General features: G+C 62.0%; 50 protein-coding genes and 8 tRNA genes (2 of these 58 running past the window's edge). 40 read left to right on the plus strand and 18 right to left on the minus strand.

The window, feature by feature from the left end; genetic code table 11:
* Positions 1-1,487, plus strand: the 3' portion of a protein-coding gene (locus tag JAB4_RS11170; protein ID WP_070219829.1) for a TonB-dependent hemoglobin/transferrin/lactoferrin family receptor. It extends 775 nt beyond the left edge of the window; only the last 1,487 of its 2,262 coding nucleotides appear in the window; its start codon lies off the left edge, out of view; its stop codon occupies positions 1,485-1,487.
* Between the two features lie 102 nt (positions 1,488-1,589).
* On the opposite strand, the gene JAB4_RS11175 is transcribed toward JAB4_RS11170, so the two are convergent.
* Positions 1,590-2,948 carry a diguanylate cyclase gene (locus tag JAB4_RS11175; RefSeq protein WP_070219827.1) on the minus strand — a complete coding sequence of 453 codons (1,359 nt, stop codon included), beginning with the start codon at positions 2,946-2,948 and terminating at the stop codon, positions 1,590-1,592.
* Between the two features lie 17 nt (positions 2,949-2,965).
* Here JAB4_RS11175 and JAB4_RS11180 point away from each other — a divergent pair, with 17 nt between their 5' ends.
* Positions 2,966-3,112 carry a hypothetical protein gene (locus JAB4_RS11180; RefSeq protein WP_175444784.1) on the plus strand — a complete coding sequence of 49 codons (147 nt, stop codon included), beginning with the start codon at positions 2,966-2,968 and terminating at the stop codon, positions 3,110-3,112.
* Positions 3,113-3,238: 126 nt separating this feature from the next.
* Here the strand turns inward: JAB4_RS11180 and JAB4_RS11185 are convergent, their stop codons facing one another.
* Together JAB4_RS11185 and JAB4_RS11190 are read right to left on the minus strand one after the other, a co-directional pair.
* On the minus strand, positions 3,239-4,432 hold the full coding sequence (locus tag JAB4_RS11185) for a PLP-dependent aminotransferase family protein (RefSeq protein WP_070219825.1): 1,194 nt from the start codon (positions 4,430-4,432) through the stop codon (positions 3,239-3,241).
* 176 nt (positions 4,433-4,608) lie between these two features.
* The gene (locus JAB4_RS11190; protein ID WP_070219823.1) at positions 4,609-5,523 is read right to left on the minus strand and encodes a DMT family transporter; all 915 of its coding nucleotides are present in this window, start codon (positions 5,521-5,523) and stop codon (positions 4,609-4,611) included.
* 141 nt (positions 5,524-5,664) lie between these two features.
* On the opposite strand from JAB4_RS11190, the gene JAB4_RS11195 reads away from it, so the two are divergent.
* The 4 genes from JAB4_RS11195 to JAB4_RS11210 all read left to right on the plus strand — a co-directional run bounded on the left by JAB4_RS11195 (position 5,665) and on the right by JAB4_RS11210 (position 9,992).
* The gene (locus JAB4_RS11195; RefSeq protein ID WP_070219821.1) at positions 5,665-7,083 is read left to right on the plus strand and encodes a PLP-dependent aminotransferase family protein; all 1,419 of its coding nucleotides are present in this window, start codon (positions 5,665-5,667) and stop codon (positions 7,081-7,083) included.
* 89 nt (positions 7,084-7,172) lie between these two features.
* Positions 7,173-9,092 carry a molecular chaperone HtpG gene (gene htpG / locus JAB4_RS11200; RefSeq protein ID WP_070219820.1) on the plus strand — a complete coding sequence of 640 codons (1,920 nt, stop codon included), beginning with the start codon at positions 7,173-7,175 and terminating at the stop codon, positions 9,090-9,092.
* Positions 9,093-9,240: 148 nt separating this feature from the next.
* Positions 9,241-9,630: a hypothetical protein gene (locus tag JAB4_RS11205; RefSeq protein WP_070219819.1), complete on the plus strand. Its 390-nt coding sequence runs from the start codon at positions 9,241-9,243 to the stop codon at positions 9,628-9,630.
* The gene (locus tag JAB4_RS11210) at positions 9,627-9,992 is read left to right on the plus strand and encodes a hypothetical protein (protein WP_070219818.1); all 366 of its coding nucleotides are present in this window, start codon (positions 9,627-9,629) and stop codon (positions 9,990-9,992) included. Before JAB4_RS11205 ends, JAB4_RS11210 begins: the two co-directional genes overlap by 4 nt.
* Here the strand turns inward: JAB4_RS11210 and JAB4_RS11215 are convergent.
* On the minus strand, positions 9,969-10,700 hold the full coding sequence (locus JAB4_RS11215; protein ID WP_070219817.1) for a hypothetical protein: 732 nt from the start codon (positions 10,698-10,700) through the stop codon (positions 9,969-9,971). The two genes, JAB4_RS11210 and JAB4_RS11215, sit on opposite strands and share 24 nt — an antisense overlap.
* 143 nt (positions 10,701-10,843) lie before the next feature.
* Between JAB4_RS11215 and JAB4_RS11220 the strand changes: the two genes are divergently transcribed.
* Positions 10,844-11,881 (plus strand): hypothetical protein, encoded by a 1,038-nt coding sequence (locus JAB4_RS11220; protein ID WP_070219815.1) that lies wholly within the window; start codon positions 10,844-10,846, stop codon positions 11,879-11,881.
* A gap of 14 nt (positions 11,882-11,895) precedes the next feature.
* On the opposite strand, the gene JAB4_RS11225 is transcribed toward JAB4_RS11220, so the two are convergent.
* From JAB4_RS11225 to kynU, 5 genes are all read right to left on the minus strand, one after another.
* A complete protein-coding gene (locus JAB4_RS11225) occupies positions 11,896-12,915 on the minus strand; it encodes a hypothetical protein (RefSeq protein WP_070219813.1) in 1,020 nt (339 codons plus the stop codon).
* 2 nt (positions 12,916-12,917) lie between these two features.
* A complete protein-coding gene (locus tag JAB4_RS11230) occupies positions 12,918-15,023 on the minus strand; it encodes a hypothetical protein (RefSeq protein ID WP_175445717.1) in 2,106 nt (701 codons plus the stop codon).
* A 69-nt stretch (positions 15,024-15,092) separates the two neighbouring features.
* A complete protein-coding gene (locus tag JAB4_RS11235; protein ID WP_070219811.1) occupies positions 15,093-15,638 on the minus strand; it encodes an alpha/beta hydrolase in 546 nt (181 codons plus the stop codon).
* 14 nt (positions 15,639-15,652) lie between these two features.
* Positions 15,653-16,540, minus strand: a complete 888-nt coding sequence (kynA, locus tag JAB4_RS11240) for a tryptophan 2,3-dioxygenase (protein ID WP_083287277.1) — start codon at positions 16,538-16,540, stop codon at positions 15,653-15,655.
* A gap of 8 nt (positions 16,541-16,548) precedes the next feature.
* A complete protein-coding gene (gene kynU, locus JAB4_RS11245; RefSeq protein WP_070219876.1) occupies positions 16,549-17,799 on the minus strand; it encodes a kynureninase in 1,251 nt (416 codons plus the stop codon).
* A gap of 606 nt (positions 17,800-18,405) precedes the next feature.
* Here kynU and flhD point away from each other — a divergent pair.
* The gene (gene flhD, locus JAB4_RS11250; RefSeq protein ID WP_010396649.1) at positions 18,406-18,723 is read left to right on the plus strand and encodes a flagellar transcriptional regulator FlhD; all 318 of its coding nucleotides are present in this window, start codon (positions 18,406-18,408) and stop codon (positions 18,721-18,723) included.
* Between the two features lie 109 nt (positions 18,724-18,832).
* Positions 18,833-19,393: a flagellar transcriptional regulator FlhC gene (gene flhC / locus JAB4_RS11255; protein ID WP_070219809.1), complete on the plus strand. Its 561-nt coding sequence runs from the start codon at positions 18,833-18,835 to the stop codon at positions 19,391-19,393.
* Between the two features lie 41 nt (positions 19,394-19,434).
* Here flhC and JAB4_RS11260 read toward each other — a convergent pair.
* Positions 19,435-20,666 (minus strand): IS3 family transposase gene (locus JAB4_RS11260; protein ID WP_254677326.1). Its coding sequence is split into 2 segments (ribosomal slippage): positions 19,435-20,298 and positions 20,301-20,666, totalling 1,230 coding nucleotides; the frame shifts between segments, so codons are not numbered across the junction.
* A gap of 149 nt (positions 20,667-20,815) precedes the next feature.
* Here JAB4_RS11260 and JAB4_RS11265 point away from each other — a divergent pair.
* The 13 genes from JAB4_RS11265 to JAB4_RS11325 all read left to right on the plus strand — a co-directional run bounded on the left by JAB4_RS11265 (position 20,816) and on the right by JAB4_RS11325 (position 33,559).
* Complete coding sequence (locus tag JAB4_RS11265) at positions 20,816-21,577, plus strand: class I SAM-dependent methyltransferase (RefSeq protein WP_070219710.1); 762 nt, start codon at positions 20,816-20,818, stop codon at positions 21,575-21,577.
* Positions 21,578-21,795: 218 nt separating this feature from the next.
* Positions 21,796-22,656, plus strand: coding sequence for a flagellar motor stator protein MotA (gene motA, locus JAB4_RS11270; protein WP_070219712.1), 861 nt, complete (start codon positions 21,796-21,798; stop codon positions 22,654-22,656).
* A 58-nt stretch (positions 22,657-22,714) separates the two neighbouring features.
* Positions 22,715-23,692 (plus strand): flagellar motor protein MotB, encoded by a 978-nt coding sequence (motB, locus tag JAB4_RS11275; protein ID WP_046684787.1) that lies wholly within the window; start codon positions 22,715-22,717, stop codon positions 23,690-23,692.
* Positions 23,693-23,738: 46 nt separating this feature from the next.
* Positions 23,739-24,287, plus strand: coding sequence for a chemotaxis protein (locus JAB4_RS11280; RefSeq protein WP_070219714.1), 549 nt, complete (start codon positions 23,739-23,741; stop codon positions 24,285-24,287).
* A gap of 83 nt (positions 24,288-24,370) precedes the next feature.
* Entirely contained in the window at positions 24,371-24,736 is a 366-nt protein-coding gene (locus JAB4_RS11285) for a response regulator (RefSeq protein ID WP_034758362.1), read from the plus strand.
* A gap of 43 nt (positions 24,737-24,779) precedes the next feature.
* Complete coding sequence (gene cheA, locus JAB4_RS11290) at positions 24,780-26,981, plus strand: chemotaxis protein CheA (protein ID WP_070219716.1); 2,202 nt, start codon at positions 24,780-24,782, stop codon at positions 26,979-26,981.
* A gap of 30 nt (positions 26,982-27,011) precedes the next feature.
* Positions 27,012-27,518 carry a chemotaxis protein CheW gene (locus JAB4_RS11295; RefSeq protein WP_034758356.1) on the plus strand — a complete coding sequence of 169 codons (507 nt, stop codon included), beginning with the start codon at positions 27,012-27,014 and terminating at the stop codon, positions 27,516-27,518.
* Positions 27,519-27,861: 343 nt separating this feature from the next.
* Positions 27,862-29,583 carry a methyl-accepting chemotaxis protein gene (locus JAB4_RS11300; RefSeq protein WP_070219718.1) on the plus strand — a complete coding sequence of 574 codons (1,722 nt, stop codon included), beginning with the start codon at positions 27,862-27,864 and terminating at the stop codon, positions 29,581-29,583.
* A 71-nt stretch (positions 29,584-29,654) separates the two neighbouring features.
* Positions 29,655-30,527 carry a CheR family methyltransferase gene (locus tag JAB4_RS11305; RefSeq protein ID WP_070219720.1) on the plus strand — a complete coding sequence of 291 codons (873 nt, stop codon included), beginning with the start codon at positions 29,655-29,657 and terminating at the stop codon, positions 30,525-30,527.
* A 9-nt stretch (positions 30,528-30,536) separates the two neighbouring features.
* Complete coding sequence (cheD, locus tag JAB4_RS11310; protein ID WP_034758343.1) at positions 30,537-31,145, plus strand: chemoreceptor glutamine deamidase CheD; 609 nt, start codon at positions 30,537-30,539, stop codon at positions 31,143-31,145.
* A 108-nt stretch (positions 31,146-31,253) separates the two neighbouring features.
* Positions 31,254-32,324, plus strand: a complete 1,071-nt coding sequence (locus JAB4_RS11315; protein ID WP_035826603.1) for a chemotaxis response regulator protein-glutamate methylesterase — start codon at positions 31,254-31,256, stop codon at positions 32,322-32,324.
* A gap of 147 nt (positions 32,325-32,471) precedes the next feature.
* On the plus strand, positions 32,472-32,870 hold the full coding sequence (gene cheY / locus JAB4_RS11320; RefSeq protein WP_026132837.1) for a chemotaxis response regulator CheY: 399 nt from the start codon (positions 32,472-32,474) through the stop codon (positions 32,868-32,870).
* 236 nt (positions 32,871-33,106) lie between these two features.
* On the plus strand, positions 33,107-33,559 hold the full coding sequence (locus JAB4_RS11325) for a hypothetical protein (RefSeq protein WP_139143891.1): 453 nt from the start codon (positions 33,107-33,109) through the stop codon (positions 33,557-33,559).
* A 161-nt stretch (positions 33,560-33,720) separates the two neighbouring features.
* Here the strand turns inward: JAB4_RS11325 and panC are convergent, their stop codons facing one another.
* The 5 genes from panC to metG all read right to left on the minus strand — a co-directional run bounded on the left by panC (position 33,721) and on the right by metG (position 38,537).
* On the minus strand, positions 33,721-34,560 hold the full coding sequence (panC, locus tag JAB4_RS11330; protein WP_070219724.1) for a pantoate--beta-alanine ligase: 840 nt from the start codon (positions 34,558-34,560) through the stop codon (positions 33,721-33,723).
* 54 nt (positions 34,561-34,614) lie between these two features.
* Positions 34,615-35,547: a ScpA family protein gene (locus tag JAB4_RS11335; protein WP_070219726.1), complete on the minus strand. Its 933-nt coding sequence runs from the start codon at positions 35,545-35,547 to the stop codon at positions 34,615-34,617.
* Positions 35,548-35,564: 17 nt separating this feature from the next.
* Positions 35,565-35,774, minus strand: a complete 210-nt coding sequence (locus JAB4_RS11340) for a DUF3460 family protein (protein ID WP_034778041.1) — start codon at positions 35,772-35,774, stop codon at positions 35,565-35,567.
* Between the two features lie 107 nt (positions 35,775-35,881).
* The gene (locus tag JAB4_RS11345; RefSeq protein ID WP_070219744.1) at positions 35,882-36,361 is read right to left on the minus strand and encodes a GNAT family N-acetyltransferase; all 480 of its coding nucleotides are present in this window, start codon (positions 36,359-36,361) and stop codon (positions 35,882-35,884) included.
* Between the two features lie 19 nt (positions 36,362-36,380).
* The gene (metG, locus tag JAB4_RS11350) at positions 36,381-38,537 is read right to left on the minus strand and encodes a methionine--tRNA ligase (protein WP_070219728.1); all 2,157 of its coding nucleotides are present in this window, start codon (positions 38,535-38,537) and stop codon (positions 36,381-36,383) included.
* A 160-nt stretch (positions 38,538-38,697) separates the two neighbouring features.
* Here metG and apbC point away from each other — a divergent pair, with 160 nt between their 5' ends.
* The 3 genes from apbC to JAB4_RS11365 all read left to right on the plus strand — a co-directional run bounded on the left by apbC (position 38,698) and on the right by JAB4_RS11365 (position 42,230).
* Positions 38,698-39,786: an iron-sulfur cluster carrier protein ApbC gene (gene apbC, locus JAB4_RS11355; protein WP_070219730.1), complete on the plus strand. Its 1,089-nt coding sequence runs from the start codon at positions 38,698-38,700 to the stop codon at positions 39,784-39,786.
* A gap of 219 nt (positions 39,787-40,005) precedes the next feature.
* Complete coding sequence (locus JAB4_RS11360; RefSeq protein WP_070219732.1) at positions 40,006-40,413, plus strand: DUF4399 domain-containing protein; 408 nt, start codon at positions 40,006-40,008, stop codon at positions 40,411-40,413.
* A gap of 137 nt (positions 40,414-40,550) precedes the next feature.
* On the plus strand, positions 40,551-42,230 hold the full coding sequence (locus tag JAB4_RS11365) for an alkaline phosphatase family protein (RefSeq protein ID WP_070219734.1): 1,680 nt from the start codon (positions 40,551-40,553) through the stop codon (positions 42,228-42,230).
* A 122-nt stretch (positions 42,231-42,352) separates the two neighbouring features.
* On the opposite strand, the gene JAB4_RS11370 is transcribed toward JAB4_RS11365, so the two are convergent.
* On the minus strand, positions 42,353-43,918 hold the full coding sequence (locus JAB4_RS11370; protein WP_070219736.1) for a phospholipase D family protein: 1,566 nt from the start codon (positions 43,916-43,918) through the stop codon (positions 42,353-42,355).
* 63 nt (positions 43,919-43,981) lie between these two features.
* Positions 43,982-45,232: a diaminopimelate decarboxylase gene (lysA, locus tag JAB4_RS11375; protein ID WP_070219738.1), complete on the minus strand. Its 1,251-nt coding sequence runs from the start codon at positions 45,230-45,232 to the stop codon at positions 43,982-43,984.
* A 159-nt stretch (positions 45,233-45,391) separates the two neighbouring features.
* Here lysA and JAB4_RS11380 point away from each other — a divergent pair, with 159 nt between their 5' ends.
* The 7 genes from JAB4_RS11380 to JAB4_RS11410 all read left to right on the plus strand — a co-directional run bounded on the left by JAB4_RS11380 (position 45,392) and on the right by JAB4_RS11410 (position 48,571).
* On the plus strand, positions 45,392-46,303 hold the full coding sequence (locus tag JAB4_RS11380; protein ID WP_070219740.1) for a LysR family transcriptional regulator: 912 nt from the start codon (positions 45,392-45,394) through the stop codon (positions 46,301-46,303).
* 70 nt (positions 46,304-46,373) lie between these two features.
* Positions 46,374-47,780: a glutamate--tRNA ligase gene (gltX, locus tag JAB4_RS11385; protein WP_070219742.1), complete on the plus strand. Its 1,407-nt coding sequence runs from the start codon at positions 46,374-46,376 to the stop codon at positions 47,778-47,780.
* Between the two features lie 124 nt (positions 47,781-47,904).
* Positions 47,905-47,980 (plus strand) — tRNA-Ala (locus tag JAB4_RS11390).
* Positions 47,981-48,034: 54 nt separating this feature from the next.
* A tRNA-Glu gene (locus tag JAB4_RS11395) sits at positions 48,035-48,110 on the plus strand.
* Positions 48,111-48,243: 133 nt separating this feature from the next.
* A tRNA-Ala gene (locus tag JAB4_RS11400) sits at positions 48,244-48,319 on the plus strand.
* Positions 48,320-48,370: 51 nt separating this feature from the next.
* Positions 48,371-48,446, plus strand: a tRNA-Glu gene (locus JAB4_RS11405).
* 49 nt (positions 48,447-48,495) lie between these two features.
* Positions 48,496-48,571: transfer RNA gene (locus JAB4_RS11410), tRNA-Ala, on the plus strand.
* 411 nt (positions 48,572-48,982) lie between these two features.
* Here the strand turns inward: JAB4_RS11410 and JAB4_RS11415 are convergent.
* Positions 48,983-49,918, minus strand: coding sequence for a LysR family transcriptional regulator (locus tag JAB4_RS11415; protein ID WP_070223552.1), 936 nt, complete (start codon positions 49,916-49,918; stop codon positions 48,983-48,985).
* A 204-nt stretch (positions 49,919-50,122) separates the two neighbouring features.
* Here JAB4_RS11415 and lhgO point away from each other — a divergent pair, with 204 nt between their 5' ends.
* From lhgO to JAB4_RS11455, 8 genes are all read left to right on the plus strand, one after another.
* A complete protein-coding gene (lhgO, locus tag JAB4_RS11420; RefSeq protein WP_070223548.1) occupies positions 50,123-51,328 on the plus strand; it encodes an L-2-hydroxyglutarate oxidase in 1,206 nt (401 codons plus the stop codon).
* A gap of 103 nt (positions 51,329-51,431) precedes the next feature.
* A complete protein-coding gene (locus tag JAB4_RS11425) occupies positions 51,432-52,745 on the plus strand; it encodes an MFS transporter (RefSeq protein ID WP_227742140.1) in 1,314 nt (437 codons plus the stop codon).
* Between the two features lie 329 nt (positions 52,746-53,074).
* Positions 53,075-53,150: transfer RNA gene (locus JAB4_RS11430), tRNA-Glu, on the plus strand.
* Positions 53,151-53,272: 122 nt separating this feature from the next.
* Positions 53,273-53,348, plus strand: a tRNA-Glu gene (locus tag JAB4_RS11435).
* 70 nt (positions 53,349-53,418) lie between these two features.
* Positions 53,419-53,494, plus strand: a tRNA-Glu gene (locus tag JAB4_RS11440).
* A 95-nt stretch (positions 53,495-53,589) separates the two neighbouring features.
* Complete coding sequence (gene earP / locus JAB4_RS11445; RefSeq protein ID WP_070223694.1) at positions 53,590-54,759, plus strand: elongation factor P maturation arginine rhamnosyltransferase EarP; 1,170 nt, start codon at positions 53,590-53,592, stop codon at positions 54,757-54,759.
* Positions 54,760-54,894: 135 nt separating this feature from the next.
* Complete coding sequence (locus JAB4_RS11450; RefSeq protein WP_070223695.1) at positions 54,895-55,470, plus strand: elongation factor P; 576 nt, start codon at positions 54,895-54,897, stop codon at positions 55,468-55,470.
* 158 nt (positions 55,471-55,628) lie between these two features.
* Positions 55,629-56,469: the 5' portion of an amidase family protein gene (locus tag JAB4_RS11455; protein ID WP_070223696.1), read on the plus strand. It continues 299 nt past the right edge of the window; 841 of the gene's 1,140 nt are visible here — the first part of the coding sequence; the start codon lies at positions 55,629-55,631; its stop codon lies off the right edge, out of view.

Here is a 56,469-nt window from a genome sequence, read left to right on the forward strand (position 1 = left end):
CGGGCTGGGGCCCGTTCGCCGCCATGGGCGAGGACGTGCCCACGCCGACCGAGGCGGAAATCAAAAAATATGGACTGGAAGAGGCGTGGCAGCGCAAGGCCGTCTACCGCGACCAGGACGACGATACCTATTCCGTGAAGTGGCAGTATGCGCCGCAAGATAATCCATGGATCAAGCTGACGGCCAGCGCCGGCTATTCGCACACGGACCAGCATGACAAGCGCCTGCCATCGGCTTCGCCGGGTTCCTACCTGGGCTCCCTGGGCAACGAGAGCTGGGCCTCGTACGTGGACCGCATCGCGGAAGTGCGCAACGAAAGCGTGTTTGCGACGGGCGCCGTGTCGCACGTGCTGCAAACGGGCCTGCAATGGCACAAGAATGTGCGCGACACCCTGATGTACTACCCGTCGTCGACGGCGTTGAAGGACCCCAGCTACAACTACGGCTACTTCCAGCCCTACTACATGCCGGCCGGGCGCCAGGAAACCACGGGCCTGTATCTGCAGGATGCGATGACGTATGGCGACCTGACGCTGACGGCGGCCTTGCGCCACGACCGGGTCGTCTCCGAGGGCGTGCCGAACAAGGCGCCGCGCTACAACAGTCCGCTGGCGGCGGCCGGCCACGACTTCAGCGAAAAGGCGCACGAAGACTGGTCGCCCCGTCTGGGCCTGTTCTGGAAGGCGTCCGGCACGCTGGCCTTGTTCGGCGACTTGAGCCGCACCTGGCGCGCGCCCACGATCGACGAGATGTATTCGAACGAATACTATGTGTCGTCCAGGCTCGGTTCATCGACGCCGGGCACCAGCCGCGGCCTGGCCGTCGAGCGCGTGACGGCCGTGCGCGCGGGCGCCATGCTGCACCGCCAGAACGTGTTCATGGAGCGCGACGACGCGCAGTTGCGCCTGACGGTCTACCGCAACAAGGTCAGCGACAATATCGGCCCGCGCCTGGGCGTGCTGGTCGAAGGCTACGAGCCGGGCTCGGGCAAGGTGCCGCCGGCGCTGTCCGACTACCGCAACCTGGCCGGTTTCCATACGCAGGGCGTGGAAGTGGAGTCCTACTACAATTCGCCGCGCCTGTTTGCCAGCGCCTCGCTGTCGAAGCAGCGCGGCACGCGCACCGGTTCCCAGCGCGACCCGTGGGGCCGGGACGAACCCGTGTCGACCATCGCGCCCGATAAATTGATGGCGGGCCTGGGCTGGCGCATGCCCGACCTGGGCGCCAGCATGGGCTGGCAGGGCCGCTTCGTGGCGAAGCAGGAGCGCGTGCTGCCGGTGGGGAATGTCTACCGCCTGCCGCCGTCGAAAGGCTATGCGCTGCATACCCTGTTCGCGTCATGGAATGGCAGGCAGGGCGTGTGGCGCGGCACGGAGGTGCGGCTGACGGTCGATAATGTCTTCAACCGCAATTACATGCCCTACCTGAGCGAGGCGGTCACCGGTGTGGGACGCAATGCGAAATTGAGCGTGTCGAGAAAATTTTGATTCGCTTTGAGAACGGCGGGCCGGAGACGCTTGGCCCGGAGTGCCTTGGCGTCGGGCGTGCGCCTACCCTTGGTTCGCGACATGTTTCGTTGAATTTCCCTGTTAACGCAGTACGATCGCCTTGACCGTTTCCCATGCCGTGCTGCCCGAGTGCGTGGCGCGGACCTGGTTGCGGCCCGCTTCCTTGGCCACGTACAGGGCGCGGTCGGCGGCGACGAACAGCGCTTCGCGGTCGTCCAGCTGGTGCGGGCGGATGGTCGCCACGCCGATGCTGACGGTGATCCACGGCGAGGTGGTGGAGCGCGGATGCGGCAGTCGCAGCGCTTCGATGCTGGCGCGGATGGCCTCGGCCAGGTGCAGGGCGCTGGCCGCGTCCGTATCGGCAAACAGCAGGACGAATTCCTCGCCGCCGTAGCGGGCCGCCAGGTCGCCGGAGCGGCTGGCATGCGCATCGATGGCTTGCGCCACCTGCTGCAGGCAGCTGTCGCCGGCCGGGTGGCCCAGGCTGTCGTTGTACAGCTTGAAGTGGTCGACGTCGAGCACCACCAGCGACAGGGCGCCGCCGCCGCGCACGGCGCGCTGCCACTCTTTTTCCAGGAAGCTGTCGAAATGCCGGCGGTTGGCTATTTGGGTCAGCGGATCGAGATAGGCGGCGCGCTGCAGCGCGTCTTCCGACTGCTTGTGGTGCGTGATGTCGTGCAGCAGGCCGATATACAGGGGCTGGCGCAGATACATGGGCGTCAGGGTCAGGTCCATGCTCAGCGCCGCGCCGTTGCGGTGGCGGATCGCCACTTCGCGCGTACCGTGGTTGTGCGCCTTTTCCGGATTGGCCGCGTGCATGGCGAAGTAGTCGAGGTATTCCTGCGTCACGAGGGGGCTGAGCAGCTCGCCGATGAAGCGCCCGGCCAGTTCGTTTTCGCGGTAGCCCAGGTACTGGTCGCAGGCCGGGTTGGTGTACTGGATGCGCCCGTTCGCCTCGATGATCAGCAAGCCCTCGGCCATGTTGTTGACGATGGTGCGCAGGCGCTCGGCCTGTTCCTGCTGGGTTTCATTGTTGCTGCGGATTTGCAGCTGGGCGCGCACGCGCGCGCGCACTTCGGCCATGCGCAGCGGCTTGCTGATGTAATCGACGGCGCCGCAGTCGAAGCCGGCCACCACGTCTTCCGTTTCCGTCCTGGCGCTCATGAAGATGACGGGGATGCGCTGCGTCAGCGGATGCTGCTTGAGGCGGCGGCACGTCTCGATGCCGTCCATGTCCGGCATCATCACGTCGAGCAGGATCAGGTCGGGCTGGGCGCGTTGGGCGATCGCCAGCGCCCGCTCGCCGGACGTGGCAACATAGGTTTGATAACCCTGTTCGCTCATCAGCTTGCGCAGCAGCTCAAGGTTGGCCGGCGCATCGTCGACAATCAAAATGGCGGCTTCATGCCGCTGGGAATACTCCACACTGCCTGGACTCATTGCTTCCGGCCTTCTCGATGTACTCTGCGCTGCCAGCGTTTGCTGCATTTTCGGTGATGCTGACCGGGCTCAAATCTGATGCAGCGGTCAAATCATACCGCCTCGCCAATTTTTTGGGTGAAAAAATCGATGCTGCGCGAGGCGTGAAAATATTATTTTTATGATATCTTTAAAAATAAATAAACGCAGTTGCTGTCGTGAAAGCTGTTTTTAAACGGCAAAGATGCGTGCCCAGTGGCGCCGGGGCAGCGGGGGGCACGCCCCGCAGTTGCGGGGCGTGGAGAGTGCGATTACATTTTTGCGGCGATCAGTTTGCCCAGGATGGCGATGCCTTCGCGGATGCGTTCCGGCGGCACCGTCACGAACGACAGGCGCAAGGTGTGCGTGTCCGGCGTGTTGGCGTAGAACGGCGCGCCCGGCACGAAGGCGACCTTGTTGGCGATGGCTTCATCGAGCAGTTTCATCGCATCGATATGTTTCGGCAGGGTGACCCAGATGAACATGCCGCCTTCCGGCTTCGTCCAGGTGACGCCGGCCGGGAAGTGCTCTTCCAGCGCCGACAGCATGGCCTGGCACTGGTTGCCGTACAGGCTGCGGATGCTGGGGATATGCCGCTCCAGGAAACCATCCTTGATCACTTCATGCACGACCATCTGCGTCAGCTGCGAGGTGTGCAGGTCGGCCGCCTGCTTGGCCAGTTCCAGGCGGCGTACCAGCGGCATCGGCGCCACCACGTAGCCGAGGCGGATGCCGGGCGTGAGCACTTTCGAAAACGAGCCCATGTAGATGACGCCGTCCGGATTCATGTTGATCATCTTCGGATACGGCTCGCCGCTGTAGCTCAGGGCGCCGTACGGATCATCCTCGATCAGCGGCAGGCCGTGGCGGGCGCAGGTTTCCACCAGTTCCACGCGGCGCGCCACGGACAGGCTGCGGCCCGTCGGGTTCTGGAAATTCGGCAGCGCGTACAACAGGCGCGCGCCATCGGCGACGGGATCGATCGACGACGGCACCAGGCCTTCTTCATCGGTATCGACGGATACGAATTCGGGACGGTAGACGGAAAACGCCTGCAGGGCGCCCAGGTAGCTGGGGGTTTCCACCAGCACGCGGCTGCCTTCGTCGATCAGCACCTTGCCCAGCAAGTCCAGCGCCTGCTGCGAGCCGGACGTCATCAGCACTTGCTCGGGCAGGATGGTGCTGCCATTGCCGGAGAGCGAGTCGGCGATCCACTGGCGCAGCGGCAGGTAGCCGTCGGTGGGGCCGTATTGCAGGGCCACCTTGCCATTGTTCGACAGGACCTTGTCGAAGGCGGTCTTCATTTCTTCCACGGGGAAGGTGGCGGGCGAGGGCAGGCCGCCGGCAAACGAGATGATCTCGGGACGCTGCGTGATCTTCAGGATTTCGCGGATGAACGAGCTTTGCAGCTGTTCCGCGCGTTCGGCAAAGCGCCATTGGATCGGATTCGGATTTTCAATTTTCATACGAGTCTCACAGAAGATGCCGAGCTGCGCCGGCTGGATTTGTTGGCCCGCTTGTGGCGGTGCGTGCGCAAGCGGCGCCGGATAGGCGTCGCCATGGTGCTGCGGTATTGTACGGCTTGCACGCCGCCGTGCCCATGCGCACGCGCAACGGCGTTGCAAATGGGCGTCAGGGAAGCTTACTTCAGCTTGCGTCCGATGCCCACGACGGCGATCACGGCGCCGGCAAACAGCAGGCTTTCGCCCGTCAATGGCTCATTCAGCAGCACGGCCGCGCCCACCAGGGAGAGGAAAGGCTGCAGCAGCTGCGTCTGTCCCACGCGTGCCACGCCGCCCAGCGCCATGCCACGGTACCAGAAAAAGAAGCCGATAAACATGGAAAACACGGAGATGTAGGCAAAACCCAGCCAGGCCACGCTGCTGGCCTGCGCCATCAGCGCGCGTTGCGGCCAGGCGTTCCACAGCGTCACGGGCAAGACAAAAGGCACGGCCAGCAGCAGCGCCCAGGAAATCACATGCTGGCCCGGCATCGTTTGCGCCAGGCGCCCGCCTTCGGCATAGCCGAGTGCGGCCAGCAGCACGGCGGCAAAGATCAGCCAGTCGGCCAGGTGGAAGCTGCCGCCGCCCTGGCGCAACGCGAACGCCACCACCAATAGCGTGCCGAGCAGGGCCATCAGCCAGAATCCTGCGGAAGGGCGCTCCTTGCCGCGCAGCACGGCAAATACGGCGGTGGCCAGCGGCAGGATGCCCACCAGCACGGCGCCGTGCGAGGCGGGCAGGCTGCGCATGGCGATCGACGTCAGCCAGGGAAAGCCCAGCACGCAGCCCAGCGACACGAGCGCCAGCGGCAGCCATTGTTCGCGGCGCGGCAACGGCGCGCGCTGGTGCCACAGCCACAGGCCGGCCAGGCCGGCGGCCACCAAGGCGCGCCCCAGGGCGACAAAGGTGGGATCGAGTTCGGCGACGGCCATGCGCGTAAAAGGCAGGGTCAGGCTGAAGAGGGCGACGGCGATGAGGCCCAGCAGCAGGCCTTTGCGGTCGGCGCCGAGGTGGGGAGGATGGCTGACGGGGGCGGTACTGGTAGTCGATGGCATGTTTTTCCTGATACTGGCTGATAGGTGTGCGGGGTGCGCGGCAGGCGTGGATTAATTTCTGCCGTACTGCTATCCTAGGGTGCAATAGCAATACAGTACAAATACACTTTCACGCATAATTTCACATACTGTCATGGCCATATGAGCAATACACTTCCTTTGCTGTCGCGCGCCTCGGGCGAAACCCTGATCGACCAGATCGCGCGCTCGCTGGCGGCGCGCATCGACGACAAGCTGCTGCGCGGCGGCGCGCGCATGCCTTCGATCCGCCAGTGCGCCGCCAGCCTGGATGTGTCGTGCGCCACGGTGGTGGCCAGCTACGACAAGCTGGTGGCGCGCGGCTACCTGGAATCGCGGCGCGGCGCCGGCTTTTTCGTGCGCGAGCGCTCGCCGCTGAACACGCCGGCGCCGCCCCCTGGCGCGCAGGACACGGCGGCGCAGCCGATGGATGTCGTTTGGCTGATCCGAAACATGTTCCGCCAGACGCCGGTCATCCCCGCGCCCGGCACCGGCATGCTGCCCGCCGAGTGGCTCGATGGCGACCTGGTGGCGCGCGCCCTGCGCGACGTCAGCCGCCAGCCGGGCAGCCTGCTGCTCGGTTACGGATCGCCGCAGGGTTTTTTGCCGCTGCGCCAGCAGTTGCAGCTGAAACTGGCGGGCCTGGAAATCGCCTGTCCGCCCGAGCAGATCGTCACCACGGTGGGCGTGATGCAGGCGCTGGACCTGGTGGCGCGCGAGTTTGCCCGCCCCGGCGACACCATTTTCGTCGACGATCCCGCATACTGGCTGATGTTCGGCGCCTTTGCCGCCATGGGCATGCACGTCATCGGCATCCCGCGCCTGGGTGACGGCCCCGATATCGCCGTGCTGGCCGAGCTGGCGGCCCTGCACCGTCCCAAGCTGTACGTGATCAATTCGGTGCTGCACAACCCCAGCTCGACGTCGCTGTCGGCGGCCAAGGCGTTCCAGGTGCTGCGCCTGGCCGAACAGCACGATTTCCTCGTCGTCGAAGACGATATCTATTGCGACATGCATCCCGGCGGCGAGGTGCAGCCGGCCACCCGCCTGGCCGCGCTGGACCAGCTGCGCCGCGTGATTTACCTGGGCGGCTTTTCCAAGAGCCTGTCGGCCAACCTGCGCGTGGGCTTCATCGCCACCTCGCCGGAATGGGCGCAGCGCCTGGCCGACCGCAAGATGCTCGCCACCCTGACCACCAGCGACATCGGCGAGCGCGTGGTGTATAAAATCCTCTCGCAAGGTCTGTACCGCAAGCATGCGGAACGGCTGCGCGCGCGGCTCGACAAGGTGCGCGAGGGCACGTACCGCCGCGCCGAGCGGGCCGGCCTGCGTTTCGATCCCGCGCCAGCCGGCATGTTCATCTGGGCCGATGCGGGCTGCGACACGAATGTGCTGGCCGAAAAGGCGCTGGCCGAAGGCCTGGTGCTGGGGCCGGGCAGCCTGTTTTCGCCGCGCCAGCTGCCGTCGACCCGCATGCGCCTGAACCTGGCCACGGTGCAGGACGAGCGCGTCTGGGATTTTTTCGCGCGCGCACTGGGCTAAAACTGCACATTTGCCGGGGGCTCTTGAAATCGCTTGTACCATCCCCAACTCCGTAGAATCCGTCCCATCCACAAGACTATGAGGTAAAAATGGCTGTCTCCGAAAAGCAAACCCTGGGTTTTCAGACCGAAGTGAAGCAAATGCTGCACCTGATGATCCATTCCCTGTACTCGAACAAGGAAATCTTCCTGCGCGAATTGATCTCGAACGCGTCCGACGCGGCCGACAAATTGCGCTTCGAAGCGATCGATAACGACGCCCTGTACGGCAACGATCACGAATTGAAGATCAAGGTCAGCTTCGACAAGGATGCGCGCACCATCACCATTTCCGACAACGGCATCGGCATGACCCGCGACGAGGCGATCTCGCACCTGGGCACCATCGCCAAGTCGGGCACCAAGGAATTCTTCGGCAAGCTGTCGGGCGACCAGCAGCAGGACGCGGCCCTGATCGGCCAGTTCGGCGTGGGCTTCTATTCCGGCTTCATCGTCGCCGACAAGATCACCGTCGAAACGCGCCGCGCCGGCGTGGACGCTTCCGAAGGCGTGCGCTGGGAGTCGGCGGGCGAAGGCGATTACAGCATCGAGTCGATCGACAAGCCGTCGCGCGGCACGGACATCATCCTGCACCTGCGCGAAGGCGAGGATGAATTGCTGTCGAGCTGGAAGATCAAGTCCATCATCCGCAAATACTCGGACCATATCTCGCTGCCGATCGTGATGCAGAAGGAAGAGTGGGACGACGAGAAAAAAGAAACCGTCCTGAAAGACGAATTCGAAACCGTCAACCAGGCCAGCGCCCTGTGGGCCCGCAACAAGGCCGACATCACGCCGGAACAGTACGACGAATTCTACAAGCACGTGTCGCACGACTTCCAGTCGCCGCTCACGCACACGCATAACCGCGTGGAAGGCCGCAGCGAGTACACGCAGCTGCTGTACATCCCGGCCAAGGCGCCGTTCGACATGTGGGACCGCAACAAGCGCGGCGGCATCAAGCTGTACGTCAAGCGCGTCTTCATCATGGACGATGCCGAGCAGCTGATGCCGACCTACCTGCGCTTCGTGCGCGGGGTGATCGACTCGGCCGACCTGCCGCTGAACGTGTCGCGCGAAATCCTGCAGGAATCGCGCGACGTCAAGGTGATCCGCGAAGGCTCGACCAAGCGCGTGCTGGGCATGCTGGAAGAACTGGCGAACGCGGACGAGCAGGACAAGAAGGACAAGTACGCCGTCTTCTGGAAGGAATTCGGCCAGGTGCTGAAAGAGGGCATCGGCGAAGACGCGGCCAACAAGGAACGCCTGGCCAAGCTGCTGCGCTTTGCCTCGACGGCCAACGACAGCGACGAGCAAGTCACTTCGTTCGCCGACTACGTGGCGCGCATGAAGGAAGGCCAGGACAAGATCTATTACGTCACGGCCGACAACTACGCCGCCGCCAAGAACAGCCCGCACCTGGAAATCTTCCGCAAGAAGGGCGTCGAAGTGCTGCTGCTGACGGACCGCGTCGATGAATGGATGCTGTCCTTCCTGCAGGATTTCGAAGGCAAGGAACTGGTCTCCGTCGCCAAGGGCGGCCTGGACCTGGGCGCGCTGGAAGACGAGGCGGAAAAGAAAGAGCACGAAGAAACGGAAACTTCATACGCCGACCTGGTGGTCAAGATGAAGACCGTGTTGGCCGACAAGGCCAAGGACGTGCGCGTGACGTTCCGTCTGACCGATTCGCCAGCCTGCCTGGTGGCCGATGAAAACGAATTGTCGGGCAACCTGCTGCGCATGCTGAAGGCGGCGGGCCAGAGCGCGCCGGAATCGAAGCCGATTTTGGAAATCAACCCGAACCACCCGCTGGTGACGCGTCTGAAATACGAGGACGCGGAAGGCGGCAAGTTCGGCGACTGGGCCAACATCCTGTTCGACCAGGCCATGCTGGCCGAAGGCGGTTCGCTGGCCGACCCGGCCAGTTTCGTCAAGCGCCTGAACGAGTTGCTGCTCAATACGGCGAAGTAATCGCTTAGCTGCAAACGTCATCAAGCCGGCCTTTTCTGCACAAAAGGGCCGGCTTTTTTTATGCTACAGTGCGCGATTATTTTATTTTATGGAAATAGCAATGGCGCATTGCCCGGCATGTGACAGTTCCAATATTCAACGTCTCTCCATGGTGCATGCCTCCGGCATTTCCGGCACCTCTACCCATATCTCGGGCAGGATCGATGGTGATTTCATCCACGGTCATGCGCATACGCGCAGCCAGACCTTGTTGTCGCGCCAGGCCGCCGGGCCGACGATGCAGACCCACCAGAAAGTGGGGCTGATCGTGTTGGGCGTGATCATTTTTGTCATCGCCGCCGTCATCTTTTACCAGGCTGGCGCAAATGGCCTGTTCTGGATCTTCGTAGCAGGGGGTGTCGTCTCCGTCGCCTTGTCGCAAACGTCCTTCGTCGCCAATTGGGACAAGGAGGCCGCCGCCTTGCAGGATAAATATGCGCGTACCTTCATGTGCCATGCCTGCGGCCACCGCTTCATTCCTGTACTCAAGCAACCGTGAAAATCCGCCTGATGGCCGGCCTGGGCGCGCATGCGCTGGGCTGCCTGCTGTTTATTGTGTTGAGCTGGCTGGGGTTTTATTTGTACACGCAGCTGTTCGGCAGCCTCGGCTCGCGCGGCGTGGCGGGCGGCCTGGCCTTGCTGCTGGTGTTTTACGTGTATGCGGGCACGAATCTGCTGCTGGCACTGCTGCCGCCCGGCAGGGTGAAACCGCTGCTGTGCGGCTTGCTGGGCGCGGCCGTGCTGGCGTATCTGCTGCCCCAGCATCCGCTGCGGGCCATCTACTTCAGCGTGCTGGCGGGCGGCTTGAGCTGGCTGGCCGTGCTGGCCAGCGCGCGTTTAAGCGGATACCTGCGCGGCTGACAGGCCAGCGATAAAGGTGGCGACGGCGACGGCGGCCGCTTCCGGCGCCGCCTGCAGCAGCATGTGCGGCGCGGCGATGTCGACCAGTTGCGCGCCCGCTGCCTGCCGCAGTATCTGCACGGCGTTCGCCGGCGGCACCAGGCGGTCATGGCGGGCGCGCAGATACAGCACGGGCAGGCTGCCGCGCGCGAAGCTGCGCGAGGCGTCGATTTCCAGCACGGCGCGCAGGCGCTGGCGCAGCACGCTGGGCGGCACTTGCGCGAGTGCCGCCGCCAGTTCCGCCTGCAGGGCCGGCGTCGCATACGGCGCCAGCAGCGCCTGGCGCAGGGCGAAGCCGGGCAGGGTGCCAAAGGGCACCAGGCCGAGCAGGTGGCGCAGCGGCGCGAGCATCGGGCGCGGATTGCGCACGAATGAACAGCACAGGATCAGGGCTTGCATGCCGGGCGGCGGATCGGCGCGCAAAGCTGTCCCCAGCGGTCCCGAAAACGATTCGGCCAGCACGACGAAGTGGCGGTCCCGCGGCAAGCGCGCGCGCACGAATGCTTCCAGCGCCGCGTAATCGAGCGGCGCGGCCGGGTAGGCGATGGCCTGGGTGTCGATGGCGCTCTGCGCGCGCAAGGCGGCGTCAAAACGGTGGAAGAGCCGGGCCGTGCCATCCATGCCGGGCAGGAGGACAAGCAGTGTCGAGGCGTGGGTTGGTGTCGTCATTGCTGCCATCATAACAGCCGCGCCGGCGCACCTGCCGTCCGCCTGCCGCACGGCATGGGCACTGGCATCATGCTAGAATCGCCGGCGCGCCATGCGTGGCCAGTGGCCACTGGTAGCGGCCAAATCCCCCGACAGACAGAATCATGCATATCATCTTTTCGAATTACCGCACCCTGGGCGGCGCCTTGCTGGCGGCGGCCTGCCTCCTTTCCCAGCCTGCCCGCGCCACGGCGGCGCCCTTGGCACCGGCCGGGAAAAGCCTGTCGTCCCTGCTGGCCGGCGGTCCCTTGCCGCGCCTGAGCGAAGACCCGCAAGTGCGCGCGGCCCTGTTCGATTTCTTCGGTTACGCGCGCGGCAGCTACACGGAAAACGATGAATTGCTGCTGGCACAGGCGCTTGAAGCGATCAGCGAAAAGCGCGACGCCACGCGCGCCGTGCTGGCCGATGGCCGCCAGTTGCTGGCGTCGATGAACGACCGCAAGCAGGGCCGCGAACGGGGCGCCATGCTGCTCGACAAGCGCGGCGTCATCATCGCCTTTGGCCTGGTGAACGGACATTGCCGCCTGGAGGGGCAGCCGCTGGCGAAAGTCTGCAATCCCGATCCGAATGCCGTGCTGACGGTGTTCCACCGCAAGGGCATGCTGGTCGGGGATGCTGCACCCCTGCTGGCCTGGGCCCGGCAATTGCCGCCCATGCTGGCGCTGATCGCGGGCGACAAGGAAGCGGGCGCCGATGGGCAGAAGATCGCCAGCGTCGAATACGTGCTGGCGCAGCCGGCCCTGCCGGGCTGGAACCGCGCCCAGCTGCCGCCCGCGTATCCGCCGGCGCTGCTGCCGCTGCTGCTCGATAAATCCACGGTGCTGACGTCGGCCGGCGCCGGCGTGTTTGCCTATCCGCTTACGCTCAAGGGCAAGAAACAGAACAATGTGCTGGACCATGCGGAAGGCCGCCCGCCGCGCGACCTGGAAGTGGCGCTGCGCAGCTATGCCAGTTTCGACACGGTGGTCGAGCGCTACCGCCAGCTGGCCAAGGGCGCCAGGCTGCAGCGCAACGAGCGCACGGCCTACCTCGATGGCGACATGGGGCAGGGCAGCTACCGCGTCTACATCCGCAATACGGGCGCGGACGGCGTGATGATCGACGTGGCGCTGTGGCAGCGCAGGCTGGCGGCCAGCCGCTGATTTCAGCGTCGCTTTTAGGGTGCTGAGGTGTAGCCTAGCTCCGCCAACCGCGCGGCGATGGCGTCGTCGCGCGTTTTCCTGCCGGTGCGCAGGCGCGCATGCGTCAGGGATGCGGGCAAGCCATGCGCCAGCAACGCGTCGATGTCGAGCATGGTCTCGGATGCCGACAACTGGCGCAGGGCGGGCAGGATAGCCAGGCCGGGCAGGCTGTCGAGCGTCTTGCAGGTGTGCAAGTTCAGGCGTTCGAGCACGGAATTGGCCCCCAGCGCGATCTGCCGCAGCTTGATCTGGTCTTCCACCCATAGCGCCTGCAACAGCGGGAAACGGCCGATATCGCCCAGCGTTTCCAGACCGCGCACGCGTATCACTTCCAGTTTCCTCAACAGCGGCGCCTCGATGTGGGCGAGCGATTCGCGGCCGCCCAGTTGCAGCAGCAGCCTGTCCAGGCGGCTCATCTCCGAGATGAAATCCAGCGGCACGGTGTTCTTGATGCGGTACAGCGACAGGTCATGCAGCGCCGGCAGGCTGGCCAGGGTCTCGATATGCTGGCTGTGGCCTTCGATGACGAGGCTGGCCAGGTGCGCATACTGGCGCAGGGGCGCCAGGTCGATATTGTTCCTGGCAGATTCGCCCAGGTTCAGGTATTCGAGGGCGCGCAAATTGTCCAGCTGCAGGATGTCGGCTTGCCCTAGTTCGTACACGCCCAGGCTCAGGCGCTTCAGGTGGCGCAGCTCGCCCAGGGTTTCCAGATACAGGGCGTTGCGGTGGCAGTCGATGGACAGGCTGGCCACATGCGGCAGCGCGCGCAGGATGCGGGTATCGAACACCCTCGGGTCGTAGCCGTAGATGCGGATGGTCAGCGCCGTGCCGCAAGTGGCGGCCAGGGCGTCGAGGTCGGCCAGCAGCGGCGTTGGCTCGCCCAGGGTATTGAACTGCACCAGCACCTCTTGGCCGCCCGCGATGGCGGCGCGGATCGCCCCGGCATCGATGCGCTCGGGGTTCTGGATGCACTGCGGCTGTCTTGCTTGCGTCATTGTCACAGTCCTATCGGGTAGTCGACTTTCCTGGGAGGAGGGCAGCCTTCCGGTCCCGGGAACGTCTGCTTGCCCGTGTCGTCGTAGCGCTTGCCGCACTCGACGAGCACGCGCTTGCGGAAGGTGTAAATGCTGGCCACCTTGCCGTTCGGGTGGTAGCAGATATTGTCGCCATCGCGGTCGGCAGAAGCGTAGCTGATCATGGTCTGGCCATTCACCGTGCGCGTGCTGTGGCCGCTGCGCGGCTCCGTGCATTTGAGCTGGCCGCTTTCATAGTATGCGTTGACGACGGAGGTGTCGGCTGCGCGGTCGACCAGCAGTTCATCCTTGCGCTTGCCGTTCGGGTAGTTCGAATAGCCTTCCTGGCGCTGGCCGTACTGGAAGGCATAGTAGTACTGCGGCTTGCCGTCCGGGTAGTACATGTGGTGGTACTCGCACACGTCGTCGCGCGTGCTGCCGTACTCCTTGAAGGTGCAGCGGTGGATGTCGTTGAGCAGCTGGCCGTCTTCATAGTATTCGCGCAGGTGCGTGAGCAGCCTGCCCTGGTCGATGACGGCCAGGCGTTCCGGCTTGCCGTTCGGGTAGTAGCGCGCATCGAGGCCCTGCTTCTTGCCGTTGTCCCACAAGGTGTCGAGGCGCAGGATCTTGCCGCTGTCGTCGAACGCCTGTTCGCGCCCGTCCAGCTGGCCGTTGCGGTAGGTGGCCGTGTAGACCACGTATTCCTTGCCGGCCGGACCCAGGTAGCGCGTGCGGCTGCCATCGAGCACGCCGGCCTGGTAATGGTCGCGCACGCGCAGCGCGCCTTGCGCATCCGTGTCGATGGCTTCGCCCTGTTTTTTGCCTTTCACGAAAGTGACGCTTTGCGTGACACCGTCCTTGAGCTTGAGCTTCCATGGCCCGTCGCGCAAGCCGTCGATAAAGCTGCCGTCGCCGTCTTCCGTGATCCACGCGCCGTGGCGCGCGCCGTTGACGTAGTTGCCGCGCGTGCGCACTTTGCCGCCCATGCGGCGTTCGTGCGGGCCGTTCAGCTGGCCGTCCGCGTAGGTATCGAAGCCCGTCACTTCCTCTTCATCGGCATAGTTGACGACCGTCCAGCGGCCTTCGCGCTTGCCGGCCCGGTACATGCCGCTCTCGCTCTGTTTGGGATAATTGAAGTACCATATGCCTTCCTGCAGCCCGTTGACGAAATGGCCTTTTTCGCTGCCTTCGTGCATGCCTTCGCGCACCCACAGTCCCTGGCGCTTGCCCTTCGCGTACTGGCCCCGCTCCACCACCGAGCCGTCGTCCCAGGCCAGGCTGTAGATGACGGACGGACCGTCTTCGCTGCCCGTGAACTGCTGCGGCGCCGTCTCCCATGTCACTTGCCACAGGCGGTAATTGGGCAGGATGCCGGCGCCCGCGTCGCTGTACAGCGTGTAGCTGGCGGTGAGAAAACGCTCGCCTTTTTTCAGGAAGGTTTTCTTGTAGGTGATGGCATCCTTGCCGCCGGGCGCCACGGGCTTGCCGTCATCGCTGTAGTAGCCGACGATGGTGCCTTGCGTATGGTCGATGGCGTCGAAGTCCGCATTGCCGCTCTTGCCGCGCGCGACGCTGTAGTCCATCGGCGCCAGCTTGGCCAGCGCGGCCTTGACCTGGCCCGCGTTGGGAGCGGCGCTTTGCGCCACGATGCGGTTCAGGGCCGGCTGCAAGCCGTCGAGGCGCCGGTACTTGCCGGAGCTGCGGTGGTAGCGGTAGGCGCGCAGGCCGTTCTTGCCGTCCTGGCGGAACAGCACCAGCATGGTTTGCACGCTGGTATCCGATTCCTTGTCCAGCGATGCATAAAAGACGGAGCGGATGACGGCGTTGCCGAACTGGTCGAGCAGGAAGGTTTTCGAAGCGCTGTTCGTGCACTCGCAGTAATAGCCGTTGACGCCCTCTTTTTCCTTGAGAAAAGCGATGTCGAGGCCGCTGTCCTGCGATGCCGTGATGGCGGGATGGGCGAGGGTCTTGCCTTCGTAGAAGGGCGCGCCGTGGGCGAGGGCGGAGCAAAGCAGCAAGGGCAGGAGAACTGGCAAGAGCAGACGTTTCATCGTGAGGCTGGCGCCGGGGCGCCGCAATGGAAAGGCCACGATTCTGCCTGCGTTCTTACTTGTGGGCAAATGCGGGCGCGTCTATCGTGCGCGCGTGCGTGCCCCGGTTCAGGGCTGGTGCGCGGCGCAGAAGTCCAGCAGCAGCTGTTCGCCGTCCGGCCAGGGGCCGTAGCCGGCGTCGCCATTGATATGGCCGGCGTCGCCGATCATGGTGAAGTCGCTGCCCCAGGCGGCGGCAAACGCGCGCGCCCGCGCGAAGCTGACGTAGGGATCATCGCCGCTGGCCACTACCAGGCTGGGAAACGGCAAGGCTTGCAGCGGCATGGGAGAGAACCCCGTGGTGCCGGACGGGTAGGACGGCGCTTCCACATCGCTGGGGGCGACGAGGAAGGCGCCGGCGATCCTGTGCGGCGAGCCGCTGGCCGCCCAATGGGCCACCAGCGTGCAGGCCAGGCTGTGCGCGGCCAGCACGGGCGCCCGCTCGCAGGCGGCGATGGCGCGGTCGAGCTCCGCCACCCATTCGTCCTTGTCCGGCGTCTGCCATTCCCGGTGCGGCACGCGCGACCATTGCGGGTGGCGCGCTTCCCAATGGGTTTGCCAGTGCTGAGGCCCGGAATTCCACAGGCCGGCCAGGGTCAGGACGAGAGGCGACATCGAGGCTCCTTAAGTTATAACTCAGTGCGCAGGGCGAATAGTTCCGGGAACAATACCACGTCGAGCATCTTGCGCAAATAGCTCACGCCCGCCGTGCCCCCCGTGCCCGTCTTGAAGCCGATGATGCGCTCGACCGTCGTCACGTGGCGGAAGCGCCAGAAGCGGAAGGCCGTTTCCAGGTCGACCAGCTTTTCGGCCAGTTCGTACAGGGCCCAGTGTTTCGACGGGTCGCGGTAGACTTCCAGCCACGCCGCCTTGACCGAGGCGTCGGAGGCGGTGGGAAGGGTCCAGTCGGCGTCCAGGCGCTCGGGAGCGATATGCAAGCCGCTGCGCGCCAGCAGTTTGATGGCTTCGTCGTAGACGGACGGCGTGCGCAGGGCGGCGTCGAGCACCGTGTAGGTATCGGGCGCCGTCGTGTGCACGTTGAGCAGGGCGGCGTTCTTGTTCCCCAAAATGAATTCGATTTCGCGGTACTGGAAGGACTGGAAGCCGGACGAGGCGCCCAGGTAGGGCCGGATCGCCGTGTATTCGGGCGGCGTCATGGTGGCCAGCACGTCCCAGGCATGGACCAGCTGGTCCATGATGCGCGCCACGCGGGCCAGCATTTTAAACGCGGGCGCCAGGTCGCCGCTTTGCAGGTTGGCGCGCACGGCGTGCATTTCGTGCAGCATCAGCTTCATCCACAATTCGCTGGTCTGGTGCTGCACGATGAACAGCATTTCGTTGTGGTTCGGCGACAGCGGGTGCTGGGCCGTCAGGATGCGGTCCAGCGCCAGATAGTTACCGTAGCTCATCGATTCGCTGAAATCCATCTGCGCGCCATGCCACTGCGCATCCTGGCCGCCGGCATGCATGGGGCAGCCGCTGGTGTTTTCCTTGTTCATATTCTTGTCGTCGCTCATGGGATGGTTCAGGTGACGGCATCGCGCTTGGCGGCGATGTCGTAGTCTTGGGTGTCGAGGATGTCGCGCAGGATTTCTACCGCGTCCCACACGTCGGCAAAGCTCGTGTACAGGGGCGTGAAGCCGAAGCGCATGATGGCCGGCTCGCGGTAGTCGCCGATTACGCCGCGCGCGATCAGCGCCTGCATCACGGCATAGCCGTGCGGGTGCGTGAAGCTGACCTGGCTGCCGCGCCGTGCATGCTCGCGCGGCGTGACGAGGCCCAGCGGATGGCTGGCGCAGCGCTGTTCCACCAGCGCGATGAACACATCCGTCAGGGCCAGCGACTTGCGGCGGATGGCTTCCATGCTCGTTTGCGCAAAGATATCGAGGCCGCATTCGACGAGTGCCAGCGAGACAATCGGTTGCGTGCCGCACAGGGCGCGCGCGATGCCGTCGGCCGGCGTGTAGCCCGGGTCCATGGCAAACGGCGTGGCGTGGCCCCACCAGCCGGACAAGGGCTGGCGGAAGCGCGCCTGGTGCTTTTCCGGCACCCAGATGAAGGCGGGCGAGCCGGGGCCGCCGTTCAGGTATTTATAGGTGCAGCCGACGGCCAGGTCGGCGCCGGCGCCGTTCAGGTCCAGCGGCACAGCGCCGGCCGAATGGGCCAGGTCCCACAGCGCCAGCGCGCCTTGCGCGTGGCAATGGCTGCTGATGGCGGCCATGTCGTGCTGGTAGCCGGTGCGGTAATTGACGTGCGTGAGCATGGCGACGGCGCAATCGGCATCGATGGCTTGCGCCAGTTCATCCGGACTGTCGACCAGGCGCAGCTGGTAGCCCCGGTCGAGCCAGGCGGCCAGGCCTTGCGCCATGTACAGGTCGGTGGGGAAGTTGCTGCGTTCGCTGACGATGATGCGCCGCGAGGCCTGCGCGGGGTCGCTGGCCTGCATCTGCAGGGCGGCGGCCAGGGCCTTGAACAGGTTGACGGAGGTGGTGTCGGTGATCACCACTTCGCCAGTCTGCGCGCCGAGCAGCGGGGCCAGGCGGTCGCCCAGGCGCTTGGGCAGGTCGAACCAGCCGGCCGTATTCCAGCTGCGGATCAGGTCCGTGCCCCATTCGGCCGTGATGACGTGCTGGGCGCGGGCCAGCGCCGCTTTCGGCCGCGCGCCCAGGGAATTGCCGTCGAGGTAAATCACGCCTTGCGGCAAGTCGAATTGCTGGCGCAGGGGCGCCAGGGGATCGTCGAGGTCGCGCGCGCTGCAGTCATGTCGAGAAATCATGGTGGCTTTCATGTTGATACTTGTCTCAATGGCGCAATATTGCTTGAAGCTTAAAGTATTGTGCGGGAGCAGGCAGTGTAGCAAATCCGCGCCGAAAAGCGGAATTTCCACCCTGGCTGCAGCGTGAAAAGAGCCTGCCTGCGGGGCGTCAACGAAAAAAATCACGATTTTTAAAAATATTTTCAAATCGCCCTAAAGTTTCGCCAGACGCCGCCGTCAACGATTACATGAACGGTGTCAAACCGGCCAAAAAAGAATGCGGGTCTTTGAAATATTTTTCGAAAAAGCCCTAAAGTTCCTGCCAAGGCGGCCGTTATCTAGGTAGACAGGCTTGATTCCGATCAAGTTGTTGTAAAAAAGTGATATTTTTTACAGGCCCAAAGTCGGGTAAACCCGCCGCAGAGCCAACCTCCCACATCCGCGCCGTTGCTGGCGTGCGACCATGATCGAGCAGTGTTTGTCAGACAAACACCTACGGTCCCATCCGCTATTGCCCGACCAAAAATACAGCGCTACGCCTCTGTTGCATTTAATGTTGCTCCTGCAGAATGTATCTCACTGGCAACACACAACGCCAGCTGAATTCAACGGATTGAGGAGATGGAAATGACTGCTAACGACATGATGGCTGAGATTCGCGACGCTAACCTGAGCTACCTGATGCTGGCCCAGCAAATGATTCGTGCGGACAAGGTAACGGCCATCTTCCGTTTGGGCATCGCCGCCGACATCGCCGAACTGATCGAAGGCATGAGCAATGCGCAGATCCTCAAGCTCGCTGGCGGCAACATGATGCTGGCCCGCTTCCGCTTCGACGACAGCGCCATCCTGGGCATGCTGACGAACTACAATAAAGACCGCTCGCTGGCCCAGTCGCACGCTGCCATCCTCATGGCCGGCCAAGGCGTCGAAGAAATCGCTTAAGGTTGCCATCAAACGTCGATGGCGGCGTTGCATTGCCCTGAACATTTTGCCGGTAGCCTTATCAGTCAGTATCAGTTAGTCAGTATCAGTCAGTCGCGGAGTACACAGCATGGCCAAGAAAAGTGTCGTATCGGAAGCGCAGGAAATCCAGCTGGCCATCGAATTGATACAGCTGGGCGCACGCCTGCAACTGCTGGAGACGGAAGTCTCGCTGTCGCGCGAGCGCCTGCTGAATCTGTACAAGGAATTGAAGGGCGTCTCGCCGCCCAAGGGCATGCTGCCGTTTTCCACCGACTGGTTCCTCACCTGGCAACCGAATATCCATTCCTCGCTGTTCATCAACATCCATAAATTCCTCGTCGACCACGCGGGCGCCACGGGCATCGAAGCCGTGATGAAGGCGTATAAGCTGTATCTGGAACAGATGCCGCCCGAAGCGGGCGAAGAGCCCCTGCTGTCGCTGACGCGGGCCTGGACCCTGGTGCGCTTTTTCAGCAGCAAGATGCTGGACATGGCGCCCTGCGGCAAGTGCGGCGGCAAGTTTGTCGTCAATTGCCTCGACCTGAACGCCGATTATGTGTGCGGCCTGTGCCACATGCCTTCGCGCGCCGGCAAGACCAAGAAGGCGCGCGATGAAGCGGCCGCTGTTGCGCCGGGCGCGGTTGTCTGAGCCCTGCATAAGTGTCCAGTCCTAAAATAGGTTGACAGTATTTATTGCTGCACAAACGCCCGATGCACCGCATCGGGCGTTTTGTACTTCAAGGCCGTATGTGGTCGTTCCTGGTTGTATATCCGCACCGATTGCGCCACCATTTTGCTCGCCTGTTTCAGGTCTGCAGGTCGATTCAGCAAGAACTCGCCTTTCAGAATGCCGTTGATACGTTCGGCCAGCGCATTCTGATAGCAGTCGTAGCCGTCGGTCATGGAGCAAGTCAGTCCATGACGACGATGAATTTCTTGATAGTAAGTCGAGCAGTACTGGATGCCCCTGTCTGAATGATGGATCAGCGGCGTCTTGCGCTGTCGTGCTCGCAGGGCCATCTTCAAGGCCTCGCTGACCTCTTCGGTTTGCAGGCTTGCGTGCACGTGATAGCCCACGATCTTGCGCGAATACGCATCCGTTACCAAGCTCAGATAGACGAATTTTCCGGCGGTCGGGAGATACGTGATATCGGCTACCCACACCTGCTCCGGCCGCGTGGCGAGCACTTGTCCCGGCCCCTCCCTGAGTAAATTGGGATGGCGCCGGAAGCGGTGATGGCTATTCGTGGTCTTATGATAGGCCCGCTGTGGTTGCACCAGCAGCCGCTCCTGGCGCAAGATATTAAAGAGTCCATCGCGTCCCAATTTGATTTTTGCACCGGAAAAGGCTGCACCGAGCATGCTGTGCAGCTTGCGCGTGCCGATGCGTGGCTGGCGCAGGCGTATCGGCTGCACCAGCTTGACGACAGTTTGCGCCCTGTCCAGGCAATGTCGCTCGCGCTGACGGCGCTGGTAATACGCTTGGCGGCTGATGCCGACACAGCGGCAGGCCCGTTCGACGCTTAATCCTTCGACTTGCTTGCGCGCGATGACCTGCCCAAAGGCTTTTTTACCGGCACCCCGTATTCGTCACGCAGAACGTCGAGAACCGCCTCGAACAGCGCGGATTTCTGTTTTTCTTCCTTGAGCTGACGCTCCAGCTCCTTGATGCGCTGCTCTGGCGTCAGTGGCCTGGCTGGTGTGTCTGTCATGGTCGCTCTCCGTTGGCTTCGGCCCCTGGGATGCGTCCAATCCTGCAGGCCGTGTTTGCGACACCATACCAAAACTGTCGACCGACCCTGTATTCCGTAGCGCGTTTGCGCCTGCTTGTACGTCATCTCGCCTTTTTCAACCTGCTCGACAACGCTCAATTTAAAAGCCAGGCTGTAATCTCGCTGACTGCGTCGAAACCCTTGTTCCATCGGACACTCCTTCTCTGTAACGAAAAAGTGTCAACTTATTCCAGGACGGGTCAAAGACAGAAAATAAGCCGGAGCCGGTCGCCTGACCGCACTCCGGCTTTTTCATGTCGTCATCGCTTACACTGGCGTTTTCCTTCTCTGACTACCCCATGCTGCAACAAATCCTGCGCGCGCCCGCGCTCAAGGCCATCCTGATCCAGGTGCTGGCCTTTCCCTTGATGTTGCTATTGGTATATGGCCTGGCGCGCGCGGGCGTGGCCATGTCGCTGCCGGCCGTGGCGCTGGTGCAGGGCGTGCTGGCGGCGCTTATTACCTGGCGCGCGGGCCTGGCCCGCTGGTGGTGCGCCATCGGCCTGCTGTTTGCGCCCGCCTTGCTGGGCGCCAGCCTGCTCGACTGGCCTCCGGCCGTGTTCCTGGCGGCCTTTGTTTTCCTGTTGAGCCTGTACTGGTCCACGTTCCGCACGCAAGTGCCGTTTTATCCGTCGGGGCCGAAGGTGTGGCAGGCCGTGGCCGAGCTGATCGCGGACCGTCCCGGCGTGCGCCTGGTCGATATCGGCAGCGGCCTGGGCGGCCTTGTGCTGGACCTGGCGCGGCGCCGGCCCGACGGGCAGTTTTCCGGCATCGAGCTGGCGCCGCTGCCCTGGCTGGCCAGCCGCTTGCGCGCGCGGCTGGCAGGCAGCCGCGCGCGCTTCCTGCGCGGCGATTACGAAGCGCTCGACTTCGGCCGCTACGATGCCGTGTTTGCCTACCTGTCGCCGGCGGCGATGGCGGCCCTGTGGAATAAGGCGGAAAAGGAAATGTTGCCCGGTAGCATGCTTCTTAGTTACGAATTCCGGATTGCGGCACGCGAGCCCGATAAGACCATCGCCGCCACAGAGGGTGGTCCTTTGCTTTACATATGGTGCTTTTAAGCAATTGTCTGCGTTATTTGCTTGCCCGTGGGGCAATCTCACGTTATTGTAGTTCCACACGGCATTTTCTCGGATTTGCATTGAAAAGCAGCACATTTCAATTAACTTCCGGTTGCTTTTTTGCCGCAATCTTTACCGGCGGCGCAGCCGCCAAAAGACAGGAACAGGTTTGAACATGCCGCGCATACAGCCGCGGCCATTATTGGGAGTCAGGGCACTTGTTAGTCATAATCGGATACATCATCGTCTGCGCCTCGGTCTTTGGCGGCTTCGCAATGGCCGGCGGCCATCTGGCGGCGCTGTTCCAGCCGCTGGAGTTGCTGATGATCGGCGGCGCCGCCCTGGGCGCCTTCCTTGTTGGTAACAATAACAAGGCCATCAAGGCAACGATCGCCGCCTTGCCCAGCCTGTTCAAGGGATCGCGCTATACCAAAGACCTGTACATGGAGCTGATGTCGCTGTTGTTTGAAGTGCTCAGCAAGGTGCGCAAGGAAGGCTTGATGTCGATCGAAGGCGATATCGACAAGCCGGAAGAGAGCCCGCTGTTTTCCAAGTATCCGGCGGTGCTGGCCGACCACCACATCGTCGAATTCATGACCGATTACCTGCGCCTGATGGTATCGGGCAATATGGATGCGTTCCAGATTGAAAACCTGATGGACAACGAAATCGAGACGCACCATCACGAAGGCGCCGTGCCGGCCCACGTGATCGCCAAGGTGGGCGACGGCTTGCCCGCGTTCGGTATCGTCGCCGCCGTGATGGGCGTGGTGCACACGATGGAGTCGGTGGGCATACCGCCGGCCGAGCTGGGCATGCTGATCGCGCACGCGCTGGTCGGCACCTTCCTCGGCATCTTGCTGGCCTATGGTTTCGTCGGCCCGCTGGCCAGCCTGCTGGAGCAGAAGCTGGAAGAGTCGAGCAAGATGTTCCAGTGCGTGAAAGTGACGCTGCTGGCCAGCCTGAACGGCTATGCGCCGGCGCTGGCCGTGGAGTTCGGCCGCAAGGTGCTGTTCTCGACCGAGCGCCCGACGTTCAATGAGCTGGAAGACCACATCAAGAAATCGAAAACGAAGTAAGCAGTGAATATACGCCTGGACACCATGAGTCATTTGCAGCACACGGAAGGGGGACGCCATGGCCGATGAAGGCATGCGCCCGATTATCGTCAAACGTATCAAGAAGACGGCTGGCGGACACCATGGCGGGGCGTGGAAAATCGCCTACGCCGACTTTGTCACGGCCATGATGGCCTTCTTCCTGCTGATGTGGCTGCTCGGCTCCACCTCGAAGGGCGACTTGAACGGCATTTCCGAATTCTTCAAGACGCCGTTGAAAGTGGCCATGGCCGGGGGCTCCGGCAGCGGCGAAAGCAATTCCGTGATCCAGGGCGGCGGCCAGGACCTGTCGCGCCAGGATGGGCAGGTGCGCAAGGCGCAGGAAGAGCAGCAGCGCAAATCGTTCGACCTCAATTCCGCCAAGGCGGCGCTCGAACGCGAGGAAGGCAAGCGCCTGCAGGCGCTCAAGGCGCGCATCGAAGCGACCATCGACGCCAATCCCCTGCTGAAAAAATACAAGAACCAGCTGCTGCTCGATATTACCAGCGAAGGCTTGCGCATCCAGATCGTCGACGAGCAGAACCGTCCGATGTTTGCGCTCGCCAATGCGAACCTGCAACCGTACACCAAGGAAATCCTGCACGCCATCGGCTCCGTGCTCAATGAAGTGCCGAACCGCATCGGCCTGTCCGGCCATACGGATTCGACGCCCTATATGAGCGATGCAGGCTACAGCAACTGGGAATTGTCGGCCGACCGCGCGAATGCGTCGCGGCGCGAACTGGTGATCGGCGGCATGAAGGAAGAAAAAGTCTTGCGCGTGGTGGGACTGGGCTCGGCCGCCCACCTGGACAAGCTCGATCCCTTCAATCCGATCAACCGGCGCATCAGTATCATCGTCATGAACAAGCGCACGGAAGAAAATGTCTTGCGCGATGGTTCGGCGATCGAGCTGCCGGTGACCGATGCCGCTTCCGCCGCTGTCGCTTCAGGGCTGGCTGCCGGTGCGCCGCCCGCGGCGGCGCCAGTCCCGGCCCCGGCAGCGGCGAAAAAATAACACGCAAGGCTGTCGACGCGTGGTGTATTGAAACAATGAGACCTTTATGACAAGAAAGAAAATACTTGGCTCGCATGTAAAACGCCTGCTGTCTGGCGTGTCGGACCATGGCCGCAAGCACTTGACGGAGGTGGAAACCGACCTGGTGCAGACCGGCATCTTGCTGGAAGAGGCGATCGAGAAGCTGTCCTTCAATTTCATGGCGATACACGCAGCCGTCGCTGCGCAGCAAGACACTATCGCGCTGCTGCTCGACGGCGGTATTCCGGCCGAGCAGCAGCGCGAAAAACTGCTGGCGTTGCAGGATGAGGTGGGGGGCTATGTGAATGCCGCCATCACCAGCATGCAGTTTCAGGACATGACGAGCCAGCTGATCGAGCGCACCCTGAAGCGCGTGACGGGCTTGCGCGAGTTCCTCGGGACCCTGGGCGAGCATGGCGCGGAGATGTTGCCGGAGAGCGACAATGAAGAAATTGTCGCCTTGCTGGGTCGGGTCAGCATGGCGCTGGCGATTCAAAGCCTGGAGTTGCGCAGCGTGCTGCGCAAGGCTGTCAGTCAACAGCATTTGGAAAGCGGCGACATCGAGCTGTTCTAGCATGCCAGTGCGGAGCGCTTGTGGTCGCATGGATTGATTAATCAAATACTCGGGCAGGATGCCCGGAATAAGTGGGAGCAAAGATGGCCAAAACGATACTTGCAGTGGACGATTCCAGCTCATTGCGCCAGATGGTGGCGTTCAGCCTGAAAGCCGCCGGTTACCAGGTGGTGGAGGCCGTGGACGGCCAGGACGGACTGGAAAAAGCCAAGCTGCAAACCGTAGACCTGGTATTGACGGACCAGAACATGCCGCGCATGGATGGCTTGGAACTGATCAAGCTGCTGCGTGAATTGCCGACCTACCAGAAGGTGCCCATCCTGATGCTGACGACGGAGTCGTCGGACGAGATGAAATCGAAGGGCCGTGCCGCCGGCGCCAATGGCTGGCTGGTCAAGCCCTTCGATCCGCAACGCCTGATCGAAGTGGTCAAGAAGGTGATCGGCTGATGCCAGCCGCGCAGCGCAATGATGCAATTGACGGAGTCACCCTATGACCATCGATATTAGCCAGTTTTTTCAGGTCTTTTTCGATGAGGCCGAAGAACTGCTGGCTGAAAAAGAACGGCTGCTGCTGGCCGTTGATATTGCGGCGCCCGACGCCGAAGATCTGAATGCCATTTTCCGCACCGCCCACTCGATCAAGGGCGGCGCATCGACGTTCGGCCTCTCCGACATGAGCGAGGTGACGCACATCCTCGAGTCGCTGCTCGACCGCATCCGTCAGGGCCAGATGGCCCTGACGGCGGAACACGTCGACGCCTTTTTGGCGGCCAAGGACATCCTCAAGATGCAGCTCGACGGCCATCGCCTGGGCAGCGCCGTCGACCAGGATGCCGTGGCCAATGTGCGCATGATGCTGCAGTCGTTCTCGCAGGACGTGCCCGTGGCCGCGCTCACGCCCGTCGCGCCGGCCTTCCACACGGCGGAAAAGGCCGCCGTCAGCCATGCCGGCGGCCACCGCATCCGCCTGGAACTGCCGGCCATGGAGCCGCGCGAAGTCGATGCGCTGGCGGCCGAACTGGGCTTGCTGGGCGACGTCGCCGTAACGAGCCTGCCCGACGCGCGCAAGGTGCTGGAAGTGACGACGCATGAAAGCCTGGACGATATCCTGGCCATCTGCTCGTTCGTGCTCAATCCCGACGACATGGTGATCACGCAGGCGCCGCCACTGGCGCCAGGCGAGGCCGAAGCGGCCCGCGCGGCGCAGGAAAAGGCGCAAGGCTACGGTTTCTTCGACCCGCTGCCAGGCACTCCTGGCGCGCCGGGCGCGGCCGATCCCGGTTACGGCTTCTTCCAGCCGATCGAGGATATCCGCGCCGCCGCCGGCGTGCAGAGCGACGCCGAACAGGGTTACGGATTCTTCCAGCCCCTCGAACAGATTCGCGCAGACGCGGCCAAGGCGGGCAACGCCAGCGCTGCCGCCGCGCCGGCCGTGGCGAGCGCCGTGGCCGAAGCGGAGCAGGAAAAGAAACCGGCCAAGAAAGAGGGCGACAAGGCCGGCGCCGAATCGTCGTCGATCCGCGTCTCGATCGAAAAAGTCGACCAGCTGATCAACCTAGTGGGCGAACTGGTGATCACGCAGGCGATGATCGAGCAGCGCGCCAGCGCGCTCGATCCTATGCTGCATGAAAAACTGCTCGACAGCGTCAGCCACCTGACGCGCAATACGCGCGACTTGCAGGAAGCGGTGATGTCGATCCGCATGATGCCGATGGATTTCGTCTTCTCGCGCTTCCCGCGCATGGTGCGCGACCTGGCGACGAAACTGGGCAAGAAGGTCGACTTCATCACGAATGGCGCCGCCACGGAACTGGACAAGGGCCTCATCGAGCGCATCGTCGATCCGCTCACGCACCTGGTGCGCAACAGTATCGACCATGGCGTGGAAATGCCGGCCGCCCGCGTGGCCGCCGGCAAGACCGAGGCGGGACGTCTGTTCCTCTCGGCCAGCCACCAGGGCGGCAACATCATCATCGAAGTATCCGATGACGGCGCGGGACTGAACCGCGAGCGCATCCTGGCCAAGGCTGCGCAGCAGGGCCTGGACGTGTCCGAGTCGATGAGCGACGCCGACGTGTGGCAGCTGATTTTTGCACCCGGCTTTTCCACCGCCGAAGCGGTCACCGACGTGTCGGGCCGCGGCGTGGGCATGGATGTCGTCAAGCGCAATATCAGCGCCATGGGCGGCGTCGTCGACATCCGTTCGGCCAAGGGTTTCGGCACGACGATTTCCATTTCGCTGCCGCTGACCCTGGCCATCCTGGACGGCATGTCGATCCGCGTTGGCGACGAGGTGTATATTTTACCGCTGGGCTTTGTCATCGAATCGTTGCAGCCAGCCGTTGAGGACATCAAGGACATCAGCGGCAAGGGGCAGGTGGTGAAAGTGCGCGGCGAATATCTGCCCTTGATTCCGCTGTACCAGATGTTCGACATCGCGCCGCGCTTTACCAGTCCCTCGGAAGGCATCTGCGTGATCCTCGAGACGGAAGGGCGCAAGGCGGCCCTGTTTGTCGACGACCTGGTGGGGCAGCAGCAGGTCGTGGTGAAAAACCTCGAATCGAATTACCGCAAGGTGGTGGGCATTTCCGGCGCCACCATCCTGGGCGATGGCGGCGTGTCGCTGATTCTCGATGTCGCCGCCCTCATCCGTTCCTCTCGCCAGCTGGCCGACGAGTCCATTTTTTCGTAATACCGATAGATAAAGATAGGAAAACGCACCATGTCAGATACTCAACAAACATCCGGAAGCAATGCGGGCGACGGCAAGGACATCGCCGGCCGTGAATTCCTGGCCTTCACCCTGGGCTCCGAAGAGTACGGCATCGATATCCTGAAGGTCCAGGAGATTCGTGGTTACGAAGCGGTCACCCGCATCGCCAACGCGCCTGAATTCATCAAGGGCGTGATCAACCTGCGCGGCATCATCATCCCGGTGGTCGACATGCGCATCAAGTTCAACCTGGGCACGCCCGTGTACGACCAGTTCACGGTGGTGATCATCCTGAACATCGGCGGCCGTATCGTCGGCATGGTGGTCGACAGCGTTTCCGACGTCACCACCCTGACGCCGGAGCAGGTCAAGCCGGCGCCGGAAATGGGCACAGCCTTCTCGACCGACTACATGATCGGCCTGGGCACCATCGACGAGCGCATGCTGATCCTGGTCGACATCGACAAACTGATGTCGAGCAGCGAGATGGGCCTGATCGACAAGCTGGCGGCCTAAGCGGCAGCAAGGCGGCGCCCGGTGCGCCGCCGTTTTAGAACGCAAAGAATCACTACAGATATGCATGTACCGGCGCGGGAAAGTAATCCTCGGGAAATTATTGTGAATTTATGACGAACAGAACCGGATGCTGTGCAAGGCGCCCGCAGCGACGCAGTGCGAGCACTACCAGCTGCGGGCAACACCGCACAGCGCCGGTTATGGAAGTCAGAAATCATAATAATTTATTGGGGGTTACTTGCCAGAGGCGCGCCGGCAGGCTGCAAGGTCCGACAGAGACCCGGCCACAACACGGCGCCGTCCGGTTGAACGGGCGCCGTTCACATAAATATTGGAGACTGTAATGAGTTTGCGCGATTTCAAGATAGGCACCCGGCTGGGGATAGGTTTCGGCAGCATTCTCGCCATCCTGGTGGTGGTGATCGTTTCGGCGAATGCACTGAATTACCGTAACAAGGCCCAGCTGCTCACGGGGCTGGAGCTGGCAAGCGAAAAGAATACGCAGGCGTCGCAGATGAAAAGCGCGATGCTGGAAACCGGTATCGCCATGCGCAATATCGGCCTGCAGGGCGATGTGAGCCTGATGCAGGCGGAAGAGGGCAAGGTGCGCGAGCAGCGCAAGCTGTACGACGGCGCCCGCGGCAAGCTGGCCACCCTGGGCCTGTCCGATGGCGAGAAGGCGCTGCTGGCCAATATCGCCAAGATCGACGGCGAAGTCGATGCCGCCTTCAAGGAAGCGATGGGACAGGTGCTGGCGTTTAACAGCGAGGGCGCGGCGAAGGTGATCGCCACCCGCATCGATCCCTTGAACAAGACGACCCTGGCCGATATCAACAAGCTGCTCGACTTGCAGCACGTGGCGCAGCAAAGCTTCATGGATGACTCGCTGGCGGCCGATGCGCGCCTGATGATGGTACTGTTCATCCTGGGCGGCGCGGCCGTGGCGATCGGCGCCTGGTGCGCCATCTTCATCACGCGCTCGATCACGGTGCCATTGTCCGGTGCAGTGGCCGTGGCGCAGAAGGTGGCGGCCGGCGAGCTGACCTCGCGCGTGGTGGTCGAAGGCAAGGATGAAACGAGCGCGCTGCAGCAGGCGCTCAAGGACATGAACGAGAGCCTGGTGCAGACGGTCAGCGACGTGCGCACCGGGACGGACACCATCACCGTGGCGTCGCGCGAGATCGCCAGCGGCAATGCGGACCTGTCGGCGCGCACGGAAACGCAGGCCAGTTCGCTCGAAGAGACGGCGTCGTCGATGGAAGAGCTGACGTCGACCGTGAAGCAGAACGCGGACAACGCGCGCCAGGCCAACCAGCTGGCAGTGTCGGCGTCGTCGGTGGCGGAGCAGGGCGGCAAGGTGGTGTCGCAAGTGGTCGACACCATGGGTTCCATCAAGGACAGTTCGCGCAAGATCGTCGACATCATCGGCGTCATCGACGGCATTGCGTTCCAGACGAATATCCTGGCGCTGAATGCGGCCGTCGAAGCGGCGCGCGCAGGCGAGCAGGGACGCGGTTTTGCGGTGGTGGCGTCGGAAGTGCGCAATCTGGCGCAACGATCGGCCGGCGCGGCGAAGGAAATCAAGGGCTTGATCGGCGACTCGGTCGACAAGGTCGATGCCGGCAGCCGTCTGGTGGACGAGGCGGGGCAGACCATGGGTCTGATCGTCACGTCGATCCGGCAGGTGGCCGACATCATGGGCGAGATCACGGCGGCGACGCAGGAGCAGAGCCACGGCATCGAGGAAGTGAACCAGGCCATCGCGCAGATGGACCAGATGACGCAGCAAAATGCGGCGCTGGTCGAGGAAGCGGCGGCGGCCGCCGAAAGCATGCAGGACCAGGCGCAGAAACTGGCCGACGCCGTCAGCATCTTCAAGCTGGACGGCGAGAGCGCGGCGCCGGCAGCCATGCCCGCGTCCGCGCCTGTAGCCAAGGTGGCGGCACGGCCGGTACCGGGTGTGGCGGCAACTACACGGCGGGTGGCAACGGCGGCGCAAGCCGGCACGCCACCGCCCGCGAAAAAGCTGGCGGCGGCCGGCGGCGACGATTGGGAAGAGTTCTGACGCCAACCCGGTCCCGCTAGTTATACTTGCAAAGGCATTGGTCAGAGTAGTCATAGAGAGGTAAAAACAAAATGCCGCAAACTAAAACGGATTCGGTCAAGGAATTTGATTTCACTGGCAAGGACTTCGAACGGGTCCGCGCCATGATTTACAAGCGGGCCGGCATCGCGCTGGCCGACAGCAAGCAGGAGATGGTCTACAGCCGCCTGGCCAGGCGGCTGCGCGCGACCGGCATCTCCTCGTTCGTCCGCTACCTGGACGACCTGGAAGCGGGCCGCATGGGCGACGAGTGGGAAGCGTTCACGAATGCGCTGACGACCAACCTGACGTCGTTCTTCCGCGAGGCGCATCACTTCCCGCTGCTGGCCGAGCATGTGAAAAAACTGAGCGGGCCGATCACCATCTGGTGTTCGGCCAGTTCCACCGGCGAGGAGCCGTATTCGATCGCCATGACGGTGTGCGAGGCGTTCAATACGCTCACGCCGCCCGTCACCATCATCGCCACGGACATCGACACGAATGTGCTGGCCACGGCCGCCAATGGCGTCTACAACCTGGACCGGCTCGACAAGATGCCGGCCGACCGTGCGCGGCGCTTTTTCTTGCGCGGCAAGGGCGACCGTGAAGGGCAGGTGCGGGTGCGTCCTGAACTGCGCCAGATGATCACCTTCAAGCCGCTCAACCTGCTGGCCGACGGCTGGCCATTGACGGGCCAGTTCGACGTCATCTTTTGCCGTAACGTGATGATTTATTTTGACAAGGCGACCCAGCGCAAGATCCTCTCGCGCTTTGTGCCGTTGATGAAACCCGATGCCCTGCTGTTCGCGGGCCATTCGGAGAATTTTCTGTACGTGTCGGATTCACTGAAGCTGCGCGGTAAAACAGTCTATGAGCTCGACCAGCCTCGGGGCGCCGCGCCCAAGGCACCGTCGCATCGTACATGAGAGTGAAATATGAGCCTGGAATCCAAAGAGCAATTCGCCACTAACGTCTATTACGACAGGACGTTCAACTGTGACGCCGCCAAGATCTTGCCTGGTGAGTATTACTTTACCAACAAGGACATGCTGATCGTCACCGTGCTCGGCTCCTGCGTCTCGGCCTGCATCCGCGACCGTGTCACGGGCCTGGGCGGCATGAACCACTTCATGCTGCCCGATGGCGGCAGCGATCCGAACAGCCCGATTTCCGCGTCGATGCGCTATGGCACCTACGCCATGGAAATCCTGATCAACGATTTGCTGAAGGCGGGCGCGCGGCGCGAGAACATGGAAGCGAAAGTGTTCGGCGGCGGCGCCGTGCTGCGCGGCTTCACGGCGATCAACGTCGGTGAGCGCAACGCGGCTTTCGTCATCAATTATCTGAAGGCGGAAAAGATGCGCGTGGTGGCGGAAGACCTCAACGACATCCACCCGCGCAAGGTGTATTTTTTCCCCCGCAGCGGCAAGGTGCTGGTGAAAAAGCTGATGCAGACGCATAACGATACGCTGGTACGCCGCGAACTCGATTACGCCAGCCGCCTCAAGGTCGCGCCGGTGGGCGGCGAGGTCGAGCTGTTCTGATACATATCGGACCAAACCTGCTGCGCACCGCGTTGTGCGGCTTGCGGCAGTGTGGTCCGGGTACTAATTTAATAAGAAACAAGGGCCGCAAGGCCTGGAAGGATAACTATGAAGATCAAAGTATTGATCGTGGATGATTCGGCGCTGATTCGCAGCGTCATGACGGAAATCGTAAACAGCCAGCCCGACATGGAAGTGGTGGGCGCGGCACCCGATCCGCTGGTGGCGCGCGAGATGATCAAGCAGACCAACCCCGACGTGCTGACCCTCGATGTCGAGATGCCGAAGATGGACGGCCTGGACTTCCTGGAAAAGCTGATGCGCTTGCGCCCGATGCCGGTGCTGATGGTGTCGTCGCTGACCGAGCGCGGTTCGGAAATCACCATGCGCGCGCTGGAACTGGGCGCCGTCGATTTCGTCACCAAGCCGAAGATTTCCATCCAGAGCGGCATGCGCGAGTACACGGACATGATCGCCGACAAGATCCGCGCCGCCTCGAAGGCGCGCATCCGCGCGCGCACCCTGCCGTCGGCCGGCGACAAGGTGGCCGCGCCGCTGCCTGCGCTGCGCAGCCCATTGACGTCGAGCGAAAAGCTGATCATCGTGGGCGCCTCGACGGGCGGCACGGAAGCGATCCGCGAATTTCTCATGCAGATGCCGTCCGATTGTCCCGGCATCCTGATCACGCAGCACATGCCGGAAGGCTTTACGCGTTCGTTCGCGCGCCGCCTCGATTCGCTGTGCAAAATCTCGGTGCAGGAAGCGGCGGGCGGCGAACGCGTGCTGCCTGGCCACGCCTACATCGCGCCCGGCCATTCGCACCTGACCCTGACGCGCAGCGGCGCCAACTACATGACCAAGATCGACCAGGGTGAACCGGTCAACCGCCACCGTCCGTCGGTCGATGTGCTGTTCCGTTCGGCCGCGCAATCGGCCGGTAAAAATGCCGTCGGCGTGATCCTCACCGGCATGGGCAAGGACGGCGCACAAGGCATGTTGGAGATGAAGGCCGCAGGAGCGTATAATTTTGCGCAGGACGAAGCCAGTTGCGTGGTGTTCGGCATGCCGCGCGAGGCGATCGCTGTCGGCGCTACGCATGAGGTCGGTGCTCTGACGGCGCTGCCTGGCATGGTACTGGGACACCTGGCGGCGCATGGTATGCGTGCTTTGCGCGTGTAAGCCACGTTTTATATGATCTGAGGCAAGTTTGTTCGCCTAAAAGCAACGAAAATGCTATCCTACAACTTGCTGCCGTAGTGTCGACCATAATGTCGGCATTCATGTCGATATTATTAACAAACCGCTACAGAAACAACGGAGTTATTCATGGCTGATCCAAAGATGAAATTTTTAGTCGTTGACGATTTTTCGACGATGCGCCGCATTGTCCGGAATCTGTTGAAGGAACTGGGTTATGCCAACGTCGATGAGGCGGAAGACGGCGTGATGGGCCTGGCCAAGCTGCGCGCGGAATCGTTCGATTTCGTCGTGTCGGACTGGAACATGCCAAACATGGATGGCCTGACGATGCTGCAGCATATCCGCGCCGATCCCGCACTGGCCAAGCTGCCCGTGCTGATGGTCACCGCCGAAGCGAAGAAGGAAAACATCATCGCCGCCGCGCAAGCTGGCGCCAGCGGTTATGTCGTCAAGCCGTTCACGGCAGCGACCCTCGATGAAAAGCTGAACAAGATTTTCGAGAAGCTGGAAAAAGCCGGCGCCTGATCACGGCTTGATACCGATCAAGAAAAACGCTGCCCGTGCAAACCGGCGGCGTTTTTTTCGTCGGCTTGCGCCGTGCTTGCCTCCAGCTCATCCCGCGTGTCCTTCGCTCTGACCGGATGAAATTGCGCAAAGGAATGAAATATTTCCTAGAGTTAACTTTACACGTCAAATGATTTGGCCCATGATCGCTGCAGTATTCCCCCTTTGTCCCCGACCCCGACAAGAAGGAGCGCACGATGCGCCGAGCACCCGTATTATTTTTCGCCCTGAGCACGGCCCTGTTGGCGGCCTGTGGCGTGAGCCTTGAACAAACCGCCGTTGCGCCTGTCGCGTCTGTCGAAATGCAGTCGCCGCCCGCGCAGTCGCCTGCCGAAGCGGATGGCCGGCATGCCTATCTGCACCGCGTGGGTGGCCAGGATTATGTCAGCCTGAGCCAGCACGGCTCCGAGGGCGGCTTGCCGATCCTCACGGGCACGCAGCGCCATGCGCGCGCCATCCGCCTGCTGGCGGCCGATCCGGCCCAGGTGCGGGCCATCCTGCGCAGCCTGAGGCTGCCTGCGAACCAGCGCAAGCTGTGGGCGGGAGAGGAAATCGTGCTCGACGCGGCCAGCTATGACATGTTGCAAGCGGCACGCGGCAGCAACAAACCGCTGTTTGCCGAGCTCAAGCTGGTAGGGATGGAGAAGTAATAAAAGAAACGGGGCCGAACGGCCCCGCTGTGACTGCGTTTAAAACATCTGACAAAACCGTAGCGAGCGGCAGAGAGTTGTGGCCGAGAAGCGCAACCGTGCTGAAGCACGGTGAGCATCGCAGGCCGCAAATCGCGACGCGCAGCAGCTTTTGTTGTATGTTAAATTTCCAGGTTGTCGATGAGTCTGGTCTGCCCCAGCTTGGCGGCGGCCAGCACCACCAGCGGTTCGCCCGCGGCCAGTTCGGCGGCGCTCGGCGCCTGCAGGTTGGCGCGCTTGCGCACGGCGATGTAGTCCGATTTCCAGCCGCGGCTGTTCAATAGCTGCATGCTGGCCTGTTCCAGTTCGCCGACGGCCAGGTTGCCCTTGCGCACTTCCTCGGCCACGAAATTGAGGCCCTTGAACAGTTCCGGCGCTTCCGCGCGTTCGCTTTCCGACAGGTACATATTGCGCGAGGACAAGGCCAGGCCATCGTCGGCGCGGTAGGTTTCGGCGGCGATGATTTCCGTCGGCAGCGCGAACTGGCGCGCCATATTGCGGATGATCATCAGTTGCTGGTAATCCTTCTTGCCGAACACGGCCACGCGCGGACCCACGCACGAAAACAGCTTGGTGACGACCGTGCACACGCCTTCGAAAAAGCCGGGGCGGAATTCGCCTTCCAGGGTGTTGCCCAGGTCATCGGGCGGGCGCACGCGGTATTCCTGCGGTTCCGGGTACAGTTCCTTTTCCGTCGGCGCGAACAGCACGTACACGCCTTCCTTTTCCAGCTTGGCGATGTCGGCCGCCATGGTGCGCGGATATTTTTCGAAGTCTTCATTCGGGCCGAATTGCAGGCGGTTCACGAAGATCGAGGCGACGACAGGATCGCCATGCTTGCGCGCCAGGCGCATCAGCGACAGATGGCCTTCATGCAGGTTGCCCATGGTGGGGACGAACGCCGTGCGCAGCTGTCCGCTGAGCTGGTCGCGCAATTCTTCAATGTCGGAAATAATTTTCATGGATTGCTTTCGCTAAAACCCCGTTGTACGGTGGTCAGTGACAAAGGGAAGGGGTCAGGCGGGCGAATACGCCAGCCGGACGTAGATGGGGGCAAACGGTTCTGCCTGCGTGATTTCGATCAGGGTTTCCTTGGCCAGTTCCAGCAAGGCCACGAAGTTGACCACCACCACGGGTACGCCGCCGGCAATGTCGAACAGATCGCTGAATTCGACGAAACGCGACGATTGCAAATGGCGCAAAATGCTCGACATGTGCTCGCGCACGGACAGTTCCTGGCGGCTGATGCGGTGATGCTGGGTCAGCTTGGCGCGCTTCAGCACGTCGAGCCACGCCTGCTGCAGGTCCACCGGTTCCACGTCGGGCCAGGTGGGCGTCAGGCTTTGCTCGATGAAAATCTGCGTGCGCACGAAATCGCGCTCGAACTGCGGGATGGCGTTCAGGTCGTAGGCGGCCAGCTTGATCTGCTCGTACTCGAGCAGGCGGCGCACCAGTTCGGCGCGGGGGTCGCCGCCATCTTCCTCGACGTCGCTCTTGCGCGATGGCAAAAGCATACGCGACTTGATCTCGATCAGCATGGCCGCCATCAGCAGATACTCGGCGGCCAGTTCCAGGTTGCGCACGCGGATCTGGTCGACATATTTCAGATATTGCAGGGTCACCTGCGCCATCGGAATATCGAGAATGTTGAAGTTTTGCTTGCGGATCAGGTAGAGCAGCAAGTCGAGCGGGCCTTCGAAGGCTTCGAGGAAGATTTCCAGCGCGTCCGGCGGAATGTACAAATCCGTCGGCATGCGCATCATGGGCTCGCCATACAGGCGGGCGATGCCCAGCGGGTCAGCGGCGGGCGCCGCATCCGTTACCGTCGTTGCAGATGCTGCAGGGTCACCGCTGCCGTCGCCATCGGCGACAGGTGCGGGCGACTCGATGACTGCGCCGGCACCGGAAGCGTCGGCTTCCGGCGTGACTGCAGACTCTTCAGGCAACATCGTGCCGGTTCCAGGTCTTAGTTCTTGTTCTGGTAAACGTAAGCCTGTTGCTTGACGGCCGACGCCAGCTGGCGCTCCTGCTCATCGATGCTGACGGCCGGCTTGTCCCACAGCAGGGCGCGGCCCGCTTGCTGGCCCGCTTCCATGCCAGGGTTCTTGGCCTTCAGTTCGGCGATGAACAAGGTGTGGTCGGATACGTAGTTGTTGTGTTTTGCAGGCAGTTTCATATTCTCTTCTGAGTGTCTTATGGGTAAGGTCAGCCGGCCGTATTTTACCGCGCCGTGCCGCTTGGCGGGTTGTTGTATCGGCAAGTCCGGGGCGAAATTGCTAAAAATCAATAACGCAGCAGGCGCCGCATCACCATCGGCGCCGGTTCGGCGGGGTTGGCGTGCGAATATTCCAGTTCTTCGGCCAGCTCGAATTCGAAGGCCGCATAAAAATCGATCAGCTTGCGCTGGTCGCGCCGCACGGCCAGGCGCAATTCCTCGGCCTGGCACGACAGGCCGTGATGAATGATGGCTTCGAGCAAGTGCTGCGAGACATGGCTGCCCCGGTAAGCGGGCAGCACGCCCATGCGTGAAATCTTCCAGATGGCGGGGTCGCTGTCGAGCGGCATCCAGCGCAGCGAACCGGCTGGAATGTCGTCGATCAGCAACAGAAAACCGCCGCCGTGGCGCAATTGCGCTTCCACCTGCTGTGCCGTCTCGTGGTGCCCGCTGGACGAGGCCGCCACCTTGCCGGCCCACGCGGCGCGGGTCAGCTCGGCCATCAGTTGTGCATCGGCATTTGTTGCTTCGCGCACCACGATATTCATCATCGGTCCTTGTGGTGGCTTAACGGATGCGCATGCCAGGTTCGGCGCCCGGCCACGGGTTCAGGATGTAGATGCCCGGATTGGCCTTTTCGTCGGCGGCGGAGGCGGCCATGACCATGCCTTCGGAAATGCCGAACTTCATCTTGCGCGGCGCCAGGTTGGCCACCAGCACCGTCAGCTTGCCGATCAGTTCTTCCGGCTGGTACGCCGAGCGGATGCCCGAGAACACATTGCGCAGGCGGCCTTCGCCCGCGTCCAGGGTCAGGCGCAGCAGCTTGTCCGAGCCGTCGACCAGTTCGCAATTGACGATTTTCGCGATGCGCAGGTCGACCTTGAGGAAGTCGTCGATCTTGATTTCGGGCGCCAGTTCCTCGATGGCGGCAGCGGCGGCAGCAGGGGCCGCGGCGTCGTTCGCGGCGTCGCCAGCCGGTGCGGCGATGGCGGCGGCTGTTTGCGGCGCGTCAAACAGCGCTTCGATCATCTTTGCATCCATGCGCGTCATCAAGTGGCTGTAGGCACCGATGGTGCGGCCCAGCATGCTGTTCGAGACGGCGTCGCCGAACACTTGCGTATCGGCCCAGGTGAACTCGGCGTCGTTGAGGAAGGAGGCCACGTTCTTGGCCACGCCCGGCAGGACCGGCGACAGCAGAATCGTCAGCTGGCGGAACAGGATCAGGGCCGTCGTGCACACGTCGTGCAGTTCGGCCGTCTTGTCCGCATCCTTGGCCAGGATCCATGGCTTGTTTTCATCGACATACTGGTTCGTGATGTCGGCGATTTCCATGATTTCGCGCAAGGCCTTGCCGAATTCGCGGTTCTCGAAGTGCGCGGCGATGCTGGCCTGGCGCTCGACGATGACGCCGTTGACGTCCACCGTCAGCGCGCGGTTGATCCAGCTTTGCGCGCCTTCCGACAGCGTCGACGCCAGCTTGCCGTCGAAGCGCTTGGCAATGAAGCCGGCGCAGCGGCTGGCGATGTTCACGTACTTGCCGATCAGGTCGCTGTTCACGCGGGCGACGAAATCTTCGCCGTTGAAATCCAGGTCTTCCACTTTCGAGTTCAGCTTGAACGCGATGTAGTAGCGCAGCCATTCCGGGTTCATGCCCAGGTCCAGGTAGCGCAGCGGCGAAATACCGGTGCCGCGCGACTTCGACATCTTTTCGTTGTTGACCGTCAGGAAGCCGTGCACATTGACTTTCAGTTTGTCGATCACCGGGTGATCGGCGAACTTCAGCATGGCAGGCCAGAACAGCAAATGGAAGGAAACGATGTCCTTGCCGATGAAATGGATCTGTTCCGTCGTCGGGTCGTTCAGGAAGGCGTCGAAATCGATGCCTTTCTTGTCGCAATAGTTTTTCAGGCTGGCCAGGTAGCCGACGGGCGCGTCCATCCATACATAGAAGAACTTGCCCGGTGCATCGGGAATCGGGATGCCGAAGTAGGGCGCGTCGCGCGAGATGTCCCAGTCGGCCAGCTTTTCACCGGCTTCGCCCAGCCATTCGCTGACCTTGTTGACCATTTCGGGCTGCAGGCGGCCTGGCGTGTTGAGCCAATCCTTGAGGAATTCGAAGCAGCGCGGGTCGGACAGCTTGAAGAAATACTGTTCCGACGGCTTCATCACGGGCGTCGCGTTGGTGAAGACCGAGAACGGGTTGACCAGGTCGGTCGGCTGGTAAGCGGCGCCGCACACTTCGCAATTGTCGCCGTACTGGTTCTTGGCGCCGCATTTCGGGCATTCGCCCTTGATGTTGCGGTCGGCCAGGAACATGCCCTTGACCGGGTCGAAGAAGCGGTCGACGGTTTTCGTGACGATCAGGCCCGTATCGCGCAGCTTGCGGTAGATCGATTGCGACAGGTCGACGTTTTCCGGCGAATCGGTCGAATACCAGTTGTCGAAGGCGATATGGAAGCCATCGAGGTACTGGGCGCGGCCGGCGGCGATGTTGGCGACGAATTGCTGCGGCGTGATGCCTTCCTTTTCGGCGGCGATCATGATGGGCGTACCATGCGTATCGTCGGCGCCCACAAAGTGCACTTCACGGCCGGCTGCGCCATCGCGTTGCATTCGCTGGAACCGGACCCAGATATCGGCCTGGATGTATTCCATGATGTGGCCAATGTGAAAAGCGGCGTTTGCGTAAGGCAGGGCAGTGGTGACGAACAGCTTGCGAGTCATGATTGATGCACTTTTGGGATGGATAATAGGACATTTTAACAGCGGAAAGGCAATATGAGCAGATGCAGCGCCGGCAAGTGATGCTTTTGCCGCCATCGCACCATGCAAATTTGCGCTAGACTGCGCGTATTGCACATATGTAGTACACACGGAGATTTACATGAGCATCACAGTAGAAGACGTCAAGGCCGCGCTGGCCCAGGTTATTGATCCAAATACACATAAAGATTTCGTTTCCAGCAAAACCGTCAAGAATCTGAAAGTCGATGGCAGCGACATTTCGCTCGACATCGAACTGGGCTACCCCGCCAAGAGCCAGATCGACCTGATCCGCAAATCCGTGCTGGCCGCGTTGCGCGTGCTGCCGGGCGTGGGCAACGTCAGCGTGGGCGTGTCGTCGAAAATCATTTCGCACACGGTGCAGCGCGGCTTGAAGCCGATGAGCAACGTGAAAAACATCATTGCCGTCGCTTCCGGCAAGGGTGGTGTTGGCAAATCGACCACGGCCGTCAACCTGGCCCTGGCCCTGGCGGCCGAAGGCGCCACCGTCGGCATGCTGGACGCCGATATCTATGGCCCGTCGCAGCCGATGATGCTGGGCATCAGCGGCCAGCCGAAGACCCTGGACGGCAAGAGCATGGAGCCGATGGAAAACCACGGCCTGCAAGTGTCGTCGATCGGTTTCATGATCGACCCGGACGAGCCGATGGTGTGGCGCGGCCCCATGGTCACGCAAGCCTTGCAGCAACTGCTGGACCAGACCAACTGGCGCGACCTCGATTATCTGATCGTCGACATGCCGCCAGGCACGGGCGACATTCAATTGACCCTGTCGCAGAAAGTGCCCGTCACCGGCGCCGTGATCGTCACGACGCCGCAGGACATCGCGTTGCTGGACGCGCGCAAGGGTCTGAAAATGTTCGAGAAGGTCGGCATTCCGATTTTGGGCGTGGTGGAAAACATGAGCACGCACATCTGCTCGAACTGCGGCCATGCGGAAGAAATCTTCGGCGCCGGCGGCGGCGCGAAGATGTGCGCGGACTTCGGCGTGGAATTCCTCGGCGCCTTGCCGCTGACCATGGCGATTCGCCAGCAGACGGATTCGGGCACGCCCACCGTCGTGGCCGAGCCGGAAGGCCCCGTCGCCGTGATCTACAAGCAGATCGCCCGCACCATCGCGATCAAGGTGGCGGAAAAGGCGAAGGATATGACCAGCAAGTTCCCTAGCATCGTCATCAAGAACGACTAGTGGCTGGGTGGCCTTGCAAACCTACTGCGCAGCTCACTTTCGGGTCGGCGTTACTCACCGTACTAAAGTACGGTTGCGTTACTCAACCCGACATTGAGCTTGCTCGCTACGGTTTTCAAGGCCACCAGTGGCACCATTGGCTTAACTCGTCCCCGGCGCCATGACCGCCAGGAATATGGTTTCATGCAGTCCGTGTTGTTATTAACAAGAGGAGACATCATGCAATTGACTACCGTATTCCTGCGCCAGGCCGCAGTCCTGGTTGCCGGCAGCCTGCTGGCCGCCAGCGCCTTCGCCCAATCCGTTTCCTTCGTCGAGCCAGCCGATGGTGCGACGGTGACGAGCCCGTTCAAAGTGAAATTTGCCGTCAGCGGCATGGACGTCAAGCCGGCCGGCGACATGACGGCCAAGACGGGCCACCATCATCTGCTCATCAATACGGGGTCGATGAAGGCGGGCGAGATGATCCCCATGGATGACAAGCATTTGCATTTTGGCAAAGGTCAAACGGAAACGGACGTCACCTTGCCGCCGGGCCAGTACACGCTCACCATGCAGTTCGCCAATGGCGCGCACCAGTCGTATGGGCCGGAGTTGAGCAAAAGCATCAAAGTGACGGTCAAGTAAGTCGGATATATTGTCTGTTGCGGCACAGGCCGGGTTCCAGCGATAGGGCCCGGCCTTTTCATATTGTTGCTTCTTGTCATTGTTGTGTCATATAGTCGGCGTATGCTGCCCGGTGGCCTAACTTTTGATGAGTGGATATGACGAAACATTTCTCCCTTTCCCGGCAGCTGGCGCAGGCGCTGCTGCTGGTGACGAGCGTGGCGGCTTGCCAGGCATATGCGGCCAAGGCCGTACCCTCGGCTGCGGCGCAGCCGAAGCTGGTCGTGGTGCTGGTGGTCGACGGTTTGCCGCAGGAACAGGTGACGCGCTACCGTGAGCAGTTCGGCCAGGGCGGTTTCCGCCGCCTGCTGGAGCAGGGCGCGTGGTTCAGCGATGCGCACCAGGCCCACGGCATCACGGTTACCGCCATCGGCCACTCGGCCGTGCTGTCGGGCGCCTATCCTTACCAGCATGGCGTGATCGGCAATAACTGGATCGATCCCGTCACGAAAAAGTCCGTGTACTGCACCGAGGATGGCAATTTCCATTACATCGGCGAAGAGACGAAGCCGGACGACGGTACCGCGCCGACCAAGCTGCGCGTGAGCACCCTCGGTGACGAGCTGCGCTATGCCACGGGCGACAAGGCCAAGGTCGTCACCGTGTCGGGCAAGGACCGCGGCGCCATCCTGCTGGCCGGGAAAACGGGCACGGCCTATATGTACATGGAAAAGACGGGCAATTTCGCCAGCAGCACCTATTACATGCAGCAGCATCCGCAATGGGTGCAGCGCTACCAGGCGGCCAAGCCGCAGGACCGTTATTACGGCAAGAGCTGGACGCCGCTGCTGGCCGACGGGGCATATGTCAACGATGCGCGCGATGATCTGGTGGCGGCCAAGCCGGGCACGCGCAACACCTTCCCGTTCGCCTATTACAGCGACAGCGGCAAGCTCGACGGCGAGTACTACAGCCGCTTGAAGTCCGGTCCCTTCCTCGATGAACTGACCCTGGAATTTGCCCGTGCCGCCATCGACGGCGAAAACCTGGGCCGCAATCCGGCCGGCGTGCCCGACATCCTGGGCGTGAGCCTGTCCGCGCACGACTACGTGAACCATGCCTACGGCCCGGAAAGCAAGATGTCGCACGACCACCTGCAGCGCCTGGACCGCATGCTGGCCGGCTTCTTTCTTGATCTCGATAAAAAAGTCGGCATGGACAACGTGCTGGTGGTGCTGACGGCCGACCATGGCTTTGCCAACGTGCCGGAATTTACGGAAGCGCGCGGCGGCTTTACGGCCAAGCGCATCGACGGCGACAAGCTGGTCGCAAGCCTGAACCAGCACCTGGCGACAAGCCTGGGCGTGGATAAGCTGGTGACGACGTCGTCGCTGCCGAATATCTACCTCGATTACGCGCTGGCGGAAAAGAGCGGCGTCCATCGCGCCGCGCTGGAAGACGCGGCGGCCCGCTTCCTGCTGCAGCAGGACGGCCTGGCGCAAGTCTATACGCGCACGCAGATGGAAACAGGCGCCGTCGCCACGCGCATGGATACCCTGATGCGCCGCGCCTGGAACCGCCAGCTGTCGGGCGACCTGATGGTCGTCACAAAACCGGCCTGGTATTTCGGCAAGGGCAGCGGCGGCACCTCGCACGGCACGCCGTACACGTATGACACCAACGTGCCGCTGATGGTCTTCGGCCCCCGCTGGATCAAGCCGGGCGCCTACGGCCAGTACGCGGAAGTGGTCGACATCGCGCCGACCCTGGCGCATCTGCTGCGCATACGCCAGCCGTCGGCGTCGGAAGGGCGGATTTTGACGGAAGCGGTGCGCTAAGGGTGGTGCGGCGCGCTTGTCGGCTTACGCGCTTTGCGCTAACCCGACCTACGATGACCTTGTAGGTCGGATGACGCGGGGCGCAGCCACGCGTCATCCGACAACATCGTCGGCAAAACCGCTTACAGCAGCCAGTCTATCGGCAGCACCGACAGAATCGCCACCCCCATGCGCTTCCACACGCTGGTGCCCGGTTCCGTGTCGTAGCGCGTGGCGCCGCCGCTGGCGTCGCGGGCGATCCAGTACAGTGCGCCGTCGTCGCCAAGCAGCACCTGGTAGGCGCGCTGCGGGATGGTGGTGCGCATGGCTAGCCCCAGCTGGCTGGCCAGCGCGGGGCTGTCGATGACGAGGCCCATTTCCGTATTCAATTCGATCGAGCGCGGATCGAAATTGAACGAGCCGACAAAGATGCGCCGGTCGTCGACGGCAAAGGTCTTCGCATGCAGGCTCGATGCGGAGCTGCCGAAGCGGCCCGGCTGTTCGCGCGCGTCGCCGGCCTCCCACGAGCGGCGCGACTCGTACAGCAGCACGCCCGCTTCCAGCAGCGGTTTACGCCATTTTGCATAACCCGCATGCACGGCCGCCACGTCGGTCGCTTCCAGCGCGTTCGTCAGGATGCGCACGCCCACGCCTTTTTTTGCCAGGTCGGCAAAGGCTTGCGTGCCGGACTTGCCGGGCACGAAATACGGCGATACCAGATCCACTTCCTTTTCCGGCACACCGAGCAGGTTTTGCAGGTTTTCCGCCACGCGCGTGCCGGGCCTGGCCTGGTCCAGCACCTTGGCCGGGTCGTCGCTGACCATGCGCGTCCTTGCCCATTCGAAGGGCAGGGTGCGTTCCATCATCTGCTTGACGAAGGGCGAGGTGCGCAGCGCCTGCACGTATTCTTCGGCCGCCCTGGTGTCGTCGATGCGGTCCGCCTCGGCGGCGATGGTGGCCGCGTCGCCATCGACAGGGCTGGTCAGCAGCATTGCGGCCGGGTAGGCGGAGGCGCTGTTCCAGTAGCGGTCGAAATCCTGCGAGACCTCGCCGACGACGGGGCCGATGGCCAGCACGTCCAGGTCGGCGAACAGCACATCGCCGGCCGCGCCGAAGTATTCATCGCCCACGTTGCGCCCGCCCACGATGGTGGCGTGGTTGTCGGCCGTGAACGATTTGTTGTGCATGCGCCGGTTGAGGCGCGAAAAATCGGTGGCGAAGGCCAGCGCGCGCGGCGCGCGGGGCACGAAGGGATTGAACAGGCGGATTTCCAGGTTCCGCTGCTTGCCCAGCATGGACAGGGTCTGGTCCAGGCCCGCCGTGTTGTTATCGTCGAGCAGCAGGCGCACGCGCACGCCTCGTTCGGCCGCCTGGCGCAAGGCATCGAACAGCAGGGTGCCCGTGATGTCCTTGTGCCAGATGTAGTACTGCACGTCCAGGCTGCGCTGGGCGGCGGCGGCCAGCAGGGCGCGCGCGGCAAAGGCGTCGCGCCCGTCGACCAGCGGGTAAATGCCGGACACGCCGGGATGCTGCGCCACCATGGGCGCAATGGCCGTGGCCAATTGGGTGTGGTGTGTGTCGGCGATGACGCTGGAGGGGATGCGGCCGTCCAGCGAGGGCAGGGAAGCGCAGCCGGCGAGGACGGCGGACAGCAGCAGCGGCAGAAGCAGCCGGGTGGCGCTGCGGAAGGGAAGTGCTTGGGCGGGCATGGCGGGCTTTCATCGAGTTGCCCCGATGTTAGCAGATGCGCATGCCCGCACGCGGGCGAGGATTTACAGTTGTTCCAGCGCGATCAGCTCGGCCACCGTCTGGCGGCGGCGGATCAGGCGCGACGGGTGTTGCTCATCGGCGCCATCGACCAGGTATTCGGCTGCATGCGGGCGGCTGTTATAGTTCGACGACATCGACGCGCCATACGCGCCCGCGCCTTCGAAGACCACATAGTCGCCCACCTGCGCTGCCGGCAGCTGCCGGGTTTCCACCACGCCGCCATCGCGCTGGGTGAAGACGTCGCCCGATTCGCACAGGGGGCCGCCGACGACGGTGGCGTGCTGCTCATCGAGAGCGCGGCCGTCGTGCGCGATCACCGACATTTCATGGTAGCTGCCGTACATGGCGGGGCGCATCAGTTCATTGAAACCCGTATCGAGCAAGGTGAAGTGCTTGCCGCCCATTTGCTTGGTGGCGCGCACTTCGGCCACCAGCAGGCCCGCATCGGCCACGAGGAAGCGGCCAGGTTCGATTTCCAGGTGCACGCGATGGCCCAGGTGCGCCTCGATCTGCTTGCGCGCCGCATCCCACAGCTGGAAGTAGTGGTCCGTGTCGACTGGTTGCTCGCCTTCGCGGTAGGGCACGGACAGGCCGCCGCCCGTGGAAATGGCTTCGATGTCGTGGCCCATGTTCTTGACCAGGTCGACCATGGTGCCGCAGACGGTTTCCAGGTGGCTGTAATCGACGCCCGAGCCGATGTGCATGTGCAGGCCCACCAGGTGCAGTCCGTGGGCGCGAATGACGGCCAGCGCCTCCGGCAGCTCTTCGTACCAGATGCCGTGCTTGCTGTTTTCGCCGCCCGTATTGGTCTTGTTGCTGTGGCCATGCCCATAGCCGGGATTGATGCGCAGCCAGACGCGGTGACCGGGCGACACGGGGCCCAGCTGGCGCAGCATGTCGACGGAGCCGCAATTGACTTCAATTTTTGCTGCTGCCACGCGCGCCAGGGTGGCGCGGTCGAACAGGTCGCAGGTGAACACCACGCCGGCCGCGCCATTCGTTTGCGCCGGCGTAAAGCCTGCCTGCAGCGCGCGCTCGATCTCGCCCAGCGAGACGGCGTCCACGTGCACGCCCGCTTCGCGCATCAGGGTGAGCAAATGGATGTTCGAGTTGGCCTTTTGCGCGAAGCGCACGGTGTCAAATTGCGCCAGCTGCGCGATGCGCGCGCGGATGGTGGCCGCGTCATACACCCACAGGGGCGTGCCGTGTTCCTGGGCGAGTTGGGCGAGGGTGGCGTCTGGCACTGGTTTCATGGCGGTGGTCTTTATTATGTGATGGGTGGCGTCGGAGGTGGTGTCGGATTACGCGGGCTTTGCCCGCTAATCCGACCTACGATGCTGTCCATGATGGGGGTTTTCTGTGTAAACATAAAATATCCATTTAAGGTGACCTTATTCATTTATGATATGGGTATGACTATCTCATTGCGCCACATCGAGGTTTTTCGCGCCATCATGACGACGGGCAGCGTGACGGCCGCCGCCGCCATGCTGCACACCTCGCAGCCCACCGTCAGCCGCGAGCTGGCGCGCCTCGAACATTTGACGGGATTGACCCTGTTCGAGCGCGAACGGGGGCGTCTGCGCCCCACGGCCCAGGCGCTGCAGCTGTTCGAGGAGGTGCAGCGCGCGTATTTCGGCCTGGAGCGCATCGTCAGCACGGCGGCGGCCCTGCGCCAGTTCGACCAGGGGCAGTTGTCGATCGCCTGCCTGCCCGTGTTTTCCCAATCCTTGCTGCCGCAGGCGTGCAAGCGCTTCGTCGCCGACTTTCCCAAGGTGAGCATCAGCATCACGCCGCAGGAGTCGCCGCTGCTGGAAGAATGGCTGTCGGCGCAGCGCCACGACATCGGCCTGACGGAAGTGGGCAATGCGCCGCCGGGCACCGCGCTCGATACCTTGATGTCCGTCGACGAAGTATGCGTGCTGCCCGACGGCCATGCGCTCGCTGGCAAGGCCGTGCTGCGGCCGGCGGATTTCGCGGGCCAGCCTTTCATCAGCCTGGCCGCCGTCGACCCCTACCGCCAGCAGATCGACGCCATCTTTGCGCAAGCAGGCGTGGAGCGGCGCATGGCGCTCGACACGCACAGCGCCGCTTCCGTGTGCGCCATGGTGCGCGAAGGCGTGGGGCTGGCCATCGTCAATCCGCTCACGGCGCTCGACTATGCGGGGCAGGGCTTGCAGATCCGGCGCTTTGCCGTATCCCTGCCGTTCACGGTGAATCTCGTGAAACCCTTGCACCGGCCCCTGTCGCAGCTGGTGGCGCTGTTCGAGCAGGCGCTGCATGCGCAGGCGGACGAGGTGAAAAGGCGCTTGCTGCAGCTGTGACGGCGCTTGTGGAGCGGCGGCGGTCAACAGAGTAAAATGGCGTTTTACTTATTCAAGCCTGATTACTTCGATGACCACAAACGCTACTCCCGTCCGTACCCGTTTCGCTCCCAGCCCGACCGGCTATCTGCACCTGGGCGGCGCCCGCACCGCTTTATACAGCTGGGCGTATGCCCGTCACTTCGGCGGCACTTTCGTGCTGCGCATCGAAGACACGGACGTGGAGCGTTCCACGCCGGAAGCCGTGCAAGCCATCATCGAAGGCATGAAGTGGCTGGGCCTGGACCACGACGAAGGCCCGTTCTACCAGATGCAGCGCATGGACCGCTACCGCGAGGTGGTGGCGCAGATGCTGGCAGAAGGCACGGCCTACCATTGCTACTCGTCGCCGGAAGAAGTCGAAGCGATGCGCGAGCGCATGCGCGCCGCCGGCGAAAAGCCGCGCTACGACGGCACCTGGCGTCCGGAACCGGGCAAGACCCTGCCTGCCGTGCCGGCGGACCGCAAGCCCGTCGTGCGCTTCAAGAATCCGCTCGATGGCGACGTGACGTGGGACGATGTGGTCAAGGGCACGATCACGATCTCGAACCGCGAACTGGACGACCTGGTGATCGCCCGCCCGGACGGCACGCCAACGTATAACTTCTGCGTGGCCGTCGATGACTGGGACATGCAGATCAGCCACGTGCTGCGCGGCGACGACCACGTCAACAACACCCCGCGCCAGATCAACATCCTGCGCGCCATCGGCGCGCCGCTGCCGCTGTACGGCCACCTGCCGATGATTTTGGGTTCGGACGGCCAGAAGATGTCGAAGCGCCGCGATGCCGTCAGCGTGATGGATTACCCGGCGCAGGGCTTCCTGCCTGAATCGATGCTGAATTACCTGGCGCGCCTGGGCTGGAGCCATGGCGACGATGAAGTCTTCTCGGTGGCGCAGTTCTGCGAGTGGTTCAACCTCGAGCACCTGACCAAGTCGGCCGCGCAGTTCGACCTGGAAAAGCTCAAGTGGCTCAATAACCAATACATCAAGCAGGCCGACAATACCCGCCTGGCCGACCTGGCGCGTCCGCACATGGTCGCCGCCGGCGCCGTCTTCGAAGGCGCGCCGGATCTGGCGCAAGTGCTGGGCATGATGAAAGAGCGCGCCAACACGGTCAATGAACTGGCTGACGCTTCGATGCTGTTCTTCCGCGAGCCGCAGCCGGAAGCGGAACTGGCAGCGCAGCACATCACGGATGCCATCAAGCCCGTGCTGGCGCAGTTTGCCGAGCGCATCGCCACGGTGGAGTGGAGCAAGGAAGCCGTGGCCGCCATGATCAAGGAAGTGCTGGCCGCCAACACCATCAAGATGCCGCTGCTGGCCATGCCTTTGCGCCTGATTCTGACCGGCCAGCTGCAGACGCCGGCCATCGATCAGGTGGTGGTCATGTTCGGCCGCGACACCGTGCTGGCGCGCCTGGCAAAGTGGCTGTAATCGCCGCGCTGAATTGACCGTGTAAACGCAGTGCGGAAACCGCCCCTATGAAAAGTTACTCATAGACGAAAAAGGGTATTTGCAGAGTGAAACTTCTTTGCTATACTCTTGTTTCTGCACCAACGGGGGTATAGCTCAGCTGGGAGAGCGCTTGCATGGCATGCAAGAGGTCAGCGGTTCGATCCCGCTTACCTCCACCATCAGCAATGATGTTGCTTGTTGAAGTGGTGCAGATGTTGTTTGGAAGTTCCGCGGTCCCCATCGTCTAGAGGCCTAGGACATCACCCTTTCACGGTGAGTACAGGGGTTCGAATCCCCTTGGGGACGCCAGGTAGTTGTGGTATAGTAGTGGCAGTTGTTTGTACTGATTGTTGTAAGTTCAGGCCCGTAAAAAACGGAATCTGGATGGAAAGCAAGTAGTGGAACAAAGTCGCCAAGTGCGGCTTTTATTATTTCTGCGCCCGGGGGTATAGCTCAGCTGGGAGAGCGCTTGCATGGCATGCAAGAGGTCAGCGGTTCGATCCCGCTTACCTCCACCAACAGCGCAGAAGTAAGGCTACAAATTGTAGAAGTAAAAGTGCAGTACCGAGGTCCCCATCGTCTAGAGGCCTAGGACATCACCCTTTCACGGTGAGTACAGGGGTTCGAATCCCCTTGGGGACGCCAGTTCAGTCTGGTGTTTGGTAGTAAAGAAGTAGCAGTGTTTCTGCGCCCGGGGGGTATAGCTCAGCTGGGAGAGCGCTTGCATGGCATGCAAGAGGTCAGCGGTTCGATCCCGCTTACCTCCACCAACAGCGCAGAAATCACGTGATAATCAAAGTCGCCTCGAGCGGCTTTTTTTATTTCCGCGACACTTCCCGCCATACCCCTCGGGGGAATATGGCTAAGCTGTTAGCGCGCTTGCATGGCATGCAAGAGGTCAGCGGTTAGCTCCCGCCAACCTCCACCAACAGCGCAGAAACAGGCAGTGAATAAATCAAAGTCGCCTTGGGCGGCTTTTTTTATTTCCGTGGCACTTATCGCCATACCCGACAGGGGAGTGTGGCGTAGGTCGGATTAGCGTAGCGTAATCCGACAGCACCATCTTCTGAAGCCAGCATCCGTATCCATGCCGCCTCCACCAACAGCGCATCAATCACATGATAATCAAAGTCGCCTCGAGCGGCCGAGGTGGCCAGCGGGCGGCGCATGGCCGGCCGTTATCAGCGTTCCCTTATGCTGCCCAGCGGTCGCGATAGATCGGCAGTGAAGTCGACATATTGGGTGGAAAGCCCGCGTAGCTGCTCGAGCAGTGGACGGTTGTCTCCGCGCCGCCACTGAAAAGAATAGATTACCGGCGCTGGCATTTCGGCGGCGGCGAGCGGGAGCAGCAGACCCTGGTCAACCAGCTTTTGACTCCAGCCAGTGGGTAGTATGCCGATCCCGACAGAGGCAATCAGCATGCCGGCAATGGCCCCCCAATTATTGCAACTTATACGCTCAACGGCAGCGATGCCGTGAGCCAGTAGCCAGTCATCAATCAGTCGCGTGGTGCCAGCTGATGGCGGTAACGCAACGATGGGCTGTCCAGCGCCAAGTAAATCGGCGGCACCACGTAAGCCAGGCGGGCTGTCAGATACAGCCAGGGTTGGCGCGGCAAGCCAGATGAATTGTGCTTGGCTGACTGGTTGCGACAGGATGCCGTGGTGCGATGAGCGTCCGGCAATGATCGCAAAATCGAGCTCGCCCTTGGTGACACGGCTTTCCAGAACTGAGCCCACGTCGACATAGGGTTCGAGCGTCAATTTGGGATGCAGTGCCCGGACTTGCGCAATGAACTGCGGTAGCCAGGTCAGCGCGCTGAGTTCGCCAACACCAAAGGTGCAACGGCCCACTAGCCCGGCAGAGGGTGTGAAGGCGGTACGTATTGCGGCGGCGTCATCGAGCAGCGCCAGCGCGCGTGGCAGCAATGCCTGGCCTGCATCGCTGAGTACGGCGCGGTGGCCACTCCGGTCGAACAGATTGATGCCAAGCGCTTCCTCCAGTTCTGAAATGCGCTTGGAGAGAGACGATACGGACAAATGCAGGCGTTCGGCGGCAATCGCAAAGTTGGCGCAGGTGGCGGCCCAGTAGAACGCTTCGAGTTGCTTTAAAGTCATGGACATCACTTGTTCTCTTTTTTCGAAATTAATTGTACATAATTTTTCGCTTTTATCTAAATTGTGCTTGATCAAAAATGCTTGACAGGGCAAATCGCGTCGTTGCCAGGCGTTGGGCGGGCGGCATATGCAGGCCTTCACCCTTCGCCAAAGTGATGCATGTAGCAGTGAAATGACGAGTTTGCCATTTTTTTGAGAGGCGCAATGAACAAGAAGCGTTATGCAGTTATCGGCGGGGGGATAAATGGCCTCGCAGTCGCACGTCAGTTATTGTTGGATTTTCCCGACGCCACGGTGGTGCTGTTCGAAAAGGAGGCGAGTGTCGCCAGTCATCAGTCCAGCCACAATTCGGGTGTGGTCCATGCCGGTCTGTACTATGAGCCGGGGGGACTCAAGGCACGACTTTGCACGCGCGGGGGCGAATTGATTGGCAACTATTGCCGCGACAATGCGATCCCCTACGACGAGTGCGGCAAAGTCGTCGTCGCGCTACAAGAGGAAGAGTTGCCTCGCCTGGAGGCGATTTATCGGAAAGCGCAGGCCAACGGTGTGCCTGGCGTGCGGCTGATCGGCTCAAATGAGCTGCGCGAAATCGAGCCCAACTGCATCGGTCTGGGCGCCTTGCATTCACCGAAAACGGCGATTGTCAGTTACGGTCAAATTGCGGCCCGAATCGCCGATGAAATCAGGGAACGTGGCGGGCGCATTTGTCTGAATTCGCCGGTTGAGCGCCTGCTTGAGCAAGGCGGCGAAGTACGGGTCGAACTTGCAGACGGAGAGGTCTTCGATACGGTATTCGATCAGGCAATTGCCTGCGCGGGTTTGCAGTCAGATCGCCTGGCAGAGCGTTCGGGCGATCAGGACACGCCACGCATCGTACCGTTCTTCGGCCAGTATTACGTGATCGACGAGGCTTTCAAGTCGCATGTCAAAGGCTTGATCTACCCGGTGCCGGACCCGCGCTTTCCTTTCCTCGGGGTGCATTTCACAAAGCGTATCGACGGACAGATGACGATCGGCCCGAATGCTTTCATATCCTTCGGTCGCGAGAACTATGACGGCCGCAGCATGAACCTGGCCGACATCTTCAATTTTGCCAGCTACCCCGGCTTTTGGAAGTTTGCTGCCCGTAACCTGCCGGCGACGCTTCGGGAATTGAAGACTGTGGTCAGCGAGGCGAGCTTTGTCCGCGAGGCGGCGCGCTATGTGCCGACGCTTGCCTCGGTCGGTATTGTTCCGGCGGTGCGTGGGATCCGTGCCCAGGCAATGGAGGCCAATGGTGCGCTGGTTGACGATTTCGTGATTCGCCAACACGGCAACATTACCCACATCCGCAATGCACCGTCACCAGGGGCGACATCGTCGCTAGCCATTGCTGAATACATTGTGCGTGAAGTGATGAGGCGCTGAGTTTGCGTAGCGGACAACGTACGGTTGTCTGTCGCTCCCCAGCCAGCCCCAACTCGAACGCTCTAGGCGAAAAATAAAAAAATTAATTCATGAAGGAGACATTTTGAACATTCAAAAAACGGAACAGGAAACCCCGGCACAGACAAAAAGTCGTTTGCGCAAAGTGGCGGCAGCGACCATCGTCGGCTCAATGCTGGAGTGGTATGACTTTTATCTTTACGCGACGATGGCGTCGATTGTCTTCAGCAAGGTCTTCTTCGATACCTCGGACCCGGCGAATGCATCGCTGCAAGCCTTTGCCACCTTCGCCATCGGCTTTGTGGCGCGACCGATCGGGGGGCTGTTCTTCGGCTACTTCGGCGACCGCTACGGGCGCAAGAAAATGTTGTTCGTTACTTTCTGTATGATGGGCTTGTGCACGACCGCCATTGGCCTGGTCCCTTCCTACGCCAGCATCGGCGTTTGGGCGCCCCTGTGCCTGGTGCTGATCCGCATTGTGCAGGGCCTGGGCGCCGGTGCTGAACTGGCGGGGGCGGCGGTAACTTCCTACGAACATGCGGCCGACAACAAGAAGGGGCGACAAGGTGCGTGGCCTGCATTGGGGCTGAACCTTGGCCTGTTGCTATCGTCGCTGACCGTTTATCTGCTGACCGTCAATGGCGACAAGTTTTTGCTTGCCGGCGGCTGGCGCATTCCCTTCATCCTCAGTTTCGTGCTGGTACTGGTTGGGCTCTGGGTGCGTGGGAGTCTGCCGGAAACGCCAGAGTATCACCACTTCGAGGAAAGCCATCGCCAGAAGAGGCCGTTCCGCGAATTGTGGAAAACCAATCTTAAGGGCCTGGGCGTCGTCTTCTTTGTCGCCATCGGTTACAACGCACTGAGCTATGTCTTCAAGACCTTCTCGCTGGCCTACCTGACCCAGTTCAAAGGCATTTCGGCCAGCGTGACATCGCTATCGGTGACACTGGCCAGTCTGGTCGCAATCTTTACCGTCCCGCTCTTCGGCTATCTGTGTGACAAGTTCAGCAGCAAGAAGCTGCTGATCGTCGGCGGCCTGCTGTCAGCATTGTTCGCGTACCCGTTCATGCAGTTGCTCGACAGCGGCGAGAACAGGCTGATTTACCTGGCGCTGATCGTCGGCACCGGGGTGCTGGCGCCGATGATGTTCGCCCCACAGGGCTCTTTCCTCAGTCGCCAGTTTGCCGTGCAAAACCGCTCGACGGGGGTCGGTTCGGGGCGTGAAATCGGCACTGCCATTGCCGGCGGTATTGCCCCGTTGTGGGCGTTATCAATGGTGGCCCAGTCTGCGACTCGTGACACGAGCGCCGTGGCCTTGATGCTCACGTGCTCCGGAGCGATCGTCGCATTGGCAGCATACTTCGACCAAGGTTATCGCTTCAGCCATTACAAGAACTGATGGTCAAGGCGGCGGGCCAGGCTTGCTCAGCTCCTCCCGCCGCCCACCCCTTGTATGACGCGGGTTTGGGTCAGTGCAAACGAAGGCGGGGGGGCAAGAGGCTTTCCTTTTGCTGGTCTGGCTGCTGTTGCGGAGGACCTGTACCTCGCCCGCACAGCCGATCGATTGCACATTGAGCAATCGCCGCCGGGAGCGGTTTCCTCCATGGAAAATAAGATGCGCCTGCGGTTGATTTTGTGAATCACCCCATGCTATACTTCGCGCACGCTTTTTTGAGGGGCTAAGCAAAGCCTTCAACGAAGAGTCCGCTGAGAGTAAAGCCAGCACAGGTCCCCATCGTCTAGAGGCCTAGGACATCACCCTTTCACGGTGAGTACAGGGGTTCGAATCCCCTTGGGGACGCCAGGATTTAGTTGTAAAGCAAGAGTGCAGTGCTGAACGGGCCTGACAAGTCAGGCTTTTTTTGTTTCTGCGATTGCTGCAGTACCGGGTCAGGATGCGAAGTAATGCATTCAGGACAGATTTCTGTCCCCATCGTCTAGAGGCCTAGGACATCACCCTTTCACGGTGAGTACAGGGGTTCGAATCCCCTTGGGGACGCCAGATTCGCATGCAGTCAGCAAGTAAAGTAACAGGTCGGGATGCAAAGCAGCGCATCCAGGACAGATTTTCTGTCCCCATCGTCTAGAGGCCTAGGACATCACCCTTTCACGGTGAGTACAGGGGTTCGAATCCCCTTGGGGACGCCAGACCGGCTGAATCAGCCAACAAAAAAGCCGCCTGGTAACAGCGCGGCTTTTTTGTTATTGGCTGCCATGCCCACGTTTTTCTCTTCCCCTTGACTATGCCACTACCTACCGATCGCGCACCATCTCTCGCCATCTTCTGCAAAGTCGTCGACAACTACGGCGATATCGGCATTTGCTGGCGCTTGGCGCGGCAGTTGAACGGCGAGCATGGCGTCGCCGTCACCCTGTGGGTCGATGATTTATCCAGTTTCCGGCGCATCTGCCCCGAAATCGACGTGGCGGCCGAAGCGCAGCACGTGTCCGGCGTCACGGTCCGCCACTGGCGCGGCCAGGATGGCGCGTTTGCACCCGCCGATATTGCCGACATCGTCATCGAGTTTTTTGCCTGCGACATTCCGCCCGGCTATATCGCCGCCATGGCCCAGTGTTCGCCGCAGCCCGTATGGCTGAATCTGGAAGGATTGACGGCGGAAGACTGGGTCGAGGGCTGCCATGCGCTGACGTCGCCGCGCCACGGCATGATCAAGCATTTCTTCTTTCCCGGTTTTACCGATAAGACGGGCGGCTTGCTGCGCGAAGCGGCGCTCGATGAGAAAAGGCTGGCGTTCCAGTCCGATGCGCCCGCCATGGCGGCATTTCTCGGGCAATTCGGCGTCACGGCGGCGCAAATGTGCGCCGTGAAAGTATCGCTGTTCTGCTATCCGTCCGCGCCCGTCGCCGAGCTGTTCGCGGCCTGGCAGGCGGGTGAGCAAGCTGTGGTATGCCTGGTGCCGGAAGGCGTCGCGTTCGACGCCGTTCAAGCGTTTATTGGCGACGATGCGGCGGTAGTCGGTGCGGCGCGCACGCGCGGCGCGCTCACCGTGCACGTGCTGCCTTTCGTGCCGCAGGACGATTACGACCGCCTGCTGTGGGCTTGCGACGTGAACCTGGTGCGTGGCGAGGATTCCTTCGTGCGCGCGCAATGGGCGGGCCAGCCGTTTCTCTGGCATATCTACTTGCAGGACGAAAACTTGCATCACGTGAAATTGCGCGCCTTCCTGCAGCGCTATGCGGTCGATGCGGACGGCGCCATCGACAGCCTGGTGCAGGCGGCGCTGGCCTGGAATGGCGCCAGCGCGGACGCCTTGCCGTGGGCGCAGCTGTGGCCCGCATTGCAGGCCGATCTGCCGCGCATCCGGGCGCGCGCGCAAGCCTGGCAGCGGCAGATGCAGGCGCATGGCGATCTGGCAAGTAACTTGCTGGCGTTCGCCGGCGCGACGAGATAGGCGCTTGCCCAAAATTAAGGTAAAATGCCCGGTTATTTCTAACGTATTTTTAACCGATCAAACGCAAGCTTGCGGCGCTGATGGCGCACAGGCGGCAGATGGTCTTCATGCAACCCACTTTTTACGTACATTCCTATGAAACCCGCAAAAGAAATTCGTGTTGGCAATATCATCATGGTCGACAGCAAGCCAATGATCGTGTTGCGTTCTGATGTCAACGGTTCGAGCCGCACGGGCTTCACCTACAAATGGAAGATGAAAAATCTTCTGACGAACACCCCGATGGAAAACGTGTTCCGCGGCGACGACAAGTTCGACGTGGTTGTTCTGGATAAAAAGCCAGTGACGTATTCGTACTTCGCCGACCCGCTGTTCGTTTTCATGGACACCGAGTACAACCAGTACGAAATCGAAGAAGAAAACCTGGGCGATGCACTGCATTACCTGAAAGATGGCATGGAATGCGAAGCCATTTTCTACGACGGCAAGGCTATCTCCGTTGAACTGCCGACGACCATCGCCCGTCAAGTGGTGTACTCGGAGCCTGCGGTCAAGGGCAACACGTCGGGCAACGTCCTGAAAGAAGCCAAGATCGAAAACGCCATCGACGCGCACCGCCACACTGTGCAAGTGCCGCTGTTCGTGGCACAGGACGACGTCATCGAAATCGATACCCGTACCAACGAATACAAGCGTGTCGTGCGCAACTGATACGCGCCAGTGCTTGACCATCAAGAAACGCTGCCTTCGGGCGGCGTTTTTTTTTGCTTGAAAAATAATTCCTTTCAACAACAATTGAGTTGCAAGGACTGCTATGCTATGGCTAGCACATTATTGCGTTAGAAACACTGAGGTTTCCTGGAGATACGATGCAGCGCAGTCAGATGTTACGCAGTGGCGCGTCCCGGGGCGTGTCGCGCCCCGTATTGGCCCGTGCCACGGCGCCCGCCAGTCCCATGGCCCATTTGCTCGACGCAGGGGTCTTGCCGCAACAGCAGATGATGCAGGCAGGCAAACTCAGTTCCCATGCGCTGACGTCGCAGTACCTGGCGCGCATCCGCTCCCTGTGCAGCATCGGCGCGCGCGCCTATCCCGGCATTGAAATCAATCCCGACGCGCTGAAAATTGCCCTGGAAATGGACCGCGAGCGGCAGGTGCACAAGGTGCGTGGCCCCTTGCATGGCATCCCCGTCGTCTTGCGCGACAATATCGCCACGGGCGACCGCATGAAGACGCGCACGCAGGCCCCCCTGGCCACGCATGCCAGCTGCGATTCCTTTGTGGCGGCGCGCTTGCGCGCGGCCGGCGCCGTCATCATCGGCAAAAGCAATTTGCGCCAGTGGGCCGCCGTCAGCGTGCCGCATGCCAGTGCCAGCTGGGCCTGCCTGACTATCCTGGCCGTCGACAGCGCAGCGGACGGCTCCATCGTCGCGCCTGCTTCAAACTGCGGCCTGGTCGCCATCAAGCCCACGGGCAGGACCGCTGGCGGGCAGGGCGGTGAGCCAGCCACGGCAGGACCGATGGCGCCCAGCGTGCGCGAGGCTGCCTGGCTGCTCGCCGCCCTGACGGGCGAGCGCCTGGCCGATGGCTTGACGCTCGACCTTGCCGGCTTGCAAGGGCGCCGCATCGGCGTGGCGCGCAGCCTGTTCGGCCTGTGCGCCGGGACCGATGCCGTGATCGAGCAGGCGCTGCTGGTGTTGCGCGAACAGG

Origin of the sequence: Janthinobacterium sp. HH102, from assembly GCF_001758625.2 — a bacterium.
Taxonomy (GTDB): Bacteria; Pseudomonadota; Gammaproteobacteria; order Burkholderiales; family Burkholderiaceae_D; genus Janthinobacterium.

Bases quoted from the DNA above. Each gene is read 5' to 3' on its own strand.
- panC (WP_070219724.1), bottom strand. From the start codon at position 34,560: ATGAAAATTATTTCCGACATTGAAGAATTGCGCGACCAGCTCAGCGGA.
- flhD (WP_010396649.1), top strand. From the start codon at position 18,406: ATGACTGCTAACGACATGATGGCTGAGATTCGCGACGCTAACCTGAGC.
- apbC (WP_070219730.1), top strand. From the start codon at position 38,698: ATGAGCATCACAGTAGAAGACGTCAAGGCCGCGCTGGCCCAGGTTATT.
- flhC (WP_070219809.1), top strand. From the start codon at position 18,833: ATGGCCAAGAAAAGTGTCGTATCGGAAGCGCAGGAAATCCAGCTGGCC.
- JAB4_RS11175 (WP_070219827.1), bottom strand. From the start codon at position 2,948: ATGAGTCCAGGCAGTGTGGAGTATTCCCAGCGGCATGAAGCCGCCATT.
- kynU (WP_070219876.1), bottom strand. From the start codon at position 17,799: ATGATTTCTCGACATGACTGCAGCGCGCGCGACCTCGACGATCCCCTG.
- JAB4_RS11190 (WP_070219823.1), bottom strand. From the start codon at position 5,523: ATGCCATCGACTACCAGTACCGCCCCCGTCAGCCATCCTCCCCACCTC.
- JAB4_RS11415 (WP_070223552.1), bottom strand. From the start codon at position 49,918: ATGACTTTAAAGCAACTCGAAGCGTTCTACTGGGCCGCCACCTGCGCC.
- JAB4_RS11215 (WP_070219817.1), bottom strand. From the start codon at position 10,700: ATGACGACACCAACCCACGCCTCGACACTGCTTGTCCTCCTGCCCGGC.
- JAB4_RS11185 (WP_070219825.1), bottom strand. From the start codon at position 4,432: ATGAAAATTGAAAATCCGAATCCGATCCAATGGCGCTTTGCCGAACGC.
- kynA (WP_083287277.1), bottom strand. From the start codon at position 16,540: ATGAGCGACGACAAGAATATGAACAAGGAAAACACCAGCGGCTGCCCC.
- earP (WP_070223694.1), top strand. From the start codon at position 53,590: ATGCCACTACCTACCGATCGCGCACCATCTCTCGCCATCTTCTGCAAA.
- cheA (WP_070219716.1), top strand. From the start codon at position 24,780: ATGACCATCGATATTAGCCAGTTTTTTCAGGTCTTTTTCGATGAGGCC.
- cheD (WP_034758343.1), top strand. From the start codon at position 30,537: ATGAGCCTGGAATCCAAAGAGCAATTCGCCACTAACGTCTATTACGAC.
- lysA (WP_070219738.1), bottom strand. From the start codon at position 45,232: ATGAAACCAGTGCCAGACGCCACCCTCGCCCAACTCGCCCAGGAACAC.
- JAB4_RS11360 (WP_070219732.1), top strand. From the start codon at position 40,006: ATGCAATTGACTACCGTATTCCTGCGCCAGGCCGCAGTCCTGGTTGCC.
- motB (WP_046684787.1), top strand. From the start codon at position 22,715: ATGGCCGATGAAGGCATGCGCCCGATTATCGTCAAACGTATCAAGAAG.
- JAB4_RS11285 (WP_034758362.1), top strand. From the start codon at position 24,371: ATGGCCAAAACGATACTTGCAGTGGACGATTCCAGCTCATTGCGCCAG.
- JAB4_RS11295 (WP_034758356.1), top strand. From the start codon at position 27,012: ATGTCAGATACTCAACAAACATCCGGAAGCAATGCGGGCGACGGCAAG.
- JAB4_RS11315 (WP_035826603.1), top strand. From the start codon at position 31,254: ATGAAGATCAAAGTATTGATCGTGGATGATTCGGCGCTGATTCGCAGC.
- JAB4_RS11265 (WP_070219710.1), top strand. From the start codon at position 20,816: ATGCTGCAACAAATCCTGCGCGCGCCCGCGCTCAAGGCCATCCTGATC.
- JAB4_RS11180 (WP_175444784.1), top strand. From the start codon at position 2,966: ATGTACTCTGCGCTGCCAGCGTTTGCTGCATTTTCGGTGATGCTGACC.
- JAB4_RS11195 (WP_070219821.1), top strand. From the start codon at position 5,665: ATGAGCAATACACTTCCTTTGCTGTCGCGCGCCTCGGGCGAAACCCTG.
- JAB4_RS11280 (WP_070219714.1), top strand. From the start codon at position 23,739: ATGACAAGAAAGAAAATACTTGGCTCGCATGTAAAACGCCTGCTGTCT.
- JAB4_RS11235 (WP_070219811.1), bottom strand. From the start codon at position 15,638: ATGTCGCCTCTCGTCCTGACCCTGGCCGGCCTGTGGAATTCCGGGCCT.
- JAB4_RS11300 (WP_070219718.1), top strand. From the start codon at position 27,862: ATGAGTTTGCGCGATTTCAAGATAGGCACCCGGCTGGGGATAGGTTTC.
- metG (WP_070219728.1), bottom strand. From the start codon at position 38,537: ATGACTCGCAAGCTGTTCGTCACCACTGCCCTGCCTTACGCAAACGCC.
- JAB4_RS11335 (WP_070219726.1), bottom strand. From the start codon at position 35,547: ATGTTGCCTGAAGAGTCTGCAGTCACGCCGGAAGCCGACGCTTCCGGT.
- gltX (WP_070219742.1), top strand. From the start codon at position 46,374: ATGACCACAAACGCTACTCCCGTCCGTACCCGTTTCGCTCCCAGCCCG.
- htpG (WP_070219820.1), top strand. From the start codon at position 7,173: ATGGCTGTCTCCGAAAAGCAAACCCTGGGTTTTCAGACCGAAGTGAAG.
- JAB4_RS11365 (WP_070219734.1), top strand. From the start codon at position 40,551: ATGACGAAACATTTCTCCCTTTCCCGGCAGCTGGCGCAGGCGCTGCTG.
- JAB4_RS11305 (WP_070219720.1), top strand. From the start codon at position 29,655: ATGCCGCAAACTAAAACGGATTCGGTCAAGGAATTTGATTTCACTGGC.
- JAB4_RS11380 (WP_070219740.1), top strand. From the start codon at position 45,392: ATGACTATCTCATTGCGCCACATCGAGGTTTTTCGCGCCATCATGACG.
- JAB4_RS11370 (WP_070219736.1), bottom strand. From the start codon at position 43,918: ATGCCCGCCCAAGCACTTCCCTTCCGCAGCGCCACCCGGCTGCTTCTG.
- JAB4_RS11325 (WP_139143891.1), top strand. From the start codon at position 33,107: ATGCGCCGAGCACCCGTATTATTTTTCGCCCTGAGCACGGCCCTGTTG.
- JAB4_RS11450 (WP_070223695.1), top strand. From the start codon at position 54,895: ATGAAACCCGCAAAAGAAATTCGTGTTGGCAATATCATCATGGTCGAC.
- JAB4_RS11225 (WP_070219813.1), bottom strand. From the start codon at position 12,915: ATGACGCAAGCAAGACAGCCGCAGTGCATCCAGAACCCCGAGCGCATC.
- cheY (WP_026132837.1), top strand. From the start codon at position 32,472: ATGGCTGATCCAAAGATGAAATTTTTAGTCGTTGACGATTTTTCGACG.
- JAB4_RS11205 (WP_070219819.1), top strand. From the start codon at position 9,241: ATGGTGCATGCCTCCGGCATTTCCGGCACCTCTACCCATATCTCGGGC.
- JAB4_RS11345 (WP_070219744.1), bottom strand. From the start codon at position 36,361: ATGAATATCGTGGTGCGCGAAGCAACAAATGCCGATGCACAACTGATG.
- JAB4_RS11220 (WP_070219815.1), top strand. From the start codon at position 10,844: ATGCATATCATCTTTTCGAATTACCGCACCCTGGGCGGCGCCTTGCTG.
- JAB4_RS11340 (WP_034778041.1), bottom strand. From the start codon at position 35,774: ATGAAACTGCCTGCAAAACACAACAACTACGTATCCGACCACACCTTG.
- lhgO (WP_070223548.1), top strand. From the start codon at position 50,123: ATGAACAAGAAGCGTTATGCAGTTATCGGCGGGGGGATAAATGGCCTC.